Source organism: Snodgrassella sp. M0110 (genome assembly GCF_016101465.1).
GTDB lineage: Bacteria > Pseudomonadota > Gammaproteobacteria > Burkholderiales > Neisseriaceae > Snodgrassella > Snodgrassella alvi.
The window spans coordinates 57672-115342 of the sequence record NZ_JACFQM010000006.1 but is presented as its reverse complement, the minus strand read 5'-3'; the positions used below and the strand labels follow the sequence as shown (position 1 = coordinate 115342).

Below are 57671 nucleotides of genomic sequence, written 5' to 3'. Positions count from 1 at the left end.
TAGGCCACCATCACGGGAATAAAACTGCATTTTCCAGTCTGGAACTTTTCCAAATATTTCTACGGGTCCAAAAACATCAAGGGTTTCGAAATCAGGATATAGAATAATAGAGATGTGCATTATTTTTCCTTAGTATAGACTGGTTGAAAAGATAAATTTTTGGATATTGTTTTGAATATGAGTAGCATATCATTTTTTACTTCTCAGATGCTTATTTGTATTTGGATAGTGGAGCCTAAAATTAGGCTAATAGCAAAATATAGGATATGAGTTTATCTAGATATAATTATAATTCATATTATTTTTCACTTAGATATGAATTTATGAAGTATTCGAACTTAATCCGTGGATAATTCAGTTGTAAAAATATAAAAATGTTGTAATTAGAATAACTGGTAATGCTGAAATAAATTGAAAATGAGCTGATTAGCAGAGGTGAACTGAGAAAAAACGGATGAAGAGATTGAAGCTTATAAAACTGAGAATAACATTAAGCATACATGGATAATAGTTTTTCCAGTATTGCTTAAATTTAGCTGATGTAATTTTGTTTTATAAATGCAGGATTAAAAACATTTAGGCTGTTAGATTTAATAAAAGGTCAGACGGCTGATGCTCTTCTGACCTTTTGTTGAGCAATTCTGGCTTAGTTGTTTTCAATAATGCGGTTATTGAGGGGCTGAACCGGCCGGTTGTTATTTTTCGGCAGATAATGAGAAATTTCTTCGATTTCATCCTTGGATAAGGTAATCGGCTGGCGGAATAATATCCACGTTACCGGTTCACTGCATGGCGGAGTGGTCAGTGAACCGGTATAGCGATAGTAGCTGTGATTTTTCGGATAAATGTGTTCAGGGTTGAATAATATATCGGTATTTTCACTGCTATTTTTGGCAAGTTGTTTAAATACGGATAATTTTTCAAAGTAGGAATTTTCTTTGCCTTCCTGTACAAATACGGCAATGACAAGATTACTGTGATCAGCAGCCTGATGAACAAAATGTAATTCCAGCGGATAGCGGACACCATTAATCGTGTGCTCAGCCGGTTCATGAGCATGAAACTGAACCAGTTTGTATGTTTTGTTTTCGTAGCTAAATGTGCTGTTTGCATCAAAGTTAAACTGGAGTGAATGACCATTATCAATAATTTGCTTAATATCGGCATGTTGATAATTAAATTTCAGTGCCGGTAATTGCTTATTGTTTTTGCTGTCAAAAATATCAATAGGAGATTGAGTTTTGCCTGATGCACAAGTTTGTGCATCAGGCAGGTTACCCCAGTTTTCCGGTGCGTTATCACCTTGATAACCCCAGTGGGTTTGTTCTGCCATGGCTGAGGTAGCCAGACCAAGGCTAAGACATAAAGCTAAAATATTTTTTCTCATGATGCGGTTCATATGGGTTTATTATTTTTTAGTTTAGTCTTATTTGGTAAAGTTGGGTAGTATTTTTGTTGTTAGAATCTGATATATATATTAATATATTAAATATTTTTTTATATGGTATTCTATTTCTGGTTTAAATCATGTTGAATCTAAATTTTAAATTACCATCAATAGGAACTGCAATTTGTGATGGTGTTATATAAAAAACATCTATTAATTTGCTATCAAATAAAATATATAAATCAAGTTTGCGACAGTACTTACTGTTAAATGGTAAACGTAGTATATGTAGAACTCTTTAGATTAGTAAAATTAGTCTGATGCAGAACCTCAAAAAGTATTTTTGTATATCGCTAATTTTACTATTAAAAATCCATTCATCTTTTGAATAAGTATCTCCATCTGATATGAATTTTTTATATTCATCTTCAAAATCAATTAAAGCTACAATTTTGTATTTTCCTTCGTTATGCTTATATAACAATGCCCACCAATGGAGATGGGAATTATTATTTTGTATTTTGTGTAGTACGCCATTTTTTTGAAAATAAAAAATAGCTTCATCGTTCTTTATTAAATATGGTTTATTAATAGATTTAAGGTAATTAAAAACTAAGAAGGAGTAATAATTAGCGTCATCGGCCATAATATAGAAATCATCACCCATAGTAGTTTTTAACTTATTAATTGTATTTTCACTGGGAGTGACTAATATAACTATATCTTTGTCAAAAATAATTTTTGTTTTTTTCTCGAATAGTATTAAATTATTTTGTCCTGCTAAAGCCATGTGGAAAGAAAAAAATATTAAGCAGAAAAATATAAATAATGTTTTTTTCATAATAATTAAAGCCCCCCTTCTAATTGTTGATTTATCTGGATATGATAGCAATCATTTTCAATTAAAGCATGATCTGCTTAAGCTCTTATTTGAGCTAAAAATTGCTTAGAATCAGTTAATCCAGAATTGACATCATGCTAAACATATATAATTATTTTATCATCAAAAAGTTAATTTTTATTGTAAATCTCTATTTATCAATTAATAATACATTTAAGTTTTTTCTACCTTTTGGCGTAATTGTCAATTCACGATTATTATCATTTTGTTTAAACCATTCTTGTTGTAGCATTGATTGAAGCAATAAAGTCCCTAATGGACCACCAATATGATCCCTATGCTCAGTAAAATCTATACAGCGCTTTCCAACACTAGCTGTATTAGAAGCGTTGAGTAATAGCTTATGTCCTTTAAAAAAATTTTTACCATGTTCAGGAACTATAAAAAAATTATCTTGTATAACAATAAATTCATTATTAATAAATGACTGCGTAAGTGCAACAGACCATGAACCGGCTAGATGTTTATAACATGTTCTTGCCTCTTTAAATTTTTCTTTAGTGTTAGTATTGGATAAAAATAAACACTCTTTCGGGGGAATAATATTAAAAGTTGATTCAATAAACATTGCGGTATCTTGATTTTTTATTTCATAGTAATGGTGTTTACCACACGCCCTATGATGGATAAGATCAATATCTTCTAGTTTTTTTAAATGAAAACGCGTAGCCTGTGGCGACAGATTCAGTCGATTTGCTAACCATGAGGCTGAAAGAGCTCTGCCATTCATTAATTCAGTGATAATTATAACTCTACTGAAATCAGACATTGCGTCTGAAAATCGTATTAAATCCTTACAATGTAATTTATTCACTCTTTAGAATCTCCATGAAAAATCTATGATTTTTTATTATTCAATTTGAAATTAATTAAGCACAGCGAATTAATATACGCTTTTTAGCTAATTTGTTTAAATTTCTTTTTAAACATTATTCCTGAAAAGTAAATAAATTAATCAGATATTTTCACCAATAAAAACAAGAGAGAAAATATTTGAGTAAATATGAAAAATGGATATTTTATTATTGCAACTTTTGATGGTTGGTTGAGGGTGAAATTACTTTCTTCTGTAGGCAATTAGCTAATGGTGTAATCAAATTAAGACGGGGACTATAAATGACTAAAGTAGTAGATAGTTCTAAACCAATATATTCTATTTATATTACATGTTGTTTAGGATTATTCTTATCAACACTGGATACCGGTATTATAAACTTAGCACTGAATACATTTTCCATCGACTTTGGCGTTTCTTTGGAATATATTGGATTATCTGTTACTTTATATTTATTATTTTTAATTATTTTTCTTGTTCCTGGCGGTTGGCTTGGTGACTTTTGGGGGCAAAAAATAGCGTTAATAGCAGGTTTCGTGCTTTTTGGTCTAACCTCATTGATAGCTGGTTTTTCTGAGTCTGCCAATCAGCTTATTATAGCAAGATGCGGACAAGGAATTGGTGCCGCGCTATTGCAGGCAAATTGCTTGGGGCTGGCTGGTTTACAATCAAGTAAACAGAAAATAAGGTTAAATTCTTTCATAATGTTGGCGATAAGTTTAGGACCAATTTTAGGGCCTTCTTTCGGCGGTGTTATTTTAAAATTATGGGGATGGCAATTTTTGTTTCTAATTAATGTTCCATTGTGTATTGTGGGATGTTTTTTTAGTTTAAAAATAACTAAAGCAGTAAACACACTAAAAAGAGAGACTTTTGATTTAAAAGGAATGATACTTTTTTTTATGATGTTAGTGGCTTGTGTTTCTCTTATTTATTCTGATAATTTAAATCTGTTATTGATTGAAAAAAATTTTATTGGTATTTCTACTTTAATCATTTTTTTTATTTTTTTGAGGATAGAGTCAAAATGCTCCAATCCTTTTTTTCCTGTCAAATTATTATTAATCTCGTCAATTAGATACATTTCAATTGGCAGTTTGGTATTTGGGTTAACAGCGGGCATCATTTTTTCAGCGTCACCTCTCATGTTTATTAGAGAAGCTGATTATCCAATCGATTATATAGGATTAATCTGTACTGCCGCACCCATTGGCGTTATTTTAAGTGTGTTTGGCAGAAAAGTAATAAATTCAAGTTGTAATAAAATTATACTAATTTATGCTTTACCGCTTATGCTATTTGCTTTTGCCTTGCTTTTTTTTGTGAGTTTTAATATTTCAATTTTTAATTATGTTATAGCTGCTTTGTGCTACGGTTTAGGTGGCGGACTGTTTCAAGGTTCATTAATTCAGATAGCGATGGATCAAAAAAAAGATAAACAATCAACGATTGGAGGCTTATTAAGGCTTTTTCAAAATGGAGGAATTATTATTGGGTCAGCATGTTCTTTAATGTTATTAGAAGCAAAGATTTCGCCTTTAGAGAATATTTCTACCTATCAAAAATTATGGGGTATTACTTTTAGTGTACTCTCTATTATGTTTGTTTATTCATATGTCTCTTTATTTAGAATAAAAAAATAAATACAGTCTCATTTTTACTTATGTGGCTAACAATTCAAATAAATTCTTATTGAAGATAAATTATCATATGGAAAAATGCTTGAAGGAGCCGATCAATTACGTTCAATTGAGCAGGATAAATGATTATATAAGAATGCGTTGGCAGAGATGGGCACTGGTAATAATGCCTTTGTGTATTACCCCGCCCGCAGATATTGTTAAATCACCCGTTATTACGTAAACGAACTTTGGTTATCGGTTGTTTGCTAAGTTGTTACATGCAACTGGCTGGAAAATAGGCTATTGTGTAACAGCTGCTGTATTGATGACAGCGTTTCGCAAGGTTCATCAGTTTGATGTATTTGGTATCCATACGCCTGTACTATATGCTATTGCTGTTTATCTGGCAGATGCTTCACATTATGAAAAGTTAGGCTGCTTTTTTCAGCAAAAATGCAATTTTATGCTGGCTGGTTTGCGTTATTCACGTTTTGAGGTTTATGTGCCTCAGGGAATATATTTTAGGGTACTCAATTACGGAGATGTCAGCACTGCGCCAGAAAATGAATTTGTGCGGAAATTGGTGATTACACATCGGGTAACTATGGTACTGCTGGCGACATTTTATCATGATGGATTTAGCCAGTAGAATTATTGTGCGCTGGGTAAAATAAATTATGGTAGTAAAAAATTAGGACAGATGATTTATCTGTCCTTTTTATTTATCAGTTAATGATAAAGCAGACTGGTGATAATCTGAATATATAACCAGCAGCCAAAGCAGATGAATGCACAGCCGCCAATGCGGTCGATAGCCAGACTCCAGTGCAAATAATTGCGTTTAATTATGGGTAAGGAAAACAGCCATATCATTAAGCATAAGGTCAGTAAAACCTGTACCAGTAAAATAAGCATAATCTCATATTTTAATGTGGGTTTATGTACATTAGCCATAGCCATGGACATAACGCTGCCCAGATAAAAAATGATTTTCGGATTGGACAAATTGGTAATCAGACCTTTCCAGAAAAAATATTTTTCCTGTATTGGCGCAGTAATGGAATTATTTTTGGGTATAACTGTACGCAGCATCTGGTAGCCGCAATAGATTAAGTATGAACCACCAGCCAGCATCAGGATATTCTGTAACCAGGGCAGCTGCTGCAATAGGGCGCTATAACCTTCAATAGTCAGTAATAACCAGAAAGCCACGCCTGTAGTAATGCCAAGTGCTACGCAAAATGCAGCCCAGCGTGAGTAATTCAGTGCGGTTTTGCTGATAAGCAGCATATCTGGCCCCGGAGATAGCTGTCCCAGAAGATTAAGCAAAACGATACTGGCAATCATGGATTGTGTTTGATTAAGCATAAACAGATTCAGAGTTAAAACGGCTATTTGTTACGACGTTTGGCACGCGGATGAGTACTGTCATAAATTTGTGCCAGATGATTGAAATCCAGCTTAGTGTATTGCTGGGTAGTGCTGATGGATTTATGCCCAAGCAGTTCCTGTACGGCGCGGATATCATGAGCATTTTGTAAAACATGGCTGGCAAAACTATGCCGCAGCATATGCGGTGACAAATGGCGGTCGCTGCCATGAGTAATTGACCAGACATTTAAACGGTTTTGAATTTGACGCGCACTCAGACGTGTGCCGCGCTGACTGGTAAAAACGGCATTTTCTCCCGCAATGGCATAACGGCGGGGTAGGTAACGCTGTAAAGCATCAATACTTTTCTGACCCAAAGGAACCTGACGCTGTTTGTTCCCCTTGCCACTAACATGAACCCAGTTTTCATTCAGCATTAGGTGATGCAAGTCCAGCTGCACAAGTTCGCTCAGGCGTAAACCACTGCCATACAGCAATTCGAAAATAGCCTGATCGCGCAGTGATAGTGTATCTTCGGCTGTGGGCTGGTCAAAAGTGTGATTTAGTTTTTCTGCTGGAACGGCTTTTGGCAGACGTGCCCCCGCTTTAGGAGCTTTAATGTTGTTAGTTGGGTTAGTTTCAATTTTTCCCTGACGTTGCAGGAAATTAAAATAGGCTCGCCACGTACTAAGCTTACGAGCCAGTGAGGCAGGCTTATCACCCATCCCGCTAAGTTTTTTCAATGCACCGACCAGATGCAACCGTGTAATGCTTTCAGCAGTAAGATTATCGGGCAGAAGCCGGATGAGCTGAATCAGGTCACGAGTGTAGGCAGTGCAGGTTAAAGCAGACAGACCACGCTGCTGTAAGTGCTGAAAAAATTCATTCCAGAGTATCCAGTTGGGGGATGAAGTAGTCTGCATTTAATTACTCTGTGCAATGAGATGACGAAAAGCCTCAGGTGTACGACTGATACGCTGGCGTTCATAATTAAAAAAAGCCATACCGGTTTTTACCATGGCAATAGCAGCACCATCGTTGACACGGGTTATACGGTACAAAATACTGAAACCGGTGTTGCTTAGTTCAGATATACCCAAATCAAAGTTTAATTCATCACCATAGAAGCTTTGTCCCTGAAATTGCAGAGCAGCATCAAGCATAATCAAACCGGTACCACCAATATCCATTTCACTAAAGCCGAACGAGGCCAGCAGGCGCAGCCGTGCTTCATGGCACAGGCGTAATACGGCATCATTGGCCAGATGATTGCCATAATTAATGTCACCGATATATACCTTGATTGTGGTATGAAACAGCCAGTGTTCGGGTGGTTCGATATGAATACGGCTCATGGGTTTTCCTTACTGAATTCAGGCTAGATAGTAGCAGTTTTTGAGGTATTCTGTAGCCGGCTGGTGTTTGTATCAGGCAAATTTGTGCTAAGCTTTGCCAGTATTTCTCAGGTTGTATTGTTGTTTTTCAGTTTATTAACAAACGCAGTTATGGTTTATCGGGCAGGGAGAATAACGATGTATCACAAAATTATGGTACCGGTAGATGAAAGTGCAGCTGCTATGCGAGCCTTGCAGGAAGCAATAATGCTGGCCAAGTTATGTAATGCGGTTCTACGGGTAGTCAATGTAGTGGATCTGGCGCAGTTTAGCTGGGGTGGTGTAGGTGCACTGCCCTCTGAAGAAGTACGCAAAGCAGTTAATGCCGCAGGTAAAAAAGGTTTAGAGCAGGCAGAAAAAATGCTTGAAGAATCCGGTATGCAGTATGAAATTGAAGTGCTGGAAAGTGCCGGTGATAAAGTAGCTGATATGCTGATTCAGGAAGCGACGGAACATAATGTTGATTTGCTGGTGATGGGGACTCACGGCTTCAGTGGTTTTATGCATATATTAATGGGATCTGTGGCTGAAGGTGTTTTACGCCAGTCTGATATTCCGGTGATGTTATTACGTGTACGTGATGATGATTGATTAATAATTTGTTATTTCTATTGAAATCTGGCAGGCAATGAGCTCGGTTATTGCCTGCTATTTATTTATGTAAAATATCAATTCTAATCAGGATGGATGATTTACTGGCGAAGATTTGGATTGTGGTGCAGTGATTCGAGGGCAATGTTAATAAAATTAGGGGCAATACTGGTAATATCTATATTATCCGGATCAGTCAGCCATAAATTGGTTAATCCCATAAACAGAGCCTGAAAATACAGAGCAGCCTGCCGGATATTGATATTTGCCGGTAAAATATGCTGCTGACAGCACATATGAAATACGGCACACAGGTTCTGCCACCATAAATTTTGGTATTTTTGCAACAAAGCCACAATCGCATGGTTGTCAGCAGTATGCTCACAATTCAAGTGCAGGATATGACAGAATTTACGATAATTATTATCACTAGCCATACGCTGAAACATGTGTTTCAGCGCCTGCATCAGATTATTCAATGCGTCAGGAGAACTGGTGTCAATGTCATGCTGCAATTGACTGCTCAGTTTACTGAAAACCTGTTGGAATAACGCATCGAATAAGTCTTCCTTATTTTTAAAATGCCAGTATAAAGCACCGCGAGTCACGCCGGCTGCGCTGGCAATTTCTTGCAGTGAAGCACGGCTGACACCGCGCCGGTAAAAGATATCCAGTGCAGCAGCCATGAGAGCCTCTTTGGTTTGCAGGGCTTCTTCTTTGGTCTTGCGCATAATAAATTTCCGTTTATCTGTAAATTAAATTAGGCAAATCTGTATTTAATTCAGATTAGCACAAGATTTTTTGATTAAAATAACTTAAGTATTAAATTATTGCATCTGGTATACATACATTGTTGCATGTATAATGCGCAGCGTAAAGCTATTCTTATTTAATCGTCTGTTGTCGCATTGCTGGCTGCCTGATATTTAGATTTCGGCAGCCCTAAGTGTTGGCACCAGCGCTATTTGTGTCATATTTTTAGCACAACAGAGTAAAAAGTTATTTAATTTTTTAAAGTATATATGCACATATTGAGGTGAATATGGGAACGAATCGAAAAGCAGATAAATGGCGCATCAGTGCGATAGTACTGGCAAGTGCGCTGGCATTAGCTGCATGTGGTAAGAAAGACAATGCACCAGCACCACAGGCACCAATGGTCAGTGTACTGACTGTACATCCGGAAACGGTGACTGTAGATACCGAGCTGACTGGTCGTCTGAAGCCGATTCGCGAGTCACAAGTACGTGCCCGTGTAGCTGGTATTTTGCTGAAACGTCTGTTTACGGAAGGTACTTATGTTAAAGAAGGTCAACCACTGTTTCAGATCGACAATGCGCCTTATGTAGCTTCTTTGCAATCAGCTCGTGCCAGTCTGGCAACTGCACAGGCTAATGCGGCGAAGGCTGATGCCGATATTGTCCGTTATCGTCCGCTGGTTGCAGCTAACGCAATCAGTAAACAGGAATTTGATCAGGCAATCGCACAACAGCGTCTGGCGCATGCACAGATTGACAGTGCACAGGCCGCAATCAAAAGCGCACAGATTAATGTTGGCTATGCCTATGTGCGTGCTCCGATTTCCGGCCGTATTGGTAAGGCCCTGGTAACTGAAGGCGCTTTAGTCGGCCAGAATGATGTTACTCAGTTAGCGCTGATTCAGCAAACACACACTTTATATGTTGACCTGACCCAGACTGCCGCACAGGCAATGAAGATCCGTCAGGATATTGCTGCCGGCAAGATGAAAACCATCAATGGTGCCGTCGAAGTGGCCATCAAGCTTGATGACGGTAGTGAATATCCGCAAAAAGGTCGTTTACTGTTTACAGATATGACTGTAGATGAAGGTACCGGTGAAGTTAAAGTACGTGCCGAAATTCCTAATGATGATGATATGTTGCTGCCCGGACAGTTTGTACGTGTAGAGATTCCGCAGGCTGAAATTCAGAATGCCATCGTCTTGCCGCAGCAGGCAGTAACCCGTGGTGCCAGTGGTGATACGGTTACGGTGGTTAATGCTGATGGCAGTCTGGCTGTGCGCAATGTAACCGTAGTACAGCAAAAGGGCACAAACTGGGTAATCAGCGGAGGTTTGCGTGCGGGTGATAAAGTAGCAATGGATGGTCTGGCACTGGTGCAGTTAACCGGTGCGAAGAAAGTACAGACTCAGCCGTGGAAACCTGCACCTGCTAATGGTGCGCCTGCGCCTCAGGCTAAGGCTGCTTCTGCATCTGCACCTAAAGCTTCTGCGGCATCTGCCTCTCAGGCTCAGTAAGGAATCTGTAATATGTCACGATTTTTTATTAACCGACCGATTTTTGCATGGGTGGTGGCGCTGTTCATCATCATTGCCGGTATAGTGTGTATTACCAAGCTGCCTGTTGCCCAGTATCCGACAGTAGCTCCTCCTTCCATCAGCCTGACTATTTCCTATCCGGGTGCTGATGCCCAGACCATTGAAGATACCGTATTGTCACGTATTGAACGTGAAATGAACGGTCTGGACAATCTGGATTACATGGAAGCAAAATCGTTATCCAACGGTACAGGTACATTAACCCTGACCTTCTACCCGGGTACCGATGATGATATTGCACAGATGAATGTGCAGAATGCGCTTTCTCGGGCAGAACCGCGTTTGCCGGCAATGGTAAAACAGACTGGTGTGCAGATTGCCAAATCACGGAGTAACTTCCTGATGGTAACCATGTATACCAGTGATAATCCTAATCTGACCCCCGCAGATATGGCAGACTATGTGGTACGTAACATTCAGCCGGAATTACAGCGTATTGACGGTGTAGGTAATGTAATGGTGTTCAGTTCTGAACGCGCCATTCGTGTCTGGCTGGATTCAGACAAGCTGCGCAGTGTTAATCTGACCCCGGCAGCAGTTAATGCCGCAGTAGCTGCACAGAACCAGCAGATTTCTGCAGGTAGTCTGGGCGCTTTGCCTTCACCTGACAATATTCAGACTACAGCGACTATCATTGTGCCCGGTCAGCTGAAAACAGTTGAACAGTTTGAAAACATTATTGTTAAAGCCAATACCGATGGTTCACTGGTACGTCTGAAAGATGTTGCTCGTGTAGAGCTGGGTAAACAGGATTACTCTACTGGTGCCCGTTTGAATGGTAAAGACGTGGTGGGTGCAGGTATTCAGCTGACGACTAAAGGTAACGCACTGGCTACAGCCAATGCAGTTAAGGCTAAGCTGGCCGATTTGCAAAAATATTTCCCTGCCGGCATGAGCTGGTCTGCACCATATGACAGCTCCACTTTCGTTAGTATTTCCATTGAAAAAGTGGTACATACTCTGGTAGAAGCGATTGTACTGGTATTCCTTGTTATGCTGGTATTCCTGCAAAACATTCGCTATACCCTGATTCCGACGATTGTGGTACCGATTGCTTTGCTGGGTGCTTTTACCATTATGTACTTTGCCGGTCTGTCGATTAACGTACTGACCATGTTTGCCATGGTGCTGGTAATCGGTATTGTGGTCGATGATGCCATTGTGGTGGTGGAAAACGTAGAACGTATCATGGCCGATGAACATTTGCCGCCAAAGCCTGCTACAGAAAAGGCTATGGGGCAGATTTCCGGCGCTGTAGTCGGTATTACAGTGGTACTGATTACCGTATTTATCCCGATGGCGTTCTTCTCCGGTTCTACTGGTAATATTTACCGTCAGTTCTCTATTGTGATGTCGGTAGCCATTTTCTTCTCTGCTTTTCTGGCATTGTCGCTGACACCGGCCTTGTGTGCTACTTTGCTTAAACCAGTTAACGAACATGAAGCGGAGAAAAAGGGTTTTTATGGCTGGTTTAACCGCAAATTTACCAGCGGTGCCAAAAAATACGAATCCAAAGTGGCTTATGTACTGCATCGCAGCGTACGTATGTTCATCATCTATGCTGCTATCACAGCTTGTGCGTTATTAGTAATGGTACGTCTGCCGACTTCATTCCTGCCGGAGGAAGATCAGGGTTATTCCATTGCTTTGATTCAGTTGCCGCCGGGCGCGACTCAGCATCGTACCCTGGATACTTTCAAGAAGATGGAAGAATTCACTCTTCATCAGCCTGAAGTGAAAAACATGGTATCCGTACTGGGCTTCAGTATGACCGGTCAGGGGCAGAACGTTGGTCTGAGCTTCCTTGTATTGAAAGACTGGTCAGAACGTAGCGGTGCGGAACACAGTGCCAATTCACTGGCTAACCGTATTACCGGTGCTATGATGGGTTCAGTACGTGATGGTTATATCTTTGCTCTGGTACCGCCATCCATTCCTGAACTGGGTACCAGTACCGGCTTTAGCTTCCGGCTGCAAGACCGTGGCGGTAAAGGTCATGAGGCGTTACTGGCCGCGCGTAATCAGCTGCTGGGTATGGCGCGTGAAAGTAAAGTGCTGACACAGGTACGTCCAGACGGCATGGAAGATGAACCGCAATTGCAGATTGATATCGACCGCGATGCTGCTAATGCACAAGGCGTGTCATTCGGTGATATTTCAACTGTATTAAGTACTGCTCTGGGTTCCAACTACGTTAACGACTTCCCGAATAAAGGACGTATGCAGCGCGTAATTGTACAGGCAGATGTGGCTTCCCGTATGACACCTGAAGACCTGAGCAAGCTTACCGTTAATAATGCACAGGGACAGCCAGTACCATTATCCGGCATCATGAAGACACGCTGGATTACCGGCCCGGCACAAACTGTCCGCTACAATGGCTATACCGCTATGGCGATTACCGGTAATGCTGCTCCGGGATACAGTACTGGTGATGCCATGAATGAAATGGAAAAAATTGCCAGCAAGCTGCCGGATGGTTTTGGTTATGAGTGGACAGGTCTGTCTAAAGAGGAAAAAGATGCGGGTAACCAGTCTACCATCCTCTATATGTTCTCACTGCTGGCTGTATTCCTGTGTCTGGCCGCACTGTATGAAAGCTGGACAATTCCATTATCCGTAATGCTGGTAGTACCGCTGGGTCTGCTTGGTGTCGTGCTGGGTACATGGATGCGCGGTATGGAGAACGACGTTTATTTTCAGGTGGGGTTAATTACCGTAATTGGTCTGAGTGCTAAAAACGCCATTCTGATTGTGGAGTTTGCCAAGGAGTTGCAAGAGCAGGGTAAAAGTCCGCTTGAAGCTGCACTGGCTGCCGCTCACCTGCGTTTCCGTCCGATTCTGATGACATCCATTGCGTTCATTATGGGTGTAGTGCCTCTGTACTTTGCCAGTGGTGCCTCTTCTGCGAGTCAGCGAGCCATTGGTACCAGCGTATTGTGGGGAATGTTAGTGGGTACCTGTCTGGCTCTGTTCTTTGTACCTGTATTCTATTCAACTGTACGCAGTCTGTTCAGCAGGAAAAAGAACGACAAAAATGGCGGTACTCCTGACAATGACAAAAATCTGCCGATGACAGTAAACAGTGATGGCAGTGTCAGTGTGCAGTCTGCCAATCAGACAGACAAAGAGGATAAAGCATGAAACACATAGTGAAACCTACTCTGCTGGCTGTATTAGTTGCCGGAGTAGTGTCTGCCTGTTCGATGGCACCCCGCTATCATCAGCCGAAAGTAGAGCTGGCAGAAACCTTTCCAGGTGCAGCAGCCAATGACCGGTATGCCGGTTCAGTGGCTGCCGCCAATCTCGGCTGGCAGGACTACTTCGCTGATGAGCGTTTGAAACAGATTATCAATCTGGCTTTAATTAATAACCGTGATTTGCGTGTGGCCGCATTAAACGTGGAAGCGGTTCGGGCTCAGTATGCTATTCAGCGTGCAGACCGCCTGCCTGCATTAGGTGCGACAGGTAATGGCGGACGTTCGCGTGTTGCGCAGGACTTGAGCGCTATGCGCGATGCTGCGGGTCAGCAAACCAGCTATATTGCAGAATCATATAATGTCGGTTTAGGTGTAACCGCATTTGAGCTGGATTTATTCGGACGGGTTAAAAGCCTGTCTGATGCAGCTCTGAATCAGTATTTCCAGCAAAAGCAGGTGCGCGACTCTACCCAGATCAGCCTGATTGCCAGCGTGGCCAAAGCCTACTTTGCTGAGCGTATTGCTCAGGCACAAATGGATTTATCCAGCCGTGTATTAAAATCGCGTGAAGAAAGCAAGCGTCTGACTGATCTGCAATTCAAATCCGGTGTGATTTCACAGGTACAGGTAGATGTAGCAGAAGCACAAATCGAAACAGCCCGTGCCGATTATGCTGCGGCTAAACAGGCGCGTGAACAGGCGCACAATGCCTTAACTTTGCTGGTGGGTAAACCATTGCCGGACGATTTACCGGCAGCAGCACCACTGAGCCGCCAGTTTGTGAATGTGGAGCTGCCGGCCGGCTTGCCGTCGACCATCCTGTATCAGCGGCCGGATGTACGTGCAGCTGAGTTTGCGCTTAAATCTGCTAATGCCAACATCGGTGCGGCACGGGCAGCATTTTTCCCGCGCATCAGCCTGACCGGCAGTATTGGTTCCGGCAGCAACGATATTGGTCATCTCTTCAATGGTCCGAACCGTACATGGAGCTTTACGCCACAGATTACCCTGCCGATTTTCACATGGGGGCAAAACAAAGGTAATCTGGATCTGGCAACAGCGCGTAAAAACATTGCTGTAGCCCAGTATGAGCAAACTGTACAGGCTGCTTTCCGTGATGTGGCCGATGCACTGGTGGCACGTGATTCCCTTAAAAAGCAGTATGAGGCTAAATCACGTGGTGAACAGGCACAAACTAATCGCTACAAGCTCACGCAGTTACGGTATAAACACGGTATAGCCAGCTCACTGGAACAGCTGGACGCAGAACGTGACAGTTATGCAGCACAGCAGGCATTACTCAATACACAACAGACTCTGCTGGAAAACCGTGCCGATCTTTATAAAGCACTGGGTGGCGGCCTGAATCAGCAAACGGTCACCCCTGCAGAAAACACTAGCGTTACCACGACAACTACTACCACAACCACGGTGCGGTAATTGTCTGAAATCCGGATGGCAGTATTACTCTGCCATCCGTCTGACGACATAAGCAGCTTACTGAAAATGCAGTACAGGCAGTAACCTGAACCGGTAATCAGCCTGTATCAGATCTGTACTTACTACAGTTTGCCTGATTCAACAGCAACATTTTCAGCTGTTCATGTCATACAAAATGATTTAACCCTTGAATAGATTCCGCTTTTCATGGTATAAATCGCGTTTTACAAAATTATTAGAAGTTTGGAGTTAACCATGGCACGTGTATGTAAAGTGACCGGTAAGCGCCCGATGAGTGGCAACAACGTGTCACACGCCAACAATAAAACCAAACGCCGTTTCTTGCCTAATCTGCAATCACGTCGTTTCTGGGTTGAAAGTGAAAACCGTTGGGTACGCCTGCGCGTTTCTAACGCCGCCTTGCGTACAATCGACAAGGTAGGTATCGATGTAGTATTGGCCGACCTGCGCGCTCGCGGTGAAGCTTAATCATATTGTGATTTAAGGATAGAGCAATGCGCGACAAAATTAAACTGGAATCTTCTGCTGGTACTGGTCACTTTTATACCACTACCAAAAATAAACGTACCATGTCCGGTAAATTTGAAATCAAAAAATTCGATCCGGTAGTGCGTAAACATGTACTGTACAAAGAAACCAAACTGAAATAATTATTTCTTACTGGTTTAAAAAACCTGAGCAGTTTATTGCTCAGGTTTTTTTATTACAAATAATCAAAATTAGATTATCTTTGCCGGTAAAGATTAAATAATCAAACAATGGATAACAACATGCCTGAAATACTGGAAGCATTACAACACCGAATCGAAGAGCTGGAAATTGAAAGTGCACTACAGGCAGAAACTATCCAGAGCCTGAGTGATACCATAGCACGAATTCAGCAAACTCTGGATTTACAGCAGGCACAACTGCGTCTGCTTTACCAGCGCCTGCCAGACAAGATAGAAAATGGTAACGAACCATTTAATCCGGCTAATGAAATTCCGCCCCATTATTGATTAATTTTGTCCGGAATATTACAAAGCAGAAAATTTCAATTTCAGATGTACTGCGTTTTGATTAATTGGAAATCTGATTAATATAAATGTTGAAGCAGAGTTTTAAATAAACAATTTTTTATAGAGAATAAACAATCATACAATTTCTAGTGTTGTTTTAAAATTTAAATTTATTTAAATAGAAATAATATTCTGTATGAATATTATTAAACTTTCCCATCAGTTATCCTGACGGGAAAGTCATGTATATAAAATATTTAGTAGCTTTTATCCAGCCCCATTTGCCAGAAATCAGCTTCTAATTGCGTCGCTTTAGTAAAAATTTTGATCAGCTGCTGAAAGCGCTGTGAATCAATATCAGCTAAACGCTGATTAATCCAGTCAATTTCTTCCTGCATAGCAATCTGAAATTCATCATTTGCGTACATTTCTACCCAGCTTTGATAAGGGTTATTAATTGTTTGATACCATGGCTGATCTTTAAGCCAGCAGGCAATAATTCCATATCCGATTAAGCATGGTGCCAGTGCAACATGTAAATCCAGTAATTCACCCTGTTGTCCGGCATCAAGTATATAGCGTGAATATGCAATATTTGCTTTGGCTTCGGGCAGAGTAGTAAGCTCCTGTTCACTGATGCCCCACTCCTTACAATACTGTGTATGTAATTCCAGCTCAGTATCCATAATAGCCTTGAGACCTGCTAATGCCTTGCGTATTTCAAATACATCATGGCTTTTATAAACCGCGAGTCCCCATGCACGCGCAAACTGAATTAGAAAAAGATAATCCTGTTTTAAATAATGCTGAAAACACGATTTATCCAATATTCCTTTACCCAGCTGGCGGATAAAATCATGCTGAATATAGCGGTTCCATTCATCCTGACAGGCTTCTGTGAGTGATTGAAATGATGGCATAAAAGCTCCTTTAATAAATAATATATTAAGGAGTAACAAAACAGACTTATTATTCGAAAAAAGCGTGTTTTATACTCCCTTCGGCGGTACTAACCGCATCAGGTTCTACGGGTGTAATCTCAGCCAGCGGCACCCCGGATAAATTAACCGGTAAAGGTTAAAAGAAAGTCAGACAACTAGCAGAAAAAATATTGAACCAGCTATAAGATGTACTGACAACTATAGTATACAGTTGTTTTCAACAATATATTGAATAAATATTCTCTAGATAGAATATTAGGCATTATTCAGAGAACAAATTTTTATTTTATTATTCAAATTTATGTCTGAAATAGAATTAAGGCTGATAAAAAATATGTTGCTTCTTGAGCGGAAAGTTTACCTGCCGTTATTGTAGCGGGCGAATGGTAGAGTCTACATTTAATTATCAATGGTAAATGTTTTGGTAAGATTACATCTTACACTTTGTTTTTATATTTATTACATAACTAAATTTTTTAAAATCATGTAATCAGAAAATGTAGCTAGTAAACTGCATATTAGCTGTATAGCATGCAGTTTACTGATAGAGAGTTGAAATTTAACTACAATAGTAGTGAAAATTTTTATATCTAAATATTTATTCATAAGAAAATTTATTTAGATATCCTCTGAAATTTTTCTGATTGTTATCTGCTTTAGTTGATGTATAAACTATTTTATTAAGTGTAGATTTTAGTATTCAAGCTTTAGCTTCGGAAAGTGTTTTATATTTTGATATCAGTTGAATACAGTCGGATAACTGTATTTTACCTTTGATTTCATATGCTGTTATCTCTATACGATTTTCTTTTTTATTACAATAATAGTCTATTTCTGCGCCGCAAAATTTAGGTTGCCCTAATTTAAATGCAGGATTAAGACAAATTTTTAGCTTGATATGCATGTTTTTAATTATCTGATATGAGGTTATTTGTTCCCAGGGAATAACTTCATCAAAACAAGGTAGAACTAATCCTTGCGGCGTCATGGTAAGTAGTGCAGAACCTATACATTTATACAATTTGTAACATCTAGATGAAAAATAAATACTTATCAGAACTGAAGATATTTTACTTCCATAATCCATTTTATGACCAAATCTTATTATCAAATATGTCATAATAATGAAAAAGATTGCTATTAATGCGCGAAAAAATAATCGAATATATCCGCCTTGTATTATGGTAATGGTTTCTTGATTATGATCATAACTCACATGATGGTTTGGTTCACGCTGGTTCATTTTTATTACTTTCCGTGTATCAATTTGATGTAGATGTGCTAATTCATTATTAAATAAATTGCTTAGAGAAAGCTGTTTCACTGATATTGATAGGTTAACTGCATAAGCTATATTGTTCCTGTACTGATATTAAGATAGTTGTTGAACTAAAATAGATCCTCTCTTAAATAAATATATATAAATATGCTTTTGTTTTTAAGGTTGTAGCCTTATAACTATTTAAATTTTAATATTTTTTTGATTAAATATCAAAAGATATTTTAAGTTAATTTATTTTAACAATAATATAATACAAATACAATTGAACTAAACTGGCTCTTTGTTGGGCTTGTATTGAGTCGTTTGGGTTGTACTATTATTCAAATTATTTCCCAGAACAGAAATTGATTGTTGCATATACATACACTGATATACAAATTAAAAACTCTGATAAAGTAAAGAATGCAGGAAATTGAACATATTTAATATATTAAAATTCGCTAATTTTAAAATTTATTCATAAAGAAATTACTTAAATATTGGTAAAAATTTTATTGATTATTATCAGTCGTAATTTATCTACTGATTATTTTTTTGTCATATTATATTTTTGCGTAACATGGTTTGAATTCTCCCGGTTTGAATGTTGGATTGAGATAAAGATTTAGCTTTTTGTACATTTTGCCAGTTATCTCAAAAGAGTTTATTTGCTCCCATACAATGGCTTTATCAAAACAGGGAAGAATCAATCCCCGAGGCTTCATGGTGAGTAGTGCTGAACCAATGGGTTATACATTCTGTAACATCTGACTAAGCAAAAAGCACTGATCATTGAGAAGATAATGACACTTATCAGCCACTCTGAATCATGTGCTTTATCAGTTGTAATACAAGCATATATTATTAAGATAAACGGATCTGCCAGCAGGGATCGCATAAATAATCTGATAATTCCGCCCTGTTTTAGGATAATGAGTTCCTGATGATCATTAATGATGCTTTTTTGATAATCTAAATTAATTTCTACTAATTCCTGTACATCGTTTTGGTAATTCGATTACCGAATGCTTAATTCCTTATTAAACGGATCTTCCGGAAGCCTGGTTGCAGTAATGCTAATGAGTAAAATATTCAATGATTTAGGCTGGTAATATTTAATACTAGACAGCCGTTGAGCTAAATTCGGGTATCGGTTGTAAACAGAAGGTGATTATTTAAGTAGTTTGCTAAGTGACAGTGTTTCTGACTTTCTTACATAATATGTAACATAATCTAAGTCAGATAATTTATATCTGTTTTGTAATAATAATTTTCCAATGCCTGAATAATTGGCTCCTGCAAAAGATACGTCTAAGGTAAAGTGCTATTTAGGAATCATTTTTAAAGCATCTAAATCTGCCATAAACTCTTTGGAACGATTCCATTGATAAATTGTCTAGTTAAATGAATGATAAAAAATATTTAGATGGCAGATATATTCGATAAAATAAATATTTTTTAAATAAATCAATTGTTTCAGTTAACTTATCAATTTGATGATTAAAACTTGCTTATGCATTTAAATGATTTCTGGCAATGTTATTTAATTTATGTGCGATTATGCTGCTAAAGTTAAATAATTAATAAAAGATTTTATATCGGTTATATTACCTCCTTCTCTTTCTATTATTGCAAAAGATAAATTTTTCTCTTTTCCCTGTCTCGTTTTGTGCTAATAAATTTAGAATTCACCCAAAGCCATTCTTGTATATTGAATAATCAGTTTGATAATAGTAATTACAGCTATTGTTACAGGAATCCACCAAAAAGAAATTTTATTTTCAGAATTAAAAAAAAGAAAATAAGACAGTACCAATATAATCAGGTTAAAAATTCCCAAAATGTTAAATATGACCCATTCAATAGGAAAATCAGCATGTCCATGTTTATTTTCATAAAACAGAAACATATAGCCGGCTATCTGAAGAAGCAGAATAATAGGAATGATAATGAATTTAATCATAATCTATTGATTATTTTTGGCTTTGCATAAATAACTGCAGCTCTATTTGGGCATGAGCAACTGTTATGTAGTCTGATATTAAAGACTCACAATCCGGTAACTTTATTTTGCCTCTGATTTCATATGCAGTTATCTGGATATGATTATTTCGTTTGTTATATTTTATTTTTGCGTAACATGGTTTGAATTCTCCTGGTTTGAATGCTGGATTGAGATAAAGAGTTAGCTTTTTGTACATTTGGCCAGTTATCTCAAAAGAGTCTATTTGCTTCCATGGAATAGCTTTATCAAAGCAGGGAAGAATTAATCCGCGTGGCTTCATGGTAAGTAGTGCTGAACCAATGCTTTTATACATTTTGTAGCATCTGAATAAGCAAAAAGCACTAATCATTGAGAGGATAATGACACCTATCAGCCACTCTGAATCATATGCTTTATCAGTTGTAATACAAGCATATGTTATTAAGATAAACAGACCAGCCAGCAGGGATCGCAGAAACGATCTGATTATTCCGCCCTGTTTTAAGGTAATGGTTTCCTGATGTTGACTACTGATATGTTTCAGATAATTTAATTTAGTTTCTGCTGTTTCCTGTATATCATTTTGATAATCTGATTGCAGGATGTTTAGTTCTTTACTAAATAAATCTTTCAGAAGCGTGGTTGGACTAATGTTGATGAGCAAACCACTCAAACGGTTTAATTCGCCATATTTAATGTAAGACAGTCGTTGAGCTAAAGTCGGGTGCCGGGCATAAACAGAAGGTGATTTTTTTAGAAGTTTGCTAAGCGATGGTGTTTCTGAGTGTTCTACATAGTGTGTAACATAATCTAAAGGCAGAAAGTTTATATGTGTTTTATAGTAATAATTTTCCAATGCCTGATTAATTCGTGTTTGCAAAAGATGCATTTTACTTAAGGCTAAAGCAAATTGCTCTTTATGGGTAACTTTTAAAACATTTAAATCCGCCATAGCTTCTGTGGAACGATACCACCAATGAATTGCTTTATTGAACGAACAATAAAAATATTTGGCTAGCAAATATGGAGGGTAGAATAAATAATTTTCGAATAAAGAATAGGATAAATAATTCTGGTATAAAAAATTAGCTGTTTCAGTTAACTTATCAATCTGACGATTAAAATTTGCAGATACATTTAAATCATTACTGGCAATATGACTTAATCTCTGCGCAATTATGCTGGATAATTCTGCTAAGGTTAAATAATTAATATAAGTACTGTCCAGATATAAAGTATTTCCTGTTAATACTATTCTGTCCGGATACAGACGAACTGCTTTATTACTTACCCTGAAGCCATTTCCTATGCAAAGTACAATATGGTTTGGCATAGCGTTTAACCCAAGCTTTTGTACAATTTCCCTAATTAATTTCCATAATTCCGGATTGGTTTCAGTTGTGATCAGCACACCGCTTACTCTGGCTGTTCCTGTATTATCCTGTTTGTTATATCTGCGTAAATAGAAAAAGCATAATCCTGCTACAACAAACAGAGGGATGATTGCCTTCTCCGGTCTTGTACCATCAGTAAGTATTATGAAAACGAATAAAAAAGACAGAATAAGACTGATGGGCAATATCAGCAAAATTGCCTGTATCATATGCGACGCACGAGTAAAATTAATGCGCAATTGTTTTAAAGATTTATCTGCTTTTCTACCCAAATGCTGAATCAGGAATAAAGCAACTACTCCGGAAAAAAGACACATAATACCGCTAACTATGCCGCCGATAGCGAGTGGTCTGGCATATGTAAGTGCGAAATTATGCTTTTTAATTTCTTGCTTTATCTGCTGACGTTTGCAGTTATTCTCATAACTTTCAGGCTGCTGTAGTAACTCTTGCTGTTGTAATGAAAGCTGAAAGATTTCCTGATTGATGCTCTGGATTTGTGATGAGGAGGGATAATAGTAAATGCTTAGGCGAATGCTAATAAGTGGTAATAAAATGATGAAAAAAAAAGATAGATTTTCTCTTTGAGCGAAAAGATATGAAGGTTTGTACTTTTATGCAAGATAATCACCTGCTATATTACTTTCTTTCGTAATCTTACAGAAAAAAGCAATATGAATCAGTTAACAATAATTCAGAATCTGTAATTTACCAAACTAAATACATTTCTACCATTAGAATACATAAAAACAAATGATTTTATATACTTTAATGTGTCATTTTTATTAAATTTACTGACCAGGTCAGGTATTTGCCTATTTATTATTCGGTTTTTCTGTTCCGGTCTGCAGAATAGCTGCTAAACCGCCATCGTCTGCCAGAAAATCAAATGCCTTTACGGTTGGTTCGGTTAGTGTCCAGAGAATTTCTTTATAATTAAATCCCTGATCGATTTTTAACCGGATTAATCCGTGTCCGTCCAGATAGATAAGATTGCCCAGTACATGATCAAGGCTATGTTGTGTTACTAACTGGTCAAAAAATTCCTGCGATGAGGGATTCGGAAAACAATTGGTAAGTTCGGTAAGAATCTGATACTGAAGAGTACGATCAAGTTGCATGGCTGTCTGTGATAATCAATATAAATAATGGAATAATTGTAATATAGCCTGATTAAGTTCTGGTAGCAGGCTGCTGTGTTTTGTAATCTGGATGTGTAATTTTAATTATGATGATTGTTTCAGGAAGTATTTTGTATTTGTCTGGTTCTCATTGATACATTTAGAATGTTAAAAAAATAATAATCTGAATTAGGCAGTGGTAAACCGACAGTAAGCGGTGATGAGAGATACTTATTATATAGAAATTAGCAAATTTTATTTTAATAATATAATTGATAAAATAAATTTTTTATTACTCTGAAAGATAAATTCAGAATATAAAATAACCTAAAACAAAGTTTATATAATTTCATACAAAGGTAATTTTGAATAATTATGAGGAATGAATGTTTTTATATTAATAAAAAATTATATTTTTGCAAGGCCGATCTGTCCGGATTTAAAACATATTTATGCTTACTGTCATTTATAAGAATACTGTAAAAAGCAGCTGAGCAGTATTAGAAAAATATGACTTAAAATTAATAAGAATAATTCCTATTTGCACTTGTATAAAAGAATCATTATTGATTACAATGCGGCATCTTTATATTAATTTGTGTCAAAAGGGGTTAACTTAATATGCGCCGCTCACCCAAGATTATTGCGCTGGCTGTAGCTTATATCGGCTTTCCTGCAGTAGTTTATGCCGAAGGCGAAGCTCATTTGCCAACAATTCATGTTGAGGGTAAACGTGTTACGCCAAGTGTATTCAAAGATACTAAAGTTAAGGCAGATACTATTAAGAAACAAGGTGCGGTGGATTTAAAAACGGCATTAAAAGATATTCCGGGTGTAGAGGTATTGGATACTCAGGGTACACGACAGGGTAATGATAGTGTCAATATTCGTGGTTTAAGTGGTAACCGGGTTGGTATGACCATTGATGGAATTGAGTTGCCTGAAGCAAATGAAATGAAGCATACGGGACAGTATGCGATTTTCGGTCGTGGTAATTTTATGGATGTTTCCGCGCTCAGTAGTGTTGATATCAGTAAAAATGCCCGTGGTTTTGGTTTGGGCGGTGTTGTTGCCATGCACACACTTACTCCTGATGAGATATTGCAGGGTGAAAATCAGGGTGGTTATATCGATACCCAGTATAACAGTGTGGATAAATCTACAGCGGTAACAGGCGCCGGTGCAATGAGAAGTGACCGCTGGCGCGGAATGGTACTGGGTACTTACCGTAAAGGTGATGAAGTGGATAACCGGGGTAATATTGGCGGCAAAGGGGCTTTGCGTACTAAATCAGACCCTGTTGATCACAATAGCCGGTATTTTCTTACTAAGCACGAATTTGATATTGATGACAAAAATACTCTGAATTTTACTGCTGAATATTTGAGCCGGAATCAGTGGACTGATTCATTGTCTCAGGTAAATAGTACCTATACTGATGTACGCGGTATAGATGACAACAAGAAAACACGGTTTTCACTGGGGCATGATTATCATAGTGATGAGGGATTGATTCATTCAGGTAAAACTCAGATTTACTGGCAGCAGACTAAAACAGATTCAAGTACTCGTCGTGACTATGTCAAAGGTTGTACCAGTATGGTTCCTGACCGGAATAATCGTTGCGTTTTTGATTTTACCAATAAAGATAAAGTATGGGGATTGACGACAGACTGGTCATCACATTTTGATACAGGTAGTCTGAGTCAGGAATGGCGCTATGGTCTGAGTTTTGCGCACCATGAATTAACTAGTGACTGGCAAGGATATTATGCCAGATCGAAGCCTAATGCCGATAACACAACTATTCGGGCCAGTGCGTATATAGATGCAGATCTGCAATGGGGAAATTTGGTTGTCAGTCCGGGTTTGTCGGCTGCTTACTATAATATGAAGCCTAATTCCAATGGCTTTGTAACCGGAATCAATGGTGAAATCGGTGAATTGCGCAAAAAACATCAAAGTGCATTAACACCTCGTCTGGGTATTTCCTACCAGATTACTCCATTGCTGGTACCGTATTTTCAGTATGCCCGTGGTTTTAATGCGCCATCATCTCAGCAGCTGGCTTCTTCATGGAATCCGGGAAACTACAGTTCCTGGGGTAATCCGAATCTAAAAGCGGAAACTGCAAATAATTTTGAGCTTGGTTTACGCGGTAAAAATGATGTTTTTGAATACGGTATAGCCGGATTTGATAATCACTATAAAAACTTTATTGATTATGTAAATATTTCTGATGTGGTGAAGCTACCGGCTGATGCTGTATGGAGCCGTCCGGGCAGTAAACAGACGCTGGTATTGCAGGCACAGAATTTCAGTAAGGCACATATTTACGGCGGTGAAGCATATGCACGCTGGAAGTTCGCACCAGACTGGAAAGTAAATGGCTCAATAGCCTATTCGCGTGGCTCGATTCGCCAGGAAGGCGTAGACAGACCGCTTAACTCAGTGATGCCGGTTAAAGTGAAACTTGGTCTTGCCTATGATAAGGAAGTGTGGGGAGCCAATGTTTATTTAACCTATGTGGCGAAAAAAGATGATAGCGACATTCAAAATGTTCCAAAAGGAACAAGTTACTATAATCCGTCCAGAAATTACGCGCTGGTTGATTTGGGTGGCTATTGGAAACCAACTAAGCATCTGAGTTTCCGTGCCGGTGTGAATAATGTTTTTAATAAGAAATACTGGAACTGGGCAGATATTGCTTACATGATGCCGAATGTAAACAGTCAGTCGGGAACCTCTGGGCAAAGCGACGGCAATGCGACTAAGTTAACCAGAGACAATGCTGATTTCTATTCTGCTCCGGGACGGACATTTAATGTAGGGTTGCGCTATACCTTTTAAATAAATCTGAAAATAAAATAATTAGCTGAATTATTTGCTAAATCACTATCAATAATAACTTTGTAAAGGAACGAGACATGAGTTTATGGCAACAATATCTGGATAAAAAGGCAACTGTCGAAGGAGGAATGTACTTTCCGCGTCAGGCAGCAGCTGATCTGGGTGTGAGTGAAGGCGCATTAATGGCAGATGCTCCGGACTCTGTTTATCTGGGCAGCCGGATTCGCGATCTGGTACTTAAGCTGGAAACCCTGGGAGAAGTTTTGAGTGTGGTGCGTAATGATGCCGCAGTACATGAAAAAGTTGGTGTTTATGAACATGTAACGCTGACTGCGCGTACAGGGCTGGCGCTGAATGTGGGCGGGTTGGATTTACGTTTTTTCCTGCATAACTGGCATCATGCTATCGCTACAACTGTGGTGATTGGTGAAAGAACCATGCGTTCGATTCAGTTTTATGACGAATACGGCATGAGTATTGAAAAAGTTTTCATGCGTGATGAAACTAAACTGGACGCATGGCAGGCTCTGATTGATGAATTCGCAACCAGTGGCAAACCGGAATTTCTGCCGGCACCGGAAATTAATGTAACGATACCGGAACCATTGTCACCAGAGCGCGAGCAGGCCTTTCAGGAGCGCTGGAATGAGCTGAAAGATGTACATCATTTTGGTGGTTTGCTGGAGACTTTTAAAATTGACCGCCAGCAGTCTTACCGTCATGCACCGGCAGGCAGCACTAAGCAGGTCGATCGCAGTGTATGGGAAGAAGTTCTGCAGTATGTTCAGGCAAATAATCTGGAAATTATGGTATTTGTCGGTAATCGTGGCTTAGTGCAGATTCAGACCGGTAAACTACACAACGTAGTACGCTCACATGGCTATCTGAATGTACTGGATGCCAAAGTACCGGAAGAAGGCTTTGATTTGCATCTGCGCGATAGTGATATTGTGGAAACCTGGGTGGTACGGCGTCCGATCAGTGAAGGTTATGTGACCTGTATAGAAGGTTTCGACAAAAATCGTCAAACTGTGGTGCAAATTTTTGGTCGCCGTGAAGAAGGTAATGATGAAATGCAATCATGGCATCAGCTGATGGATGGTTTGTTAGCAGATTAAGTAGCCGGGGCAGATATGCATTTTGTAGTTATGGTGAAATCATAAATTACTAGGGATATGGATATCTGCCACTGTAATATGAGTAATTAAAGGGTGGATTATGAAAAAATTACTGTTGGCAGCGGCTATGTGCGCTGCTTTTCCATTTGCGTTTGCTGCTCGTATTGTTACGCTGACGCCTGATGTGGCAGATATTGTGGTGGAGTTGGGTAGTGCTAAAGAAGTAGTAGGGCGCGAGAGGGCTTCTACTAATCCGGCTTTAAAGAATGTGCCCAGTATCGGCTTGTTTCACGGGCTGAGTGTGGAACCGATTGCGGCCAGAAAACCAACTCTTGTTCTGGGTTCGTGGATGGCACAGCCAACCAGTATTTACGCCAATCTGAACCGGGTAGGTGTTAAAGCGGTGAATGTTGCGCCAAAGGATGATATTAATGGCTATGCGGCCGGTATTCGCCAGATCGGACAGCTTATTGGTAAGAGTAAAGAAGCCAATGCATTGGCAGATCGCTGGCTCAGTCAGGTGAAACAGATGCCGAAAACCGGTAAGCGCTATCTGATTAGCTATGATGGTCGTTATGTTTCCGGTCGGGGTACTGCTGCGGATGAACTCATCAGGCGGGCTGGTGGTATTAATGCAGCCGCTGCTATTGAAGGTATGAAACCGATGTCACGCGAGGCATGGCTGGCCGCGAAACCGGATATCATTCTGATTGCCGAACGTAACCAAAAACTGACAGGCGGTGTGCAGGGCTTGATTAAACGGCCGGAAATTGCTGCTTCTCCAGCCGCAAAACAAAAGAAAATCTATTTTATGCCGTCAAATGATATTTTTCGTTATGGCCTGAACACTCCGCAGGTCATTCCTAAACTTTATAAACTGGCACAATAATTATGACGCAAGTGCAGCAAACGGCCGGTACGCCTGATAACAACAGAGTGAAAAGTGTGTTCTGGCCTAAACTGGTTTGGTTTATCGCCGCTATATTATTCAGTTTACTGTTGAGCTGGTTTTGTCTAGGACTGGGTATGGGTGGCTGGCAATGGCCGCAATCCATGGATGAGATAACACTAGGTATCCGGCTGCCGCGAGTGCTGGTAGCGCTGATAGTGGGTGCCGCACTGGCTGCTTCCGGTGCTGCATTGCAGGCATTATTTGATAATCCGCTGGCGGATCCGAGCCTGATAGGTACCTCCGGTGGTGCCGCACTGGGGGTTATTGCCGTTCTGGCAGGTGGCTGGGGTGCTGTAACAGTACCAATGGCTGCGTTTCTGGGGGCTTTGCTGGTATGTGTTCTGATTCTGACGGTACATCGTCTACTAGGCGGAGGAACATTAGGGCTACTGGTGATGGGTTTTGTCATCAGTGCCTTTTGTGGTGCATTGGTAAGCATGATTTTGTTTATGTCGGATGATATGGTTTTACGCAGTGCAACTAGCTGGCTGGCTGGCAGTCTGGCTGAGTCCGGTTTTACTTCGCCATGGTATGCGCTGGTAGTAATGCTGCTGGGGTTGTGTGTTCTGGTAGCGGTGGGCAGGCGACTGGATATTCTGATGCTGGGAGAAGAAACAGCCATTAGTATGGGTGTTGCTGTCGGGAGTACCCGGATATGGGCAGTGATAGGCTCTGCTCTGTTAACCGGAGCAGCGGTATCAATGGCCGGTATTATAGGTTTTCTGGGTATGATGGTACCGAATGTGGTTGCCCGTAATCGTGGCGGCAGCCGGCGTAAAATTATTCTGTTATCTGCCTGGCTGGGGGCAATATTTTTGCTGCTGGTAGACAGCGTATCGCGCTGGCTGAGTTATCCGGTTGATTTACCTGTGGGTATTGTAATTTCTTTACTTGGCGGACCATTTTTCCTGTGGTTGTTTTTACAGCCATTGCGTCGCTAGGATCTGGATATGGAAAATTTATTTACCATTCGCAATGTACATGTACAACCACGTGGCCGTTGTATTTTATCGGTACCACAACTTGATTTACCGGCCAATCAGCATATCAGTATTATCGGGCCGAATGGTGCAGGTAAGTCAACCTTACTGCGTGCACTGTTAGGCCTGCATGGTGCCGGTGTCAAATTATTTGGAGAACCGGTTGACAATAGTTTAAAGCGTCGGCAGATTGCATGGGTGGGGCAGCACGGACAATATAATTTGCCGCTTACGGTAGTTGAGTATGTACAGCTTGGCTGCTCTCCTCAGGGCGGTTGGTTTAAGAAAGCTCAGGCACCCGCAGCAAAGCTCCGGCAGTTACTTGATGTTTTCGACTTGTGCACACTGGCACAGCAACGCATAGGCAGTTTATCCGGAGGTGAACAGCAGCGTGCTAATGTGGTACGTGCACTGCTTCAGAATGCACCATTACTACTGCTTGATGAACCATGTAATCATCTGGATATTCGTCATCAGCACCAACTGATGCATTATTTACATGAGCATCACGATGATTTTTCTGTTGTTATGGTACTGCATGATTTAACTATGGCAGCAAATCATTCTGATTTTATTGTATTAATGAATGAAGGGCAGATAGTTGCTTCAGGAACACCTCAGGATGTTATGCAATCTGCTTTGCTGAGTGAAGTATATCAATGGCCCATACGGCGTATTGAAGAAGATGGTAAACTGTTTTTTCGTATGAACCATCAAGCGTTGCATTCGGCTGCCGCATAATATCGCAGTGAATCTTCATGGTTAGTATCAGCACGGTTCATGCTGAATCAGAGATAAAATGACCAATAATAACTTGGTATTTGTCTGCTGTGTGTTCTGGTATTTACAGTAAGTACCTGATTGCCGGCTGATGAAAGTGTTAAAAAATTCCGGTATAGTGTGTATGACACAATTATCTATTACCTTTAAATCAGGAACTTTATATATGCAAAACGCCATACGTAATTTTTTATTTGGTTCTGTGGTTGCGGTGGCGTTAGCTGCCTGTGGTGGTGAATCTGCCTCAGGTACTGCTTCCAGCTCCGGTGAGAGTACAGGTCAAAAGGTAGTAATGGGGCTGGATGACAGCTTTCCGCCTATGGGCTTTCGTAATGAAAAAAATGAGTTGGTTGGTTTCGATATTGATATGGCTCGTGAAGCAGCCAAGCGTGCTGGTCTGAATGTTGAGCTTAAGCCAATTGACTGGAGTGCTAAAGAATCGGAGCTTAACAGTAAACGTGTTGATATGCTGTGGAACGGATTAACCATTACTCCACAGCGGCAGCAGCAATTATTATTATCCAAACCGTATATGGACAATCATCAGATTATTGTTGTCCGTCCTGATAGCGGAATTAATACTAAAGCTGATCTGAACGGTAAAATTGTGGCAGTTCAGGATGGCAGTAGTGCTGTTGATGCAGTAGAAGCTGATCAGAATACAGCCAAATCATTCAAAGAATTGAAGAAATATGCAGATAATGTGACAGCATTAATGGATGTATCCGCCAAACGTGTAGATGCACTGGTTGTAGATGAAGTAGTCGGTCGCTATTATGTTTCAAAAAAACCTAATGAATATAAAGTATTAGGTGATAATTTTGGTACAGAACAATATGCTGTTGCTTTCCGTAAAGATGATCAGGCTCTAGAGCAAAAAATTCAAGGGGCTCTGGATAGTATGAAAGCAGATGGTACATCTGCTAAAATTGCTACAAAATGGTTCGGTAAAGACATCATTAAATAAATGTTGTTTTACTTTGGAATCAACGCTGCCTGAATAGAATTTATTCAGGCAGCGTTATTGTTGTTTTAAGGAATACACATGAATTATGTGTTAAATATGCTGCCTGAACTCTGGACAGGAGCAAAAATTACTCTGAGCCTGTTTGCCATTACCCTATTACTGTCTATTCCGTTAGGGTTGGTATTGGCATTATTGCGCCTTTCCGGAATCAGAGCGCTGGATTATATTGTTAATTTTTATATCTGGGTGATGCGCGGCACACCTTTGATGCTACAGATTTTCTTTATTTACTTTGCTTTACCGGCAGTAAATATTTTACTGCCGGCATATACTACAGCGGTAGTAGCGTTTGTGCTTAACTATGCTGCTTATTTTGCAGAGATTTTCCGTGCCGGAATTCAGGGGGTAGGTAAGGGACAGTATGAAGCAGCAAAGACATTAGGGATGAGCTACGGCCAAACCATGCGTCGTATTGTTTTACCACAAATGTGGAAAAAAATTCTGCCGCCGTTAAGCAATGAAACGATTACACTGGTTAAAGATACATCGCTGGTATATGTGCTGGCATTACAGGATGTGATGCGGGTAACTTATCAGCTGGTACAGCGTGAATTTAATCTGATGCCGTTTTTTGTGGCGGCTGCATTCTACCTGATTATGACCCTGATTCTGACCTGGGGCTTCCAGAAAATGGAGAAACGCTATGCACGCTACGACGACTGATTTAATGATAGATGCCCGCGGTATTTATAAGGCTTTTGGTAATACTGAAGTACTCAAAGGCGTCGATATTCAGGTAGCACGCTCAGAAGTAGTTGCCATTATCGGTTCTTCCGGTTCAGGCAAATCTACATTATTGCGTTGTCTGAATTATCTGGAAAAGATAGATGCGGGGAGTATCGCCATTGAAAATGATTTTCTGGTACAGAACAATATCCACAATCGTGCCCATTATGTATCTGAAGGCCTGATAAAAAAAATCTGTACTCGGATGGGTATGGTTTTTCAGCAGTTCAACCTGTTTCCGCACATGACCGTATTACAAAATATCATTGAAGCACCAATAACTGTGAAAAAAATGAAGCGTGATGAGATTGTTCCGCTGGCACAGGAGTTGTTGCGCAAGGTTGGTCTGGCTAATAAACAGGATTATTTTCCGTCTCAATTATCCGGCGGACAAAAACAGCGGGTTGCTATTGCCCGTGCACTGGCTATGCAGCCGCAAATTATGCTGTTTGATGAACCTACTTCAGCGCTTGATCCTGAATTAACCGGCGAAGTATTGAAAACGATGCAGCAACTGGCTGAAGACAGAATGACTATGGTTGTGGTCACTCATGAAATGGGTTTTGCGCGTGAGGTGGCTGATAAGGTGCTGTTTATGGATAAAGGTGTGATTGTTGAGGCTGGTGAAGCCAGCAGCTTTTTTGCTAATCCTCAGCATACACGAACACAGGCGTTTTTGAGCTCAATGCTGAAGTAAAAATATTTTATAGATGTTGATTTATTGAATAAATATAAAATCGTTATATATACAAAGCCGTCAGAACAACAGTATGTCTGACGGCTTTTAGAAAATACAGTTTATTCTGTATCAGCAGCTTTAGCTACAGTTACCATAGCAGGGCGTAATACACGGTCGGACAGGGTATAACCTTTTTTCATTACCGAAACTACCGTATTGGGTTCTTGCTCACTTTCTACACTTTGCAAGGCCTGATGACGGTGCGGATCAAGTTTGTCGCCGGCTTTAGGATCAATCTCTTTAATATTAGACTGATCGAATGCTTTTTGTAATTCGGTCAGCGTCATTTGTACGCCCATTTTCAATGCGTCAAAGTTACCGCTTTGATCTTGCAGGGCCATTTCCAGATAATCTTTAACTGGCAACATAGCGCTGGCAAATTTCTGTCCGGCAAATTTGTGTGCGCTTTCCAGTTCATCCTGATGACGTCTGCGCAGATTTTGTTCATTGGCGAGTGAACGTAACTGTTCGTCTTTGAGTTGCCCTTCAAGTTCGCTAATACGTTCCTGTAACTCTTCTACGGTAGCTTCAGGAGCGACAATTGGTTCTGTGGTTTCAGTATTATCGTTAACCTGTGTTTCGTTTTCGGTATTGTTTTCCGGTTGCATATTTTTTCCTCTGCAAAAGGGTAAGTTATGTGAATAAATTGGGTCGTTGTATATCGATTTCAAGCGACTGTAACAAATTTGTAATCACTTTTACTTATTAATTTTAATGCATTGATTTTTCCATAAATTAAATATATTTATATATCGGTATCCAAGTGTTTTATTTTGGATATAAAAGTAAATATTCCATTGGAAAAATTCAAGCTATATGTCCTGGTGATGAGCGGACAGAATGGAAATACTGTCCGCAAAACAGGATGATATCTAGCCGGTATTACGCAACCCTTGTGCAATACCATTAATTGTCAGATGGATGAGCTGGAGTATCTCACTATTATCCGGCTGCTGGCGCAGTTGTTGCAGCAGATGTATCTGCAACCAGTTCAGTGCATTCAGATAGGGAATACGCAAGGCCAGAGAACGTGCCAGAGTGCGGTTATCACTCAGATAATGCTGACGTTGCAAAATATTAAGCAAAGCCTGCCGGCTGCGCTCAAACTCTTCAGATAGCATGGTGTAAATGGTTCTGGCAGCTTGCTGATCACTGGCAAGATCTACATAAGCCTCAGCAATAGTAAGATCGGCTTTGGCCATGACCTGATCCATGTTGGAAAGCATGGTTTGAAAAAACGGACTGTTTTTAACCTGCTGCTGTAAGCGTTGCAGATTGGTGCTGTCCTGTTCAATCAGTTCCGCTACTGCACTACCGAAACCATACCAGGCCGGCAGCATCAGGCGGTTCTGGGTCCATGAGAATACCCATGGTATGGCGCGTAAGTCCTGAATTTTAGCCAGTGTTTTCCGGCTGGCGGGGCGGCTGCCAATATTCAGGCTCGCAATTTCCTGAATCGGGCTGGTTTGCAGAAAATAATCAATAAATCCCGGGAAGGTAATTAATTGCCGGTAATGTGTGAATGCGCTGACAGACAATGCATTCATCAGTTCGCTGTCAGGCTCGCTGTTATGCATGGGTAAAACAGTAGCTTCAAGAGTAGCAGCAATGAGTGCTTCAAGATTACGTTCTGCATTGGTCGGATCAGCATATTTGGCGGTAATAACTTCTCCTTGTTCAGTAATGCGTATTTGTCCGGCTACGCTGCCAGCCGGCTGTGCCATGATTGCATCGAATGAAGGTCCGCCACCGCGACCGACACTGCCACCACGGCCATGAAACAGTCGCAGACGGATATGGTGCTGACCAAACAGTTGTACCAGTCTCGACTCAGCCTGATAAAGTGACCACTGGCTGGTTACATAACCACCATCTTTATTACTGTCGGAGTAGCCCAGCATAATTTCCTGCAGGTTATCACGACTACGCAAAAAAGCACGATACCAGGGCAGATTAAATAATTTATCCATAATACTGATGCAATTATGCAAGGCATCAATGGTCTCAAACAGAGGAACAATATTAATCCGGCTGGTCGGTTTCTCATTACTGATGCTCAGTAAACCAGTTTCTTTCAGCAATAACGCTACCACCAATATATCGCTAACGGTTTCAGCGTTAGAAATAATGCATTGATTGATAGCGGTTTCACCATAGTTATTTTTAATATTCGCCGCAGTCTGGAATATAGCCAGCTCACGCATGGTGTGCGGACTATACTGAATATAAGGGCTGTATAGCGGACGCTGGGTGCTTAATTCACGTAACAGCACGCGCTGTTTGGCTGCTTCACTTAATGTCTCAAACGTTTCAAGTCCGGCATGTGTAAACAGTTCGGTTACAACTTCGGCATGTTTGGCTGCATGCTGACGCAAGTCGATGGACATCAGATGAAAACCGAACAGGGAAACAGAACGAATCAGGTCAGCCAGTTTGCCCTGTGTGAGCAGGGCACTGCCATTTTGTTGTAAAGAACTGGCTATATTATTAAGCTCCTGCAAAAGTTCCTCTGGTTGTTTATATGGAGGCAGACCATGATGCTGGTTGTGTGGAGCAATATTCAGTTGCCGGGAGGTAGCATTCAGGCGTGCCTGTATATAGGTAAGAGCACGGCGGTATGGTTCTTCGCTATGAGCCGTTGCGGTATCCGGTGACTGCTCGGCCATATGATACACGCTGCTGTCAATCTGAACACGGCGAGAAGAAAGCGGCAGCAGCTGGTGCAGCTCATCCAGACATTGATGATAATGCTTTAACAAAGTATCACCCTGAAAGATGAAAGCTTCCTGTAAAGTATCTGCATTAACATACGGATTACCGTCACGATCTCCGCCAACCCAGCCACCGATACTGAGTACATCAGGAAGAGTTATTTGCGGATACGCGCTGGTGAGCTGCTGTTGCAGTTTGCGGTAAAGGGCTGGTACCGCTTTAAAAAAACTCAATGGAAAATAAGTAACGCTATTATAAATTTCATCACTTACGCTGATTTTGAAATGGCGCGTTTCATCAGTCTGCCATAAAGCCAGCAGAATAGCTTCAGCCTGTTGCTTTAGCTGTTCATTATAGTGATGATCAGAATGGTCATATTCACTGAGAATAGTGCGGATATGACGCTGAAAGCACAGAATGCACTGGCGCTGTACTTCAGTCGGATGAGCGGTTAGCACTGCACTGATACTGGTTTGCTGCAAAATCTGTTCCAGTTGCGCAGCACTAATCTGCTGTTGCTGAATTTGGTTGATAACATGAGTAAAACTGGTGCGTCCGGGATGCTGTCTGTCATTTTCATATGCCTGTCGCCGCCGTTCATGGTGCGCATCTTCGGCAATATTCAGTACTTGTGCAAATAGGCTGCATGCACGAATCAAATCTTGCTGTTGTTGTAAATCCAGGGTAGGCACCACCTGTTGAATGATGGTTTGTGGCTGATTACCACTGAGGAGCTGGCGCAATACAGTTTGTACAGTAGCTGTGGTTTCATTTTGCAGGACGTTAAATAGTGCTTCAGTCAGGAATTTGATATCTGCCGACAGGGGCGCATCTTTACGCTCGTCCAGAAGTGATGTTGGCATTGTGTTCTCGCTTTTGCAGACTTGTGTTTATGTTGAATAACCTGCGTCCATGATATTACGTGGTGATGGTACGGGCAATACTACTGATTTGATAAGAGTTATAACCTCAGCTTCTTAGGTTACAAAAATATATTCTTTCTCAATCACCCAAACAGCCTTTTATATTGTTGGCTGATTCTGATTTAACGGAATGATTGAATTTATTTTTACATTCTGTTTTTTTTGACTTGTTAATTCATTTTCTTGTTGTGGTTGGTATTTTGCGCTTGGAACATAGCCCGAACAGGATGCTTCCAATGTGTGCCGGTGTGTCTGATACAGCTACCGGTATTGTTTGTGCCTGCCAGGTCTGTGGGAGAGAAGGTTATGCTGTTTTTAAAACAGCCATCTGTACTGCCCGGTTTTTCGCTTAGTCTCGGCATAAGTGTGTTATCGCTGTCAGTACTGGTGCTGTTGCCATTTACGATGCTGGTATGGACTGTTACTGATCTGGGCTGGCATGGTTTTATACAAGTCATTTCTGAACCAAGGACACTTGCTGCGGTATGGCTGACTTTGAAAATGTCTTTACTGGCAATGCTGGCCAGTGTGCTGCTGGGAACTTTGGTGGCATGGGTATTGGTACGTTACCACTTCTGGGGTAAGGATCTGGTTAATGCATTGGTGGATTTGCCATTTGCTTTACCTACTGCAGTAACAGGGGTGGCTTTGGCTACCTTATATGCACCTACAGGGTGGATAGGTGCGTTATTAACCCGGTTTGGCTTGCAGATAGCATTTACACCGGCAGGTATCTGGCTGGCATTGTTGCTGGTAAGCCTGCCATTCGTCGTACGCGCAGTACAGCCGGTGCTGGCAGAATTATCAGGAGAATATGAAGAAGCTGCGGCTATTCTGGGTGCTTCCAGATTAACCATTGTATTCAGGGTGCTGCTGCCGGAAGTTTTACCGGCACTGGTAATGGGGGCAGGTATGGCTTTTGCACGCGCTACCGGAGAATACGGTTCCGTAATTTTTATTGCCGGTAATGTGCCATTTAAATCAGAAATTCTGCCGCTGATTATTGTCAGTAAATTTGAATTGTTTGATTTGCCTGCAGCGGCAGCAGTCGCATTATTTATGCTAATAATTTCCTTTACCATTTTGTTTATGCTGAATTTATGGCAATGGCGTCTGAGCCGGCGTATGCAGGGACGATACTGATGAGCACAGTTAAAACCAATGAGTTGCTTACCGAACCGCGCTGGCTGCGCTACTTGCTGATAAGCATAACGCTGCTGTGTCTGGGTTTGCTGTTACTTTTGCCGCTGTTATCGGTATTCAGTTTTGCGCTGGCAAAGGGTTGGCAATTGTATCTGGCTGCTTTGACTGATGAAGAGGCACTCTCAGCTATTCGTTTGTCCTTGCTGATTACTGTTATTGTTGTGCCGGTGAATGTGATACTGGGTGTGGCAATGGCCTGGTTGTTAACCCATTTTTCATTTCGTGGTAAACAGTTATGGACAACCTTGCTGGATCTGCCATTTGCAGTCTCACCGGTCGTGGCGGGTCTGATGTTTGTTTTACTCTTCGGTAGTAACAGCTGGTTCGGTGGCTGGATGGAAACACATGGAATACAGATTATTTTTGCAGTACCGGGTATGGTGCTGGCGACTCTGTTTGTTACCTTCCCTTTTGTGGCGCGTGAGCTCATCCCTTTAATGCAGGCTCAGGGAAGTAGTGAAGAACAGGCTGCACTGATACTGGGTGCCAGTGGCTGGCAAATGTTCTGGCGTGTCACATTACCCAATCTGAAATGGGCTTTGGTTTACGGCATTATTCTGACTAATGCCCGTGCAATGGGTGAATTCGGGGCTGTCAGCATGGTTTCAGGCCATATCCGCGGTGAAACCAATACAATGCCTTTACTGGTAGAGATGATGTATAACGAATACAACATGGTAGGGGCATTTGCTGTTTCCAGTTTACTGGCCTTGCTGGCTTTATGCACGCTGGTATTACAGAAATATCTCGACTGGCGGCAGACACGTTTGTTCAAAGATGCACGGCGCGAGCAGATTGCAGTAAGCGACTGAATAAGTAAAGTACCGTGCTGGGTAGCGATTATGAGTATTCGTATTAAACAATTAAATAAATATTATGGTGATTATCATGCCTTGCAGAATATTAATCTGCAGGTACCAACCGGTTCACTGACGGCATTGCTTGGTCCGTCCGGTTGTGGAAAAACCACCTTGTTACGCATCATTGCCGGGCTGGAACGCGCAGATTCAGGTGAGCTGTTTTTTGCTGATGATGAGGTCAGTAATCTGCATGTGCGTGAGCGCCGGGTCGGATTTATGTTTCAGCACTATGCCTTATTCAGGCATATGACCGTATTTGATAATGTGGCTTTTGGTTTACAGGTACTGCCTAAACGCATTCGCCCGAATAAAGCAGAAATAGCTGCCCGGGTGCATGAATTATTACAACTGGTGCAGCTTGACTGGCTGGCTAAAGTATATCCGCAGCAACTATCCGGAGGTCAGCGCCAGCGTATTGCTCTGGCACGTGCTCTGGCTACCAGACCAAAGCTGCTGCTGCTGGATGAGCCGTTTGGTGCACTGGATGCTAAGGTGCGCAAGGAATTACGCCAGTGGCTGCTGGAAATTCATCATCAGCTTGGGATTACCAGTGTACTGGTTACACATGATCAGGAAGAGGCGCTGGAAATGGCCGACCAGATAGTGGTGATGAATCAGGGAAAAGTTGAGCAAAGCGGAGCTGCCTCATCTTTGTATGATAATCCTGAAAATGTATTTGTTACTGAGTTTCTGGGTGAGGTTAATGTATTTGAAGATGCCTGTATTGAACACGGGCAATTGTGTCTGGGGCATTATCATGAACCGATTACCACAGGAGAAAAAGCCCGTCAGAATGTAGCTGTTTATATCCGGCCTCAGGAAATACAGGTATTAACTCATATTCAGGATAATGTAATTGCCAGTGCATGCGTAGAGGAAATACATGCTATCGGTGCACAAATAAGGTTATGGTTGCGCCGGGTGGATAATAATCAGCGTATACAGGTATGGCTGTCGCCGGCCGAGTTTCGTACGCTGTCATTACAGCCGGCTCAGACAGTATGGTTCAGACCTCAGCGGTTAACTATGTTCAGATTGCCGGAGATGGTGGATTACGTGATTTGATCGTACGAGTAAATATGCAATTCATTTAAATGAATAATTAATTTTGAAAAATAATATTTTACGAGTTAGTTTTATGATTTTATCGGCATATTTTCAATTCTCTTAAAAAATATTAATTTAGATATTTTCAATCACAGTAAATAAAATTTAAGATTTTGATTTATTTAATAAATTATTTTAGAGTAAGAGTAATTTACTCAAAAAAGATATTCAAAAAAGTGCATAAACAAATCCGTTGATAATTATTTCTTATCAATTTTGATATATTTGGATATTTTATAAATAATCAGATGCTGATTATTTATTTTATCATGTTGATGATATATAAAGGGCTATCTAAATAAATATACAGACAGCCCTTGTGATTTATTGATGTTAGTGGTCACTGATGCGTTCAATGATAGCACCGACTCCGCCTAGCTTCTGTTCTATATTTTCATAGCCGCGATCAAGATGATAAATACGTTCAACAGTAGTTTCACCACTGGCCACCAGACCGGCAAGTACTAGACTGGCAGAAGCACGTAAATCGGTAGCCATAACAGTTGTACCGGATAACTGTTCTACACCCTCCACAATTGCAGTATTACCCTCAGCTGATATCCGGGCACCCATACGATTGAGTTCGGGGACATGCATAAAACGGTTTTCAAAAATAGTTTCCACTACTTTACTGTTACCGCTGGCAATACTATTCATTACCATAAACTGTGCCTGCATATCGGTAGGAAATGCCGGATAGGGCAGGGTGCGGATATCGATAGCTTTAGGACGCTGTTGCATGTCGATGCTGATCCAGTCGTCACCGGCTTCAATAATTGCGCCGGCTTCACTCAGTTTTTCCAGAACAGCTTGCATGGTTTTAGGTGCAGCATGTTTAAGAATGACTTTGCCGCCGGTCATAGCCACTGCACACAAAAAAGTTCCGGCTTCTATGCGGTCGGGAACGACACGGTGACTGCATCCGTGTAACTTTTCTACACCGGTAATGGTAAGAGTAGGTGTACCTATTCCCTGAATATTGGCACCCATTTTAATCAGGCAATCGGCAAGATCGGTAACTTCCGGTTCCATGGCAGCATTTTCCAGAATAGTCGTTCCGTTTGCCAGTGTTGCTGCCATTAACAGATTTTCTGTGCCGGTTACGGTAACCATATCCATAACAATATGTGCACCTTGCAGACGTTTTGCTCGGGCTTTGACATAACCATGCTCAATACTGATTTCTGCCCCCATGGCTTCAAGCCCTTTGAGATGCTGGTCTACTGGTCTCGATCCGATGGCACAGCCTCCGGGCAGACTGACCTGAGCCTCACCAAAGTGTGCCAGTGTGGGACCCAGTACCAGAATAGATGCACGCATGGTTTTAACCAGATCATATGGTGCACAGGTATTATTGATACTGTTACAGTTTATTTCAAATTCCTGAATATTATCTGTAAGTACACGTGCTCCCATGCCCTGTAATAGCTTTTGGGTGGTTTTAACATCACGCAGCATGGGCACATTGGTCAGATGCAGGGTATCACGAGTCAGTAAGGAGGCACATAACAAAGGTAAAGCGGCATTTTTAGCGCCGGAAATAACAATTTCACCGTGTAATGCGCCGTTAGCACGGATTTTTAATTTTTCCATATGGATTCTCAATTATGGCAATAGTGTCTGTTTGCCGGATTAATGCTGTTTGACAGCCCATTCGTCAGGAGTGGCGGCAGTGGTAATAGATAGTGCATGTAATTCATTACTGGCAATCTGCTGTGCCAGTCCGTCTTTAATCATACGATGGCGTGCCAGACGGTTTTTTCCGTTAAAGGCGCTGGATACAATCCGGGCAAAGAAATGATGACCATCGCCTTCAACCTCAAGATATTCACAGGGCAGAAGGTTTGCAATCATGGTTTTAACTTCTTCTGGTGTTAACATAACGGGCTCCGGAATAGTTATTAGTAAGGCCGCTATTATAGCGTTTTGCTATGTCTAATTGCGTAATTTCCAGCCTGATTTCAGGATGCCGCAGACAAGAATACACAAAACGATGGCAAAGCTGCCGACTACCGTTAGTGCAACCCAGGGAGAGGAATCACTCTGGCCGAAAAAACCAAAACGGAAGCCGTCAATCATATAAAAAACCGGATTGAAATGGCTGAGTGAGCGCCAGAATTCAGACAGACTGTTGATGGAATAGAATACACCAGACAGAAATGTTAAAGGCATGATAAGAAAGTTCTGAAAAGCGGCCAGTTGATCAAATTTTTCTGCAACAATGCCGGCAAGTAAGCCAAACATACCCATAATGGCACATCCGAGCAATGCAAATGTTATGATCCAGCCGATATGATGTGGCATGGATAATCCGAAAAAAGCCGTTACTGCTATGACTCCAATACCTACCATTAGCCCGCGCAGGATGGAAGCGCCGACATAAGCACAGAAAAAAGCAATGGTACCCAATGGCGGCAACAGAATAAATATCAGATTACCGGTAATCCGTGACTGAATCAGGCTGGAAGATGAGTTGGCAAAAGCATTTTGCAGCATGGACATCATAGCCAGACCCGGTATCAGAAATACATTGTAACTGACTCCTGGTAATATATCAGGACGCCCCTGCATTACATGAGCAAATATCAGCTGATACAGCAGGGCGGTGAGGATAGGAGCAGATAAAGTTTGAAAACCTACTTTCCAGAATCGCAATACTTCTTTTTTAAAAAGGGTGTAGCAACCAATTGTATTCATTTTGTGCCTTTCACATGGTCACTGGTCAGGCGCAGAAAGACGTTTTCCAGATCGTTTTCCAGAATATTCAGATTGATAACGTTAATTCTCTGAGTCTGCAGAATTTGTAATAAGGCTGTTAGCTGGTTGTAGTCAGCGAGTTTGAGCAGATAATGGTTATTATCATCTTCTTTAATCAGATAATGACGTAAATTATCCGGTAATGTTTGATCTGTAGTTAATGCCAGCTGTAATTCTGTTTCGGTATCCAGTAAGTTGCGTGTGCTGTCCAGTGCGACAATTTCACCATGTTTCAGCATAGCTATGCGATTACATAATGATTGTGCTTCTTCCAGATAATGTGTGGTTAGAATAATGGTATGACCGTCTGTATTCAGTCGGGTAATAAACTGCCACAGATTCTGACGTAATTCTACATCCACTCCGGCTGTGGGTTCGTCCAGTACGATAACAGGCGGCCGGTGTACTAAAGCCAGAGCAACCATAACGCGGCGTTTCATCCCGCCAGACAGATTACGTGTGTTTGTGCCGGCTTTATCTGTCAGTCCGAGACCGGCGATAATCTCATCTATCCAGTCATCGTTATTACGCAGACCAAAATAGCCCGACTGAAACTTCAGTGCTTCACGTACGTTAAAAAAAGGATCGAAAACCAGCTCCTGCGGAACGACACCCAGAAGTTTACGGGTAGTGTTTGCTTCCAGTTGTACATCATGACCACAAATGCTGATTTGTCCGGAAGTCAGGCGGCTTAGTCCGGCCATTGCAGAAATGAGAGTAGTTTTGCCGGCACCGTTAGGACCGAGTAAACCAAAAAACTCACCTGGCTGGACACTAAAGCTGACACCTTTTAAAGCAGTAAAACCATTAGCATAGGTTTTTACTGCTTGTTTAATACAAAGAGCAGGGGAAGTCATAAAATTGAATATTTGTGAGGTTATAAGTGATATTTGCCGCTGTTTATCAATGCTTTGATGGTGTTATTTCTTCACTTAGCGGCTGATCTTCATCGGCTGGCAGATTATAATTTTCACTAGCCCATGCTCCCAGATCAATCATTTTGCAACGCTCCGAACAGAACGGACGAAAGCGGCTGGACGGAGTCCAGTCAACATTTTTCCCGCATATCGGACAAATAACAGTGGTGATTTTTTCAGTCATTATTTGATTACCGGATCAAAGCTGCACATAACCAGAGTAAATGGTATATCGGTGGTTAAAACCGGACCACGTGCCTGTTGTTGTGATGCCTGTAAAAAGCGAATATGGGTAAAATATTTATTGGCAGATACTTCTGGCAGTGCAGCGGCATTCTGGGAAACATTAATACCCAGCAGGTGAATGTTCTGTCCGAGGCTGTTGTGCTGATAACTTCCGTTTGTTGCCAGACAGTCGACAGACAGACTGTTTTGACGCAGAATTTCCAGTAGCAGTTTGATGGCTTCATAAGTAGGTAACAGGCTCTGGATCCACTGGTGTAACTGTAATTCACGTTCTGCCGGCTTTTTTTGCTGCCAGTAATAATAGGAAGGCAAATCATACGGGCTGGTACCGCCGGGTACGAACATGCGCTGCTTGATTGCCATCAGCCATTCATTTTCGCGCAGATGCTGTCCGAATTTTTGCTGAACACTTTGCAGATTTGTAATTGCAGTTTGTATATTTACCAGGGTATCTTTACCTTCTTCGCCACGTTGTCTGGCCAGACCTTTTTGTCGTTCCAGTTCTTGCAGAATATCCAGTTTCAATTCAGCACGTGCTGCTGCTTCCATGATTTCAAATAGTGAGAATAATGCACAGTGATGCGCCCAGATTTCACTGCGTGACACTACCTCATGGAAGTGTTTAAACAGGTGTGCTATGCGCAGGAAATTGCGGACGCGCTCGGACAAGGGGTGTTCGAAATGGATAATATCTGTCATAACTTGGCTGGTGTTAGAGCTTGATAGAAATGATGCTGCTGAATAACTTTCCGGTTAAGTTCCTGCCAGTTGCCATCGTTGATAATAATGTCATCGGCAATAGCTTTTCTGCTATTACTGTCAACCTGTTGTGTCATGATAGCACGGATTGCTGTTTCGTCCAGATGACTGCGTTGCTGAATCCTTTGAATGCATATATTAACCGGTGCTTCAATAATGAGTATGCGTTGAACCAGTTGTTGAAATTCCGGTTTTTCTGCCAGTAAAGGAATTTCAATAATTCCGTAATGCTGATCCGAAGCAATGTGTTGTCTGGCTTGCTGAAGGCTTTGCAGAATTAACGGATGGAGAATGTTTTCCAGCAGAATGCGATTCTGTGAATCAGCAAACACCCAATTGCGCAGCTTTGGCCGATCCAGACTGCCGTCAGTAAGAAACAGATTATTCCCGCACTGTCTGCGGATTTCAGATAAAGCCAGACCATCAGGCGCAGTCAACTGATGCGAGATTTCATCTGCACTCAGTACAGGAACCCCTAGAGCAGCAAAGCAGCTTGCTACTGCAGATTTTCCACTGCCTATGCCACCGGACAAACCCACGCAGAATGTCATGCACCAAATCCGGAAAGACGCAGCCACCAGTGAATCAGCTGATTAATCTGACTGTTTGCCATCCATACAATCCAGCCGGCAATGGCCAGTGCCGGACCAAAAGCCATAGGCTGGCTACGGGCAACTCTGAGAATAATTGAAGCAATAATGCCGACAATTGCCGCCATAAATACAATTAAGGGCAATGCGGCAGTACCCATCCATGCACCAAGAGCAGCCAATAGCTTAAAATCACCATAACCCATGCCATCTTTCCCGGTTAACAGTTTGAATAGCCAGAAAAGTGACCACAGGCTAAGATAGCCCAATGCAGCTCCCCAGACAGCATCAGCTAACGGGACAAACTCACAATACCAGTTAAACAGTAAACCCAGCCAAAGTAAGGGTAAGGTAATCTGGTCAGGCAGCAGCTGGGTTTCAGCATCTATAAAGGTCAGTGTGATCAGTGCGGCAGTCAGTATCAGACCGCCCGCAGCAACAGGTGTGACATCATAACGCCAGACTACTGCAGCAAAAGCAACACCGGTTAATAGTTCCACACAAAAATAGCGCGGGCTGATGGATGCTGAACATGAAGCGCAGCGTCCGTGTAGCAGTATATAACTGACAAGAGGTATATTCTGCCACCAGCGGATTTTATGCTGACAGTGCGGGCAGGTTGAATGCGGAACACACAAATTAAAACGGTTAGATTGCTCTGCAGGCAGTTGTAAAGCCATTCGCGCTTCAGCCTGCCAGCTTCGTTCCATCATAATAGGTAAACGATAAATCACTACATTCAGAAAACTACCAACAGCACAACCTGATATTAGTGCAACTATGCTGAAAAACAAGGTATCAGTTAACATCAGACATTAACCTATTGCATTGCCCATATTGAACATTGGCAGGTACATTGCTACCAAAATAACACCGATAATCAGACCGAGTACAACCATGATGATTGGTTCCATCAGGGAAGATAGCTGGGAAACTGCTATATCTACGTCGTCTTCATATAATTCTGCGGCCTTGTTGAGCATGTCATCCAAAGAACCTGATTCTTCACCGATAGATGCCATTTGCATTACCATGTTAGGAAATAATTCGGTTGCCTGCATGGCAGAAGTAAGAGATATACCCTGATTAACTTTGGCACGGATTTCCTGAGTAGCTTCTTCATATTCGATATTACCTGCAGCTCCGGCAACGGAATCCAGTACTTCTACTAGTGGTACACCTGCAGCAAACAAGGTTGCTGTTGTGCGAGCCCAGCGGGCAATGGTTGCTTTACGAACAATTGGTCCAAAAATAGGTAGTTTTAACAACATATGATCAAAACGTTTTCTCAGATCAGCAGAGCTTTGAAACCATTTATAAAAACCAATTGCTCCGAGGACGATTGCCATCACAATAAATATACCGTAACGCACAAAGAAATCAGATATATTCATCATAACCTGAGTCAGCCAGGGAAGCGCTACACCCATACCCTGATATACTTTGGCAAAAGACGGCAATACAAACATCATCATGACAATAACCAGAACAACTGCTACGATGACCACAACCACCGGATAGGTTAGGGCACTTTTAACTTTTTTCTTAATACTTTGGGTTTTTTCTTTATATACAGCCAGTTTATCTAATAATGCTTCCAGTACGCCACCTGCTTCACCGGCACTGATGAGGTTACAGTAAAAATCATCAAAATATTTCGGATGCTTAGCAAAAGAATCAGCTAGAGAAGTACCCTGTTCAACATCTGAACGAATTTCCATCAATAGTTGGGTCATTGAACGATTTGAGTGACCTTTTGCTGCAATATCAAATGCTTGCATTAAAGGTAGCCCGGATTTCATCATGGTGGATAGTTGTCGGGTAAAAACAGTAATATCCGCCTGACTGATTTTTTTCTGACGCTGTTTTTTGACCTTGGTAATTTGAATGACACGTATCTGCCGACGTTTTAGTTTAGATCGGGCTTCTGCTTCATTTTTGGCAGTCACCTCTCCGCGAACGATCTGCTCGGTTTTAAGGTTTTTACCTTCAAAACTAAAACTGGTACCAGAGGGTTTGGTTTTGGATACTGCTACTGGTTTATTCATAATGTTTTCTCACAGTATTGACTTAATTGTATAGGCGAACAATCAGTTTTAATCATTAGTGCTTGCAAGAATCTCGTCCAGAGACGTAATGCCTTCCATGACTTTCAGTAAACCGGCATGACGTAAATCGACCAGACCTTCCTTGAGCGCCTGAGTGCTGATATCAACTTCATTACCATTATTCATGATAATACGTTGCATTTCATCGCTGACCGGCATAACTTCGTACACGCCGGCACGTCCTTTATAACCTTTACCTTTACATCTCTCACAGCCGACTGGCCGGTAAAATGTCCATTCCTTAGCCAGATCTTCATCTGAAAAACCAGCTTTTTTTAATGCTTGTTCAGGCGGGCGTTCTGCCGGAGCTTTGCAGGTGCATAAACGCCGTACCAGACGCTGTGCCATAATCAGATTAACAGAGCTGGCAATATTGAATGGTGCGACACCCATATTCAGCATACGGGATAAAGTAGCCGGGGCATTATTGGTATGCAGGGTTGAAAATACCATATGACCGGTTTGTGCAGCCTTAATGGCAATATCAGCTGTTTCCAGATCCCGGATTTCCCCCACCATAATGATATCCGGATCCTGACGCAGAAACGATTTTAATGCTGCAGCGAATGTCAGTCCCTGTTTATCATTAACATTTACCTGATTAATACCGGGCAGGTTAATTTCTGCCGGATCTTCAGCAGTGGAAATATTAACACTGTCAGTATTAAGAATATTAAGGCAGGTATACAGTGATACGGTTTTACCGGAACCAGTAGGGCCGGTAACCAGCACCATACCATACGGCCGGTGGATAGCTTCGAGCAGTAATTCTTTCTGAAATGGTTCAAAACCAAGCTGTTCGATATTCAGAGTAGCCGCATCCGAATTCAGGATACGCATTACAATTTTTTCACCAAACAGAGTAGGCAGTGTGCTGACACGGAAATCAATCGGCTTGGCACCTTTACGGAACTGAATCTGAATACGCCCGTCCTGAGGGATGCGTTTTTCTGAAATATCCAGTTTGGACATTACCTTAATACGTGAAGCAATCTGATTACGGATATTCAGTGGCATACGTACAACTTCACGCAACTGTCCGTCAACACGGAAGCGAACACGTGCCATTTCTTCGTAAAATTCAAAATGAATATCTGATGCGCCACTATTTAAAGCATCTCCCAGTACTTTAAAGACAAATCTGGCGACCGGTCCGTTTTCGCCTTCTTCATCGTCGGCAGACATAGCGTTATTTTCTGCTGCAGTCGAGTCGCCAACTGAATCCATACCCTCAAGAAGGCTGGTAGATTCCTGACTAATATTCTCCAGTAGCAGGCGTAGCTGGTCGTCGCGGACAATAACCAGATTCAGTACACAGCCGGCATCAGTGGCAATTTTTTGATAATGCTGAATTGATGTAGGATCGGATACGGCCAGAAACATGCGATTACTGCGTTTGAATATCGGCACGCAAATATATTGCTGCATAATATTCAAATCAATTAAATCCATAGGAACCAGACTTTGATTATATAGCTCCAGATTCAGGTAAGGAATACTGAATACACTGGACAGAAAACTGGCCAGTTTATTGGCATCAATAGCTCCGGATTGTAACAGAGCCGGTATTACCGGGTGTTTCTGCTCTAATTCCTGACGCAGTTTTTCTGCTTTCTCAGCATCAATAATCTGGTGCTTATATAAAACCCGAATCAATCCTACACTCATACAAACTAATTCCTATCTCAATAACTTTTGAGTTTACATTCAAATGGATATTGCACCTGTTTCAATTTATCCGGAATACGGTTATTCCAGTATATTATCGGCTAATTTTCAATAACCGAAAGCTATAGTAAAGCCATGTTAATGTTTAATTGTGCTAATTATAAGTGAATTTGTGTATTTAAACAGCCTGTATATTGATTCAGGTACAAATTTCCCAGTAATCCGCATATAACTGCAACTCCATTTGCTGACGCCACTGATTGGCAACTAGCCGGTAAACCACGCGGATATGTTCCGGTAAGGTGGCTGTACAGCGGAAAAACATAACTTCATATTCATAGTTGTTCTTGTGTAACACTGCTTTAATATGGCCGGTACCCACTATTTGTTGTCTGATTACTTTAAATTCATCGCAAAAACAGGGTTCAGGAAAATTCTGACCCCATACCAGAGCCGCCAGTTGCTGTGCTGTGGCTAAGTTCAGATATTGATTGTCTAATGAACCATCAGTCTGGTACGTATAGTTTAAATCTGCCGGCCGGATGAGTTGCCTGCAGACTGCCTCAAATTCATTTTGGAAAGCTGCCAGATGTATTTCGGAAATACTTAAGCCTGCAGCCATAGCATGTCCGCCAAACTTCTGGATAATATCCGGCCGGCGTTTACTGACTATATCCAATGCATCACGCAGATGTAAACCGGTAATAGACCGGCCGGAGCCGCGTAATATACCATCTTCTGCCTGAGCAAAAACAATACTGGGTCGATGAAAGGTTTCGCGTAACCGGCCTGCTAAAATACCGGTTACTCCCTGATGCCAGTTATCATGATAAGCAACGATGCTATAGCTATTTTCTGTATTGAAGCCGGCCAGTTGCAGATTAGCTTCATCCTGCATGCTGCGCTGAATCTGACGACGTTCATGGTTTAGATCATTCAGTTGTTCGGCCAGATCGGTTGCACTTTCCATATCATCGCTCAACAGACAGGCTATACCCAGACTCATATCATCCAGTCTGCCGGCAGCATTCAGACGGGGGCCGATAGCAAAACCCAGATCAAATGCATGTGCCTGTTGCGGGTTGCGTTTGGCCACTGCAAACAAGGCGCGTATTCCTGCTTGCATTTTATCAGCTTTAATTCTTCTGAGTCCCTGAGTTACCAGCAGGCGATTATTCTGATCGAGAGGTACTACATCGGCGATGGTGCCCAGTGCCACCAGATCAAGCCATTGAGCAAGATTGGGTTCCGGATGTTTACTAAACCAGTTTTGCTGGCGCAGATGGTAACGTAAAGCCATTAGTACGTAGAACATCACACCCACCCCAGCCAGTGCTTTACTGGGAAACTGATCACCTGGCTGATTAGGATTAACAATAATACATTCAGGCAGTTGTTCACCCGGCAGATGGTGATCAGTAATCAGAACGTCCATGCCTAGCTGTTGTGCGCGTTGTACGCCGGCTACACTGGCGATACCATTATCCACTGTAAGCAGCAGGTTCGTACCTGCCTGAGCCGCAAGCTCGGCAATTTGTGCAGTTAATCCATAACCATGTTCAAACCGGTTGGGGACGAAAAAATCAGTTTGCGCTCCCATTGCCTGTAAACCGCGTATTCCTAAGGCACATGCTGTGGCTCCGTCTGCATCATAATCGGCAACAATCAGAATTTTTTCCTGCCGTTCAATTGCCTGAGCCAGTCGCTCACTGGCGGCCTGAATATTTTTCAAATTCTGAAATGGTAACAGCGCAGACAAATTGTATTCAGTTTCACTTTTGTTTTTAACTGCTCGTGTTGCATACAGTTTGGCTAGCAGAGGATCAACACCCTGAGCAAGCAGAGTTTGCATAGCATCAGTATCTACCGAACGGGTAATAATATGTGCCGGCTTCATAAATTTAATCCGGTAAAAGGTTGGGTTTTAGTCCGGAACAAACGAAATCTGGGCTTGCGAATCGGAAGCAATCCGGCTTCACACCTGATATTCAGCTGGCTGATATGTCTGTTTTTTAATCCTGACAGCAAAGGTTGCCACCAGTCTTGTTCCCATTGATGCATTATTTGTGCATAGGTATAAACATCACCCTGATTTACTGGTAAGCATAAACTATCATTAAACAATACAATTTTCTGCCGGTCTGAATCTGACAGAGTATCCATTAATGCTGCGTAATTTACTGGTAGTTCATGCGCATGCAACGCCCACGAGCTATTAGTATAAACTCTTGTGTCGTGGTTTGCTGTGCCAATAAGGTCTTTTTCAAACCATAAACTATTAATTGAGGGCAGACCGCGTGTGCTGCGCTGCTGATTTAGTGGATGCTGATGCAGCAACATTTGCAGCTCAGTTTGCTGTTGCAGAATCAGGGTTGCATCTTTACCCGAAGGTTTGACGGTGCCATCAATGCAGCCGGACAAATCAAGTAAAGAAGACAGGGTAAAATCAATTACCCGTGGCGTGGTAACCAGCCATAAATCCGGTCTGACCGGAGAAAACCGCCAGCCGTCTGACTGTAACCATGTGCTCAATACTTCACAGAAAGCTTTTGCCTCTTCTGGATTCAAACCAAGCGCATTTCCGTCAAGATACTGAAGCTGATGCATACCGGCGGTCTGGTTTATAGGTGTGACAATAAAGCCGCAATATTCCCGGTTTAGGTTTAATTGCTGCTGAGCCTGTTGTACCCAAGAACCTTCCCACAGATATTGCTGGTATAACTGACTCCTGCTTATGATTTGTAATGTATGTTTACCCCATTGCCGCAGAGTATTCAGTGCCGGTAGCTGTAAGTCAGGTACCGCAGCTTCCTGATGCGGCCATAATAAACCCGGCAGAACGAGAGTTATAGTTAAATCTGCTGACATGAATACACAATATTCCCAGTATGAAAGTCAATATCACTTTGAATTTTTATTAAATCAGATTGTTGATTTGATACTATACTTTTAATTTATTTATTCCTTCATGGAATTATTCAAATACAGCCTGACGAATTTTTTCAACATCAGCATCTTCAATATATCTTTGTATGTTAGGGTAAACATTGTAATGATGTTCCAGTTCAGGTTTCATCAATTCATTGATAACCTGTTTTTTTGTCCAATTCTGAAAAATTAACCGATACATCGCGATAACTACGCCTGTGCGGTCACTGCCATGCCAGCAATGAATTAATATCGGTTTAGGAGAATTTTTGATGGCCTTGAGGATTTGAATTATTTTTTCATCAGTAACCTTACCTGCCCGCATATTAATCCGAATCTCAGCAATTCCTGTATTGGTCAGTTTATTCCGATCACTATGCCATAAACGCAAGTTAATTATCGTTTTAATCCCTATTTTATTAAGTTGTTCAATCTCTTTTAAAGAGGGTTGTTCAGAGCGGTATATATCGTCAGATACTTTATAAAAGTTGTCGGGTAACTGGTTAGAATTATCATTGGATCGACAGCTGCTAATGATTAAACACACGCAGCAACATAAAAAAATGTTCGCTATTTTTGTCATTCTAAAATCATTGTAAAGATAACGGTAAAAATATGCGGTTGAATTTAAGATTGAGGCTGTAACCATTGCTGTAACAGCAATATATCATCAATACTCAGCAGCGCAGTATCTGTTAATGCTGCCTGCGCCTGTAAGGTAGTCTGTCGCAGCAAACCATCACGGATGAAGTGTATCTGTACTGTTTCACCAGCATGAATACGTGCCCACTGCTTATTAAAATCGGTAATAATTTCATCATTAAAAGCAATCAGCTGGTCACCGGCACACATGCCGGCATTCTCGGCACTGCCTTGATTAAATACTTGTTGCAGGGTGACTCCGAATGATGATGGCTGAACGCGGGCACCCATATCTGCACCGGGCTGTTCGGCAGCGGAGTAATGCTCAATATATGCACCACCATGCTGGCGAGGCAGGGCAGCCCAGTGAAGCTGTACACCAGCCTGCTGTAGTTGTTCTGCCAGAGGCAAGTCTGCCGTGGTCATAATATATTGCCGATAAACCTGAGTTAAGTCTGTTCCGGTAGCTTGCTGGGCTATTTTCAGCCATTCATTTTCAGCCAGACCCATACCCCGCTGACGCCAGTCCTGATACAGGGCACGCATAATATCATCCAGATTTTTTTGCTGGCCGGTATGCCGGCGGATATAGTGATCCAGACACAGGGCTGCCAGTGCGCCTTTCTGGTAATAGCTGACAATACTGTTGGCACTGTTTTCATTCTGTTTGTAATATTTTGTCCATGCAGTAAGGCTGGAATCTGCCAGACTTTGCTTTAAACGGCCGGCACCCTGTTGCACACGGGTAATGGTTTTGGCCAGTAATTGCAGATACTGTTCTGGTGTTATCACACCGCTGCGTACCAGAAACCAGTCATCATAATAGGAAGTGATACCTTCAAAAGCCCATAACAGCTGTGTATAAGCTTCATCATCCAGTTTACTGTTTAAAAATGCAGAAGGAATAATAGATTTTACGTTCCATGCATGAAAATATTCATGGCTGAACAAACCCAGTAATGTAATATAAGCGTCGGTATTTTTTCCGTCTTTTTGCGGCAGATCATGTCGGTCGGCCATGAGGGCAGAGGAGGATTTATGTTCCAGTCCGCCATAAATGCCATTTCCGACAAAAAGTAAAAAGCTGTAGCGTTCAAACGGTGCCGGTGCGGCAAACATAGCAATTTCACTGGCACATATTTTGCTTACATCATCTACCAGACGCTGCTGATCGAAAGATGAGAAATGGCCGCTGATAACAATTTCATGTTCAATGCCGCCTGCACTGAATGGCAGACGCAGCAAATAGCCCATTTCCACCGGATAATCAATTAAAGAGCGGTAATTATTCACCTGATAAACATGGGGCTGTGATGTTTGCGGCATGGTAGTGGCAATATCCCAGTTTTCAGGCAGGCCGGTAATGATTAACTGGCAGTTCTCCTGTTCACGCTGATTATGACGTAAAAACAGACAGGCACCGTCAAAGAAACCTCGTTCAGTATTTAAAAAAGAGCCACGCACTGAAGTATCGAAAGCATATACCAGATAAGTGATCTCCCATTTACCTACCTGTCCGTTGCAAGCCCAGGTGTTTTTATTTATCTGTTCGGCTGATGCCGGTGTATTGTTGCAACTGGCCGATAAAGTGACAATATGACGGGCAAAATCACGAATCATATAACTACCGGGCACCCAGCTGGGTAAACTCAGACTGAAGTTCTGATTATCCAGTTGTGTAAAACTAAGACGTACTTGCCACAGATGCTGAGTCAGAGAATGGGGTTGCAAATGATAGTTAAGCATAATTTGTGCCTCAATGAAGCGGAAAAGAAATATCAGCGTTGTCTGTCAGAGAAAAATTGCCAAGATTAATATTAACTTGGTTGAATTTGTTCTGGTGTTTGTATGGCAACAGGTACTGATTCTGTTTGCCACAATAGGTTCAGGCTGTCTGAAGCCTGTATAAGCGGATTCAGACAGCCTGTACTTCTGCTGGTAAAACGGGTTAAGCGAGTGGTGTAACTTCCATGCCAAACATAGCACGTGCAGTATTCAGCATCTGGCAGCTAAAGCCCCATTCATTGTCATACCAGGCCAGTACTTTTACCATATTACCATTGGTAACTTTAGTTAATGTACTGTCAAATATGGAAGCCTGAGTTGTATGATTAAAATCGGTGGAAACCAATGGCAGAGTATTGTAGCCCAGAATATGTTTCATACTGCCTTCACTGGCTGCTTTAACTATGGCATTAACTTCTTCGACACTGGTGTTACGGGCGGCTTCAAACGTTAAATCAACCAGTGAAACATTAATTGTGGGAACACGTACTGCAAAGCCATCAAACTTACCCTGTAATTCCGGTAATACCAGTCCTACAGCCTTGGCTGCTCCGGTTTTGGTCGGAATCAGATTTTCAACAGCACTGCGGGCACGGCGTAAATCTTTATGGCGAACATCAGTCAGTACCTGATCATTGGTAAATGAATGAATAGTTGTCATTAAGCCTTTTACCATTCCCAGTTCGTCGTTAATGGCTTTTGCTACCGGTGCCAGACAGTTGGTTGTGCAAGAACCATTGGATATTACTGTCATTTCCGGTGTTAATACCTGATGATTAACACCGTATACTATAGTGGCATCCACATCGGCACCCCCGGGTGCGGAAATCAAAACTTTTTTGGCACCACTTTGTAAATGAATGCTGGCTTTTTCTTTAGTAGTAAAAGCACCGGTACATTCCAGCACCAGATCAATACCCAGTTCACCCCAGGGTAATTCTGCCGGGTTACGGGTAGAAAAAAAACGGATGCGGTCGCCATTAATAATTAAAGCATCATTATCAGATGAAACATCTGCGGCAAAACGGCCATGAACCGTATCAAATTTTGTCAGGTGTGCACTGGTTTCCAGTGAACCGCTGGCATTTACCGCAACAATTTCCAACTGATTGCTCAAGTTATAGTCATAGATTGCACGCAATACCTGGCGGCCAATACGGCCATAACCATTAATGGCAACTTTTAACGTCATGCTTATTCCTTTTTAAATCAACAAAACCAATCAGGCAAATTTGGGATGTACAGAGCGAAATGGTTTAAACCGTACCAAAACATCATGTATTATAGCTGAACCGGCCTGTTTCCACATCTGTATCAGCGCATACCTGTTCCAGCTGACTGTGCTTCCAATATTTGCCGGTATGTATATGGCATATTGTTGATATCCACCCAGCCCATGATGCTGAATAATAACAGCAGTATGCCTATGGCCAGAAAAAACATTAAGTAATAGGTAATATATCCCAAAAATACTTTAAATATATTTTGCTGACTGATGCGGACAAAGCCACAGATTTGTACTACCAATGCCCATAGCAGCCATAAAGATCCCGGAGCGGCTAATACCTGTGGCCAGTATAGTATGGCCAGTGTAGGCAGGGTCAATACCTCAGTGGTCAGTACATAACCATACCAATGTCCTGGCTGTTTATTGTAGTAGCCCAGAATGATTTCCATTGCCATGCTCAGAATACCGCAGCGCACCATCGTTAACACAATGATAAAGATGGTTATGCCGGTTTGCCGTCCCAGGATCTGTGACATGTAGGCCATATTCATCAGACCAAGCGCAAGTAAAACGGTAACGAAGATTAATGGATTGTAACGATAATGTGTTTTGGGATAAAAGCGCAGGCGCAGAGCAGCACAGGCGTCCAGAAAAAATTGATACATCAGGTTAATACCACAATTAGGGTTGTAAATAAGGATAGCTATTTTAACCGGCAGCCATTCTACAGCATCATAATCAAGTACAGGTCAGAAGACTGGTCTGTCTATTTTACCAAGCAAACATGTTTGTTGTTTTGTATGATGGCTGATATTATTGTGTAATCAATACACAATATAGCTTTACCGATAACATCAAGATTGTTTTGTATAGTGAATTTCTGCTGCTTTCAATGTGTTTTCCATTAAGGTAGCTATGGTCATAGGACCTACTCCGCCCGGTACCGGTGTAATCATAGAAGCACGTTCTCGGGCTGCATCAAACTCTACATCCCCGCATAACTGTCCGTTTTCCAGACGGTTAATTCCCACATCTATTACTACAGCCCCGGGCTTAATCCATTCTCCTTTAACAAAGTTCGGAATGCCGACGCCTACAACCACAATATCAGCAGCAGCAACTTCCTGTGCCAGATTCCGGGTAGCACTATGACAGATTGTGACTGTCGCACGTGCCAGAAGTAATTCTAACGCCTGCGGTCGGCCGACAATATTTGAAGCGCCTACTACAACAGCTTTTTTACCGGTGATTGGTATCTGATAGGCATCCAGTAATGTCATTACCCCTTTAGGTGTACACGGACGCATTAATGGCATTTTTACCGCCAACCGGCCAACATTATACGGATGAAAACCATCTACATCTTTATGAGGCACAATCCGTTCCAGTACCTGCTGACTGTCAATATGTGCAGGCAGTGGTAATTGCACCAGAATTCCGTCTATACCATTATCTGCATTCATTTCGTCAATCAAGGCCAGTAATTCGGCTTCTGTGGTATGTACTGGCAGCTCGTAACTGCGGGATTCAAAACCAATGGTTTCACAGGCACGTTTTTTATTGCGTACATATACTGTACTGGCCGGATCTTCACCAACCAGAACCACAGCCAGACAGGGGCGGCGTAGCTGATTATCCAGACGCTGCTGTACACGAATGGTTAATTCTTGCAGGATTTGTTGAGAAATTTTTTTACCATCAATGAGTTGAGCGGCCATGAGAAAATTCCAGAGAAAAAGATTATGCCGATGGCAAGTAACTATCAGCTAATATGTACAAAAATAGCATTGTCGCATTTTTTTTAAGCGGTTTCATCTGCTTTTGTATATAGCCATTCATATAAAACAGCCATATTTCAAAAATATGGCAAAAAAAATTTACTTTACCTCTTGACGATAGTTTTTCATAGCTGTATAGTTCGCCTCTCTCGTCGGGGTGTAGCGCAGCCTGGTTAGCGCATCTGCTTTGGGAGCAGAGGGTCGTGAGTTCGAATCCCACCACCCCGACCATATCGACCGAATCCTTGTCCGGATAGATTTGAGAGTACGCGCCCGTAGCTCAACCGGATAGAGCACCGGCCTTCTAAGCCGGGGGTTACAGGTTCGATTCCTGTCGGGCGCACCAAAGTTTGAAAAGTTTTATGGTGGCTGTAGCTCAGTTGGTAGAGCCCTGGATTGTGATTCCAGTTGTCGTGGGTTCGAGCCCCATCAGCCACCCCAATATAAAAGCCCAAGCCGTTTGCTTGGGCTTTTAATTTTTATGGTACCCTTCGGGAATACACTATCGCCTGCTAAACTTGCTATCTATTACGTCTTACTATAATAGTTGCTTATAAAACTGCTATCCTGCTATGAATAAAGCTGCAACTGAACTTCCCATTTTAACCATAGCCTTGTGTGCCGGCGAAGCATCTGGTGATTTACTGGGTGCCCATTTGATGAATGCGATTCGTACACGATATCCGCGGGTACAGTTTGTTGGTATTGGCGGACCGCGGATGCTGGCAGCCGGAATACAAAGTCTCTATGATCAGGAAAAACTGGCAGTACGCGGTTTTGTTGAAGTTGTCAAAAAATTACCGGAAATTCTGGCCATTCGTCGCGGCCTGATTCGTTCACTGAAACAAATCAGACCACAGGTATTTGTCGGTATTGATGCACCGGATTTCAATCTGGGTGTTGCCGAAAGTTTAAAACAGGCCGGTATTGCTACCGTACATTATGTCAGTCCGTCTGTCTGGGCATGGCGGCGTAAACGGGTAAAAAAGATTGTTAAACAGGTGGATGAGGTATTATGCCTGTTTCCGATGGAACCGGAACTATACCGGCAGGCAGGCGGACGGGCGCGTTTTGTCGGGCATCCTCTTGCTCAGACTTTGCCATTGGTTATCGACAGAAAAACAAAAAGGCAACAGCTGAAACTGTCTGAACAGGCTCCAGTGTTTGTTTTAATGCCGGGCAGCCGAGTCAGTGAAATTGATTTCATGGCACCGATTTTTTTACAGGCTGCTGAAATTATTCACCAGCGTTATCCTCAAGCTCAGTTTTTACTACCACTGGCTACGGCGGCAACACGGCAGCGTATGCAGGATATTCTGGCTCAGCCGGTGTGGCAAAAATTGCCGATACGTTTAATGTCTGCACATGCAGAAATGGCCTGTCAGGCAGCCGATGTTGCACTGGTTACCAGCGGTACGGCCACGCTGGAAGTGGCTTTATGCCAGTGCCCTATGGTAATCAGCTATAA

The 57671-nt window shown here is 41.7% G+C and carries 53 protein-coding genes, 3 tRNA genes and 1 riboswitch (2 of these 57 cut by a window edge); of the genes, 25 read left to right on the top strand and 31 right to left on the bottom strand.

Features of this window, described 5'->3' with window-relative positions:
• The 4 genes from H3T84_RS09200 to H3T84_RS09185 form a co-directional block, all read right to left on the bottom strand.
• Nucleotides 1–120 carry the beginning of a DJ-1/PfpI family protein gene (locus H3T84_RS09200; RefSeq protein ID WP_198218921.1) on the bottom strand. The gene continues 474 nt to the left of window position 1, outside the view, so the window shows 120 of its 594 coding nt (coding positions 1–120); the start codon lies at nucleotides 118–120; its stop codon lies beyond the left edge, outside the window.
• Nucleotides 121–646: 526 nt separating this feature from the next.
• Nucleotides 647–1387 carry a carbonic anhydrase gene (locus tag H3T84_RS09195; protein WP_037393121.1) on the bottom strand — a complete coding sequence of 247 codons (741 nt, stop codon included), beginning with the start codon at nucleotides 1385–1387 and terminating at the stop codon, nucleotides 647–649.
• Between the two features lie 298 nt (nucleotides 1388–1685).
• Nucleotides 1686–2228 carry a hypothetical protein gene (locus tag H3T84_RS09190; protein ID WP_198218920.1) on the bottom strand — a complete coding sequence of 181 codons (543 nt, stop codon included), beginning with the start codon at nucleotides 2226–2228 and terminating at the stop codon, nucleotides 1686–1688.
• A gap of 190 nt (nucleotides 2229–2418) precedes the next feature.
• Nucleotides 2419–3102: a winged helix-turn-helix domain-containing protein gene (locus H3T84_RS09185; protein ID WP_198218919.1), complete on the bottom strand. Its 684-nt coding sequence runs from the start codon at nucleotides 3100–3102 to the stop codon at nucleotides 2419–2421.
• Nucleotides 3103–3404: 302 nt separating this feature from the next.
• On the opposite strand from H3T84_RS09185, the gene H3T84_RS09180 reads away from it, so the two are divergent.
• Both H3T84_RS09180 and H3T84_RS09175 read left to right on the top strand, forming a co-directional pair.
• Nucleotides 3405–4766 (top strand): MFS transporter, encoded by a 1362-nt coding sequence (locus H3T84_RS09180; RefSeq protein ID WP_198218918.1) that lies wholly within the window; start codon nucleotides 3405–3407, stop codon nucleotides 4764–4766.
• A 238-nt stretch (nucleotides 4767–5004) separates the two neighbouring features.
• Nucleotides 5005–5394, top strand: a complete 390-nt coding sequence (locus H3T84_RS09175; RefSeq protein ID WP_198218917.1) for an aminotransferase class I/II-fold pyridoxal phosphate-dependent enzyme — start codon at nucleotides 5005–5007, stop codon at nucleotides 5392–5394.
• An 80-nt stretch (nucleotides 5395–5474) separates the two neighbouring features.
• Here H3T84_RS09175 and H3T84_RS09170 read toward each other — a convergent pair whose 3' ends face one another.
• From H3T84_RS09170 to H3T84_RS09160, 3 genes are read right to left on the bottom strand one after another with little or no spacing between them, the layout of a single operon-like run.
• Nucleotides 5475–6113 (bottom strand): LysE family transporter, encoded by a 639-nt coding sequence (locus H3T84_RS09170; RefSeq protein ID WP_110413791.1) that lies wholly within the window; start codon nucleotides 6111–6113, stop codon nucleotides 5475–5477.
• A 23-nt stretch (nucleotides 6114–6136) separates the two neighbouring features.
• Nucleotides 6137–7039, bottom strand: coding sequence for a tyrosine-type recombinase/integrase (locus H3T84_RS09165; RefSeq protein ID WP_100125988.1), 903 nt, complete (start codon nucleotides 7037–7039; stop codon nucleotides 6137–6139).
• The gene (locus H3T84_RS09160) at nucleotides 7040–7471 is read right to left on the bottom strand and encodes a thioesterase family protein (RefSeq protein ID WP_078475053.1); all 432 of its coding nucleotides are present in this window, start codon (nucleotides 7469–7471) and stop codon (nucleotides 7040–7042) included.
• Between the two features lie 177 nt (nucleotides 7472–7648).
• Between H3T84_RS09160 and H3T84_RS09155 the strand changes: the two genes are divergently transcribed.
• Nucleotides 7649–8101 (top strand): universal stress protein, encoded by a 453-nt coding sequence (locus H3T84_RS09155; RefSeq protein WP_198218916.1) that lies wholly within the window; start codon nucleotides 7649–7651, stop codon nucleotides 8099–8101.
• Nucleotides 8102–8202: 101 nt separating this feature from the next.
• Here H3T84_RS09155 and H3T84_RS09150 read toward each other — a convergent pair whose 3' ends face one another.
• A complete protein-coding gene (locus H3T84_RS09150) occupies nucleotides 8203–8832 on the bottom strand; it encodes a TetR family transcriptional regulator (protein ID WP_198218915.1) in 630 nt (209 codons plus the stop codon).
• Between the two features lie 311 nt (nucleotides 8833–9143).
• Here H3T84_RS09150 and H3T84_RS09145 point away from each other — a divergent pair, with 311 nt between their 5' ends.
• The 6 genes from H3T84_RS09145 (at nucleotide 9144) to H3T84_RS09120 (ending at nucleotide 16119) form a co-directional block, all read left to right on the top strand.
• Nucleotides 9144–10379: an efflux RND transporter periplasmic adaptor subunit gene (locus H3T84_RS09145; protein WP_037393128.1), complete on the top strand. Its 1236-nt coding sequence runs from the start codon at nucleotides 9144–9146 to the stop codon at nucleotides 10377–10379.
• Between the two features lie 12 nt (nucleotides 10380–10391).
• On the top strand, nucleotides 10392–13604 hold the full coding sequence (locus H3T84_RS09140; protein ID WP_198218914.1) for an efflux RND transporter permease subunit: 3213 nt from the start codon (nucleotides 10392–10394) through the stop codon (nucleotides 13602–13604).
• Nucleotides 13601–15100 carry an efflux transporter outer membrane subunit gene (locus H3T84_RS09135; RefSeq protein WP_084565139.1) on the top strand — a complete coding sequence of 500 codons (1500 nt, stop codon included), beginning with the start codon at nucleotides 13601–13603 and terminating at the stop codon, nucleotides 15098–15100. Before H3T84_RS09140 ends, H3T84_RS09135 begins: the two co-directional genes overlap by 4 nt.
• Before the next feature lie 255 nt (nucleotides 15101–15355).
• Entirely contained in the window at nucleotides 15356–15589 is a 234-nt protein-coding gene (gene rpmB, locus H3T84_RS09130; protein ID WP_002216391.1) for a 50S ribosomal protein L28, read from the top strand.
• Between the two features lie 26 nt (nucleotides 15590–15615).
• Nucleotides 15616–15771 carry a 50S ribosomal protein L33 gene (rpmG, locus tag H3T84_RS09125; RefSeq protein WP_025329834.1) on the top strand — a complete coding sequence of 52 codons (156 nt, stop codon included), beginning with the start codon at nucleotides 15616–15618 and terminating at the stop codon, nucleotides 15769–15771.
• Nucleotides 15772–15891: 120 nt separating this feature from the next.
• A complete protein-coding gene (locus tag H3T84_RS09120; protein ID WP_037393173.1) occupies nucleotides 15892–16119 on the top strand; it encodes a SlyX family protein in 228 nt (75 codons plus the stop codon).
• A gap of 257 nt (nucleotides 16120–16376) precedes the next feature.
• On the opposite strand, the gene tenA is transcribed toward H3T84_RS09120, so the two are convergent.
• The 4 genes from tenA to H3T84_RS09100 form a co-directional block, all read right to left on the bottom strand.
• Nucleotides 16377–17039, bottom strand: coding sequence for a thiaminase II (gene tenA / locus H3T84_RS09115; RefSeq protein WP_198218913.1), 663 nt, complete (start codon nucleotides 17037–17039; stop codon nucleotides 16377–16379).
• Between the two features lie 57 nt (nucleotides 17040–17096).
• Nucleotides 17097–17186, bottom strand: a riboswitch (TPP riboswitch).
• A gap of 574 nt (nucleotides 17187–17760) precedes the next feature.
• The gene (locus tag H3T84_RS09110; RefSeq protein ID WP_198218912.1) at nucleotides 17761–18303 is read right to left on the bottom strand and encodes a hypothetical protein; all 543 of its coding nucleotides are present in this window, start codon (nucleotides 18301–18303) and stop codon (nucleotides 17761–17763) included.
• A gap of 1991 nt (nucleotides 18304–20294) precedes the next feature.
• Complete coding sequence (locus H3T84_RS09105) at nucleotides 20295–21716, bottom strand: M48 family metalloprotease (protein ID WP_198218911.1); 1422 nt, start codon at nucleotides 21714–21716, stop codon at nucleotides 20295–20297.
• Nucleotides 21717–22514: 798 nt separating this feature from the next.
• Nucleotides 22515–22820: a hypothetical protein gene (locus tag H3T84_RS09100; RefSeq protein ID WP_084585794.1), complete on the bottom strand. Its 306-nt coding sequence runs from the start codon at nucleotides 22818–22820 to the stop codon at nucleotides 22515–22517.
• Between the two features lie 621 nt (nucleotides 22821–23441).
• On the opposite strand from H3T84_RS09100, the gene H3T84_RS09095 reads away from it, so the two are divergent.
• The 8 genes from H3T84_RS09095 (at nucleotide 23442) to H3T84_RS09060 (ending at nucleotide 31950) form a co-directional block, all read left to right on the top strand.
• Complete coding sequence (locus H3T84_RS09095) at nucleotides 23442–25670, top strand: TonB-dependent hemoglobin/transferrin/lactoferrin family receptor (RefSeq protein ID WP_198218910.1); 2229 nt, start codon at nucleotides 23442–23444, stop codon at nucleotides 25668–25670.
• A gap of 77 nt (nucleotides 25671–25747) precedes the next feature.
• Nucleotides 25748–26788: a ChuX/HutX family heme-like substrate-binding protein gene (locus tag H3T84_RS09090; RefSeq protein ID WP_198218909.1), complete on the top strand. Its 1041-nt coding sequence runs from the start codon at nucleotides 25748–25750 to the stop codon at nucleotides 26786–26788.
• Between the two features lie 100 nt (nucleotides 26789–26888).
• Entirely contained in the window at nucleotides 26889–27677 is a 789-nt protein-coding gene (locus tag H3T84_RS09085; RefSeq protein WP_025329843.1) for a hemin ABC transporter substrate-binding protein, read from the top strand.
• 2 nt (nucleotides 27678–27679) lie between these two features.
• Entirely contained in the window at nucleotides 27680–28681 is a 1002-nt protein-coding gene (locus H3T84_RS09080) for an iron ABC transporter permease (protein ID WP_198218908.1), read from the top strand.
• 9 nt (nucleotides 28682–28690) lie between these two features.
• Nucleotides 28691–29461, top strand: a complete 771-nt coding sequence (locus tag H3T84_RS09075; RefSeq protein ID WP_198218907.1) for an ABC transporter ATP-binding protein — start codon at nucleotides 28691–28693, stop codon at nucleotides 29459–29461.
• Between the two features lie 205 nt (nucleotides 29462–29666).
• The gene (locus tag H3T84_RS09070) at nucleotides 29667–30467 is read left to right on the top strand and encodes an amino acid ABC transporter substrate-binding protein (RefSeq protein ID WP_025329846.1); all 801 of its coding nucleotides are present in this window, start codon (nucleotides 29667–29669) and stop codon (nucleotides 30465–30467) included.
• Nucleotides 30468–30545: 78 nt separating this feature from the next.
• Nucleotides 30546–31190 carry an amino acid ABC transporter permease gene (locus tag H3T84_RS09065; RefSeq protein ID WP_037393149.1) on the top strand — a complete coding sequence of 215 codons (645 nt, stop codon included), beginning with the start codon at nucleotides 30546–30548 and terminating at the stop codon, nucleotides 31188–31190.
• A gap of 4 nt (nucleotides 31191–31194) precedes the next feature.
• A complete protein-coding gene (locus H3T84_RS09060) occupies nucleotides 31195–31950 on the top strand; it encodes an amino acid ABC transporter ATP-binding protein (RefSeq protein WP_037476109.1) in 756 nt (251 codons plus the stop codon).
• A 101-nt stretch (nucleotides 31951–32051) separates the two neighbouring features.
• Here the strand turns inward: H3T84_RS09060 and grpE are convergent, their stop codons facing one another.
• Both grpE and ppc read right to left on the bottom strand, forming a co-directional pair.
• A complete protein-coding gene (gene grpE, locus H3T84_RS09055; protein ID WP_025329849.1) occupies nucleotides 32052–32600 on the bottom strand; it encodes a nucleotide exchange factor GrpE in 549 nt (182 codons plus the stop codon).
• Between the two features lie 264 nt (nucleotides 32601–32864).
• Nucleotides 32865–35567 carry a phosphoenolpyruvate carboxylase gene (gene ppc, locus H3T84_RS09050; RefSeq protein WP_198218906.1) on the bottom strand — a complete coding sequence of 901 codons (2703 nt, stop codon included), beginning with the start codon at nucleotides 35565–35567 and terminating at the stop codon, nucleotides 32865–32867.
• A gap of 366 nt (nucleotides 35568–35933) precedes the next feature.
• Between ppc and cysT the strand changes: the two genes are divergently transcribed.
• The 3 genes from cysT to H3T84_RS09035 are packed head-to-tail and all read left to right on the top strand — an operon-like array spanning nucleotide 35934 to nucleotide 38755.
• Entirely contained in the window at nucleotides 35934–36770 is an 837-nt protein-coding gene (gene cysT / locus H3T84_RS09045; protein WP_025329851.1) for a sulfate ABC transporter permease subunit CysT, read from the top strand.
• On the top strand, nucleotides 36770–37642 hold the full coding sequence (gene cysW, locus H3T84_RS09040) for a sulfate ABC transporter permease subunit CysW (protein ID WP_025329852.1): 873 nt from the start codon (nucleotides 36770–36772) through the stop codon (nucleotides 37640–37642). The genes cysT and cysW overlap by 1 nt, the downstream gene beginning before the upstream one ends.
• A gap of 30 nt (nucleotides 37643–37672) precedes the next feature.
• On the top strand, nucleotides 37673–38755 hold the full coding sequence (locus H3T84_RS09035; RefSeq protein ID WP_198186682.1) for a sulfate/molybdate ABC transporter ATP-binding protein: 1083 nt from the start codon (nucleotides 37673–37675) through the stop codon (nucleotides 38753–38755).
• 375 nt (nucleotides 38756–39130) lie between these two features.
• On the opposite strand, the gene murA is transcribed toward H3T84_RS09035, so the two are convergent.
• The 14 genes from murA to H3T84_RS08965 form a co-directional block, all read right to left on the bottom strand.
• A complete protein-coding gene (murA, locus tag H3T84_RS09030) occupies nucleotides 39131–40390 on the bottom strand; it encodes a UDP-N-acetylglucosamine 1-carboxyvinyltransferase (RefSeq protein WP_037476120.1) in 1260 nt (419 codons plus the stop codon).
• A 39-nt stretch (nucleotides 40391–40429) separates the two neighbouring features.
• The gene (locus tag H3T84_RS09025) at nucleotides 40430–40678 is read right to left on the bottom strand and encodes a BolA family protein (RefSeq protein ID WP_025329856.1); all 249 of its coding nucleotides are present in this window, start codon (nucleotides 40676–40678) and stop codon (nucleotides 40430–40432) included.
• A 54-nt stretch (nucleotides 40679–40732) separates the two neighbouring features.
• Complete coding sequence (locus tag H3T84_RS09020; protein WP_198218905.1) at nucleotides 40733–41494, bottom strand: ABC transporter permease; 762 nt, start codon at nucleotides 41492–41494, stop codon at nucleotides 40733–40735.
• A complete protein-coding gene (locus tag H3T84_RS09015; RefSeq protein WP_037476124.1) occupies nucleotides 41491–42411 on the bottom strand; it encodes an ABC transporter ATP-binding protein in 921 nt (306 codons plus the stop codon). The genes H3T84_RS09020 and H3T84_RS09015 overlap by 4 nt, the downstream gene beginning before the upstream one ends.
• Before the next feature lie 46 nt (nucleotides 42412–42457).
• Entirely contained in the window at nucleotides 42458–42655 is a 198-nt protein-coding gene (yacG, locus tag H3T84_RS09010; RefSeq protein ID WP_025329859.1) for a DNA gyrase inhibitor YacG, read from the bottom strand.
• A complete protein-coding gene (gene zapD / locus H3T84_RS09005) occupies nucleotides 42655–43407 on the bottom strand; it encodes a cell division protein ZapD (RefSeq protein WP_198218923.1) in 753 nt (250 codons plus the stop codon). The genes yacG and zapD overlap by 1 nt, the downstream gene beginning before the upstream one ends.
• Nucleotides 43408–43412: 5 nt before the next feature.
• Nucleotides 43413–44027 carry a dephospho-CoA kinase gene (gene coaE / locus H3T84_RS09000; protein WP_198218904.1) on the bottom strand — a complete coding sequence of 205 codons (615 nt, stop codon included), beginning with the start codon at nucleotides 44025–44027 and terminating at the stop codon, nucleotides 43413–43415.
• Nucleotides 44024–44875: an A24 family peptidase gene (locus H3T84_RS08995; protein WP_198218903.1), complete on the bottom strand. Its 852-nt coding sequence runs from the start codon at nucleotides 44873–44875 to the stop codon at nucleotides 44024–44026. The genes coaE and H3T84_RS08995 overlap by 4 nt, the downstream gene beginning before the upstream one ends.
• Before the next feature lie 6 nt (nucleotides 44876–44881).
• Nucleotides 44882–46114 carry a type II secretion system F family protein gene (locus H3T84_RS08990; protein ID WP_037476130.1) on the bottom strand — a complete coding sequence of 411 codons (1233 nt, stop codon included), beginning with the start codon at nucleotides 46112–46114 and terminating at the stop codon, nucleotides 44882–44884.
• A 48-nt stretch (nucleotides 46115–46162) separates the two neighbouring features.
• Nucleotides 46163–47842, bottom strand: a complete 1680-nt coding sequence (gene pilB, locus H3T84_RS08985; protein ID WP_198218902.1) for a type IV-A pilus assembly ATPase PilB — start codon at nucleotides 47840–47842, stop codon at nucleotides 46163–46165.
• Nucleotides 47843–48041: 199 nt separating this feature from the next.
• A complete protein-coding gene (recJ, locus tag H3T84_RS08980; protein WP_198218901.1) occupies nucleotides 48042–49739 on the bottom strand; it encodes a single-stranded-DNA-specific exonuclease RecJ in 1698 nt (565 codons plus the stop codon).
• Nucleotides 49736–50710: a hypothetical protein gene (locus H3T84_RS08975; RefSeq protein ID WP_198218900.1), complete on the bottom strand. Its 975-nt coding sequence runs from the start codon at nucleotides 50708–50710 to the stop codon at nucleotides 49736–49738. Before H3T84_RS08975 ends, recJ begins: the two co-directional genes overlap by 4 nt.
• 106 nt (nucleotides 50711–50816) lie before the next feature.
• The gene (locus H3T84_RS08970; RefSeq protein WP_174832879.1) at nucleotides 50817–51353 is read right to left on the bottom strand and encodes a tyrosine-protein phosphatase; all 537 of its coding nucleotides are present in this window, start codon (nucleotides 51351–51353) and stop codon (nucleotides 50817–50819) included.
• Between the two features lie 44 nt (nucleotides 51354–51397).
• Complete coding sequence (locus H3T84_RS08965; RefSeq protein ID WP_198218899.1) at nucleotides 51398–53158, bottom strand: M61 family metallopeptidase; 1761 nt, start codon at nucleotides 53156–53158, stop codon at nucleotides 51398–51400.
• A 13-nt stretch (nucleotides 53159–53171) separates the two neighbouring features.
• Here H3T84_RS08965 and H3T84_RS08960 point away from each other — a divergent pair, with 13 nt between their 5' ends.
• Complete coding sequence (locus H3T84_RS08960; RefSeq protein WP_198210320.1) at nucleotides 53172–53321, top strand: hypothetical protein; 150 nt, start codon at nucleotides 53172–53174, stop codon at nucleotides 53319–53321.
• Between the two features lie 39 nt (nucleotides 53322–53360).
• On the opposite strand, the gene gap is transcribed toward H3T84_RS08960, so the two are convergent.
• The 3 genes from gap to folD form a co-directional block, all read right to left on the bottom strand.
• Nucleotides 53361–54389 (bottom strand): type I glyceraldehyde-3-phosphate dehydrogenase, encoded by a 1029-nt coding sequence (gap, locus tag H3T84_RS08955; RefSeq protein ID WP_037476139.1) that lies wholly within the window; start codon nucleotides 54387–54389, stop codon nucleotides 53361–53363.
• A gap of 122 nt (nucleotides 54390–54511) precedes the next feature.
• Nucleotides 54512–55090 carry a hypothetical protein gene (locus H3T84_RS08950; protein WP_198218898.1) on the bottom strand — a complete coding sequence of 193 codons (579 nt, stop codon included), beginning with the start codon at nucleotides 55088–55090 and terminating at the stop codon, nucleotides 54512–54514.
• A gap of 189 nt (nucleotides 55091–55279) precedes the next feature.
• The gene (folD, locus tag H3T84_RS08945; protein ID WP_198218897.1) at nucleotides 55280–56143 is read right to left on the bottom strand and encodes a bifunctional methylenetetrahydrofolate dehydrogenase/methenyltetrahydrofolate cyclohydrolase FolD; all 864 of its coding nucleotides are present in this window, start codon (nucleotides 56141–56143) and stop codon (nucleotides 55280–55282) included.
• Nucleotides 56144–56356: 213 nt separating this feature from the next.
• Here folD and H3T84_RS08940 point away from each other — a divergent pair.
• From H3T84_RS08940 to lpxB, 4 genes are all read left to right on the top strand, one after another.
• A tRNA-Pro gene (locus H3T84_RS08940) sits at nucleotides 56357–56434 on the top strand.
• 38 nt (nucleotides 56435–56472) lie between these two features.
• A tRNA-Arg gene (locus H3T84_RS08935) sits at nucleotides 56473–56549 on the top strand.
• Between the two features lie 19 nt (nucleotides 56550–56568).
• A tRNA-His gene (locus tag H3T84_RS08930) sits at nucleotides 56569–56644 on the top strand.
• 131 nt (nucleotides 56645–56775) lie between these two features.
• A protein-coding gene (gene lpxB / locus H3T84_RS08925) for a lipid-A-disaccharide synthase (RefSeq protein ID WP_198218896.1) crosses the window boundary here: on the top strand, nucleotides 56776–57671 show its 5' portion. It continues 277 nt past the right edge of the window; only the first 896 of its 1173 coding nucleotides appear in the window; its start codon is at nucleotides 56776–56778; its stop codon lies beyond the right edge, outside the window.

Bases quoted from the DNA above. Each gene is read 5' to 3' on its own strand.
- H3T84_RS09195 (WP_037393121.1), bottom strand. From the start codon at position 1,387: ATGAGAAAAAATATTTTAGCTTTATGTCTTAGCCTTGGTCTGGCTACC.
- H3T84_RS09190 (WP_198218920.1), bottom strand. From the start codon at position 2,228: ATGAAAAAAACATTATTTATATTTTTCTGCTTAATATTTTTTTCTTTC.
- H3T84_RS09180 (WP_198218918.1), top strand. From the start codon at position 3,405: ATGACTAAAGTAGTAGATAGTTCTAAACCAATATATTCTATTTATATT.
- H3T84_RS09170 (WP_110413791.1), bottom strand. From the start codon at position 6,113: ATGCTTAATCAAACACAATCCATGATTGCCAGTATCGTTTTGCTTAAT.
- H3T84_RS09165 (WP_100125988.1), bottom strand. From the start codon at position 7,039: ATGCAGACTACTTCATCCCCCAACTGGATACTCTGGAATGAATTTTTT.
- H3T84_RS09160 (WP_078475053.1), bottom strand. From the start codon at position 7,471: ATGAGCCGTATTCATATCGAACCACCCGAACACTGGCTGTTTCATACC.
- H3T84_RS09155 (WP_198218916.1), top strand. From the start codon at position 7,649: ATGTATCACAAAATTATGGTACCGGTAGATGAAAGTGCAGCTGCTATG.
- H3T84_RS09150 (WP_198218915.1), bottom strand. From the start codon at position 8,832: ATGCGCAAGACCAAAGAAGAAGCCCTGCAAACCAAAGAGGCTCTCATG.
- H3T84_RS09145 (WP_037393128.1), top strand. From the start codon at position 9,144: ATGGGAACGAATCGAAAAGCAGATAAATGGCGCATCAGTGCGATAGTA.
- H3T84_RS09140 (WP_198218914.1), top strand. From the start codon at position 10,392: ATGTCACGATTTTTTATTAACCGACCGATTTTTGCATGGGTGGTGGCG.
- H3T84_RS09135 (WP_084565139.1), top strand. From the start codon at position 13,601: ATGAAACACATAGTGAAACCTACTCTGCTGGCTGTATTAGTTGCCGGA.
- rpmB (WP_002216391.1), top strand. From the start codon at position 15,356: ATGGCACGTGTATGTAAAGTGACCGGTAAGCGCCCGATGAGTGGCAAC.
- rpmG (WP_025329834.1), top strand. From the start codon at position 15,616: ATGCGCGACAAAATTAAACTGGAATCTTCTGCTGGTACTGGTCACTTT.
- H3T84_RS09120 (WP_037393173.1), top strand. From the start codon at position 15,892: ATGCCTGAAATACTGGAAGCATTACAACACCGAATCGAAGAGCTGGAA.
- tenA (WP_198218913.1), bottom strand. From the start codon at position 17,039: ATGCCATCATTTCAATCACTCACAGAAGCCTGTCAGGATGAATGGAAC.
- H3T84_RS09110 (WP_198218912.1), bottom strand. From the start codon at position 18,303: ATGAACCAGCGTGAACCAAACCATCATGTGAGTTATGATCATAATCAA.
- H3T84_RS09100 (WP_084585794.1), bottom strand. From the start codon at position 22,820: ATGCAACTTGATCGTACTCTTCAGTATCAGATTCTTACCGAACTTACC.
- H3T84_RS09095 (WP_198218910.1), top strand. From the start codon at position 23,442: ATGCGCCGCTCACCCAAGATTATTGCGCTGGCTGTAGCTTATATCGGC.
- H3T84_RS09090 (WP_198218909.1), top strand. From the start codon at position 25,748: ATGAGTTTATGGCAACAATATCTGGATAAAAAGGCAACTGTCGAAGGA.
- H3T84_RS09085 (WP_025329843.1), top strand. From the start codon at position 26,889: ATGAAAAAATTACTGTTGGCAGCGGCTATGTGCGCTGCTTTTCCATTT.
- H3T84_RS09080 (WP_198218908.1), top strand. From the start codon at position 27,680: ATGACGCAAGTGCAGCAAACGGCCGGTACGCCTGATAACAACAGAGTG.
- H3T84_RS09075 (WP_198218907.1), top strand. From the start codon at position 28,691: ATGGAAAATTTATTTACCATTCGCAATGTACATGTACAACCACGTGGC.
- H3T84_RS09070 (WP_025329846.1), top strand. From the start codon at position 29,667: ATGCAAAACGCCATACGTAATTTTTTATTTGGTTCTGTGGTTGCGGTG.
- H3T84_RS09065 (WP_037393149.1), top strand. From the start codon at position 30,546: ATGAATTATGTGTTAAATATGCTGCCTGAACTCTGGACAGGAGCAAAA.
- H3T84_RS09060 (WP_037476109.1), top strand. From the start codon at position 31,195: ATGATAGATGCCCGCGGTATTTATAAGGCTTTTGGTAATACTGAAGTA.
- grpE (WP_025329849.1), bottom strand. From the start codon at position 32,600: ATGCAACCGGAAAACAATACCGAAAACGAAACACAGGTTAACGATAAT.
- ppc (WP_198218906.1), bottom strand. From the start codon at position 35,567: ATGCCAACATCACTTCTGGACGAGCGTAAAGATGCGCCCCTGTCGGCA.
- cysT (WP_025329851.1), top strand. From the start codon at position 35,934: ATGCTGTTTTTAAAACAGCCATCTGTACTGCCCGGTTTTTCGCTTAGT.
- cysW (WP_025329852.1), top strand. From the start codon at position 36,770: ATGAGCACAGTTAAAACCAATGAGTTGCTTACCGAACCGCGCTGGCTG.
- H3T84_RS09035 (WP_198186682.1), top strand. From the start codon at position 37,673: ATGAGTATTCGTATTAAACAATTAAATAAATATTATGGTGATTATCAT.
- murA (WP_037476120.1), bottom strand. From the start codon at position 40,390: ATGGAAAAATTAAAAATCCGTGCTAACGGCGCATTACACGGTGAAATT.
- H3T84_RS09025 (WP_025329856.1), bottom strand. From the start codon at position 40,678: ATGTTAACACCAGAAGAAGTTAAAACCATGATTGCAAACCTTCTGCCC.
- H3T84_RS09020 (WP_198218905.1), bottom strand. From the start codon at position 41,494: ATGAATACAATTGGTTGCTACACCCTTTTTAAAAAAGAAGTATTGCGA.
- H3T84_RS09015 (WP_037476124.1), bottom strand. From the start codon at position 42,411: ATGACTTCCCCTGCTCTTTGTATTAAACAAGCAGTAAAAACCTATGCT.
- yacG (WP_025329859.1), bottom strand. From the start codon at position 42,655: ATGACTGAAAAAATCACCACTGTTATTTGTCCGATATGCGGGAAAAAT.
- coaE (WP_198218904.1), bottom strand. From the start codon at position 44,027: ATGACATTCTGCGTGGGTTTGTCCGGTGGCATAGGCAGTGGAAAATCT.
- H3T84_RS08995 (WP_198218903.1), bottom strand. From the start codon at position 44,875: ATGTTAACTGATACCTTGTTTTTCAGCATAGTTGCACTAATATCAGGT.
- H3T84_RS08990 (WP_037476130.1), bottom strand. From the start codon at position 46,114: ATGAATAAACCAGTAGCAGTATCCAAAACCAAACCCTCTGGTACCAGT.
- pilB (WP_198218902.1), bottom strand. From the start codon at position 47,842: ATGAGTGTAGGATTGATTCGGGTTTTATATAAGCACCAGATTATTGAT.
- recJ (WP_198218901.1), bottom strand. From the start codon at position 49,739: ATGAAGCCGGCACATATTATTACCCGTTCGGTAGATACTGATGCTATG.
- H3T84_RS08975 (WP_198218900.1), bottom strand. From the start codon at position 50,710: ATGTCAGCAGATTTAACTATAACTCTCGTTCTGCCGGGTTTATTATGG.
- H3T84_RS08970 (WP_174832879.1), bottom strand. From the start codon at position 51,353: ATGACAAAAATAGCGAACATTTTTTTATGTTGCTGCGTGTGTTTAATC.
- H3T84_RS08965 (WP_198218899.1), bottom strand. From the start codon at position 53,158: ATGCTTAACTATCATTTGCAACCCCATTCTCTGACTCAGCATCTGTGG.
- H3T84_RS08960 (WP_198210320.1), top strand. From the start codon at position 53,172: ATGAAGCGGAAAAGAAATATCAGCGTTGTCTGTCAGAGAAAAATTGCC.
- gap (WP_037476139.1), bottom strand. From the start codon at position 54,389: ATGACGTTAAAAGTTGCCATTAATGGTTATGGCCGTATTGGCCGCCAG.
- H3T84_RS08950 (WP_198218898.1), bottom strand. From the start codon at position 55,090: ATGTATCAATTTTTTCTGGACGCCTGTGCTGCTCTGCGCCTGCGCTTT.
- folD (WP_198218897.1), bottom strand. From the start codon at position 56,143: ATGGCCGCTCAACTCATTGATGGTAAAAAAATTTCTCAACAAATCCTG.